This is a genomic window from Duganella violaceipulchra, from assembly GCF_019166075.1.
In the GTDB taxonomy this organism is placed as follows: Bacteria; Pseudomonadota; Gammaproteobacteria; order Burkholderiales; family Burkholderiaceae_D; genus Rugamonas; species Rugamonas violaceipulchra.
Map to the genome: position 1 here is coordinate 112,690 of NZ_JAHTGR010000013.1, position 57,369 is coordinate 170,058.

Consider the following 57,369-nt stretch of genomic DNA (forward strand, 5'->3'; position numbering starts at 1 on the left):
AGGACCGAACAATCTACAGGATACCGCGCGTACTGCCGAAGAATACGAACGGGAAAATTCTCCGTACTTCTCCGTACTATTCGCACCGGCAAGAAAAAAGGCCTGCATCAATTCGATGCAAGCCTTTGATTTTCTTGATAAATTCTGGTGGGAAGTGCAAGTTTCGAACTTGCGACCCCTGCAGTGTGAATGCAGTGCTCTACCCCTGAGCTAACCTCCCGAAGCGGGGCGAATTATCGCATACAACCTGCCCGCAGGGGAAGGCCAAAGGCGAAAATTCTATCGATTTCTTATCCGGCGGCCGGTGGCGTGATCGTCGCGGTCCAGATGCACTGGCCTTTGACGGCCTTGTCCAGCCCCGCCAGCGTGGCCGCATGCGCCGCCAGCTCGTCGTCCGAGGCCGGCAGGAAGATGATGTCGGCCAGCGGCACCGGCTCCAGCAACTCGGCGCCGGCCATCACTTCCTCTTCCGCATCCATGCCCAGGCTGTTCTGCCCGCGCGTCATCGACAGGTAGACGTCGGCCAGCAATTCCGCATCGAGCAGCGCGCCGTGCAGCTTGCGGTGCGAGTTCGACACGCCATAGCGGTCGCACAGCGCATCGAGCGAGTTGCGCTTGCCCGGATGGAGTTCCTTGGCCTGCACCAGCGTGTCGATCACGCCGCCGATGTGGCTGGAAAAATCCGGCAGGTTCAACAGCTTGAACTCGTGATTCAGGAAACCCAGATCGAACGGCGCATTGTGAATGATGACCTCTGCGCCCTGGATGTAGGCGCGCAGATCTTCGACGATCTGATGGAATTTCGGCTTATCGCTCAGGAACTCCGTGGTCAGACCGTGGACGTTCAGCGCGCCCTCTTCCGACTCGCGTTCCGGGTTGATGTAGACGTGGAAGTTATTCCCCGTCAGCATGCGGTTATACAGCTCGACGCAACCGATCTCGATGACGCGGTTGCCCAGCTTGGGATTGATACCGGTGGTTTCGGTATCGAGTACGATTTGGCGCATAGTGTTCTGTGGTGGCTACAACTGGACTGGGGAGTATAACAGGCCGCCGCCGCTCAACGGCCGCGTGCCAGTTCGACACCGCGATTGGCCAGCATGTCGGCCCGCTCGTTGCCCGGATGGCCGTTGTGGCCGCGCACCCAGCGCCATTCGACGGTGTGCATGGCTTGCGCGGCGTCCAGCGCGCGCCACAGGTCCTCGTTCTTGACCGGCTCCCTGGCGGCCGTCTTCCAGCCGCGCGCCTTCCAGCCGTGTATCCATTCGCTGATGCCTTTTTGCACATACTGGCTGTCGGTGTGCAGCGTGACCATGCACGGGCGCTTGAGCGCGTTGAGCGCTTCGATCACCGCCTGCAACTCCATGCGATTGTTGGTGGTGTCGCGGGTGCCGCCGCAAATTTCCTTTTCGGCGCCTTCGGCCACCAGGAACGCGCCCCAGCCGCCGAGGCCGGGATTACCCTTGCATGCGCCGTCCGTAAAAATCTCTACCTTATCCATCCTGCTGTTCCCGCCTTTTATTTGTTGCCGGGACGACCGCGGGGGCCGACGCCGTTTTTTTGGTCCAAGCCGGACCGATCAAATGCATGCCCTTCACGCGCTTGATCGCCTGCACGATATAGACGCCGCCCAGGTAGGGCCACCAGCGCGGCCCGGCATTATCCATGAATGCGTAGCGATGCAGCCACTTTTCTGTGCGACAGGCCGGCGCGTAGCAGCCGAAGTGACTCTGGCTGGCGCCCATATTCAATAATTTTAACCAGTCTTTCATGCGCGGCATAGAGATCAGCTCCTCCGTGCGCGGCAGGAAGGAGGTGCCGCCGACGCGCCGCAACACGTGGCGCGCGCCCCACAGGCTGGCCGGATTGAAACCACAGATGATGACCTGCCCTTCCGGTATCAGCACCCGCTCGACTTCGCGCAGCACCTGGTGCGGATCGGTGGAAAACTCCAGCACATGCGGCAGCACCACCAGATCAATGGACTGCGAAGCGAACGGCAGCTCGGTACAATCGAGCGTCACCGACACCGGACGCTGCGCGGGATCGCTGACGGCGCGCACCTTGCGGTCGACCAGCAGCTTGTACGGCATGCGGTTGGCGGCCAGCGCATCGATTTGAGGCATGCCGATCTGCACCGCGTTGTATCCGAAGATATCAGCTGTTAAATTATCGAGACAGGTTTGTTCCCACTCACGCAAGTACACACCGGCGGGCGTTTGCAGCCAGCCTTCCAGCGCTATAATGGATTTCTCAGATCCTGCCTTGTCCATGCCTAGCCTTTTTGCGATCCAATGACCAATTCATCTACTCAAGCACTCAGTGTTCTGACGGTTCCCGCTTTCCACGACAACTACTTGTGGCTGATCCATGATGGCGTCCACGCCGTCGCAGTCGACCCCGGCGACGCCAAGCCCATCCGGGCGGCGCTCGCAGAAAACGGGCTCAAGCTCACCGCCATTCTACTCACCCATCACCATGCTGACCATATTGGCGGCGTCCCTGAATTATTACAGCATTATCAGGTTCCCGTTTATGGTCCGCGCAACGAGACCATCGCCGCGGTCACATTGCCGGTCGGCGAAGGCAAGGTATTCGACGTGCCCGGCCTGCCACTGCGGCTGTCGGTGCTCGACGTGCCCGGCCACACCATGGGCCACATTGCCTACGTGCGCGAAGCGTCCGCCGACGCGCCGACCTGGCTGTTCTGCGGCGACACGCTGTTTGCCGGCGGCTGCGGCCGCCTGTTCGAAGGTACGCCGGCGCAGATGATCAGCTCCCTGGGCAAACTGGCCGCACTGCCAGATGATACCAAGGTCTACTGTGCCCACGAATATACGCTATCCAACCTGCGCTTCGCGCGCGTGGTGGAGCCGGACAATGTGGCCCTGCAGGAAAGGGTGAAGGTGGAGACCGACAAGCGCGAGCACAATCTGCCGACGGTGCCGAGCACGATAGGTGTGGAAAAGGCGACCAATCCCTTCCTGCGCTACCGCGAAGCGGCCATCGCCGAACAATTGGTACGCGCCGGAAAGCTGGACCGCATCGATACACCGCTGGCCACCTTCACCGCGCTGCGCCTGTGGAAAAATGACTTCTGATTGAAAACGGCCCTTGCGGGCCGTTTTTTCTTAGATCTCTTCGTACAGCGGCAGCGTCAGGAACTCCGCGAACTCGGACGAGGTCGACATCTCTTCGAAGATGTGACCGGCGCGCACGTAGGTCGGGCCGTCGCCGCCCGGCGCATCGCGCTGCACCTTGACCAGTTCTTCCTTGATCATCGCGCGCACCATGTCGGCGGTCACCTTGCGGCCGTCTTCCAGCACGCCCTTGTCCGAACGGATCCACTGCCACACTTGCGAACGGCTGATTTCCGCCGTGGCCGCATCTTCCATCAGGTTGTGGATAGGCACGCAACCGTTGCCGGCCAGCCAGCTGCCCAGGTAGTGGATGCCGACGTTGATGTTGTAGCGCAGGCCCGCCTCGGTGATCGGCGCTTCCGGCTTGAAGTCCAGCAACTGCGCGGCGCTCACGTCGATGTCCGGACGTTGCTTGTCGATCTGGTTGGGCTTGTCGCCCAGCACTTTGGTGAACTCGGTCATCGCCAGCTCCACCAGGCCCGGGTGGGCAACCCAGCCGCCGTCGTAGCCGTCGGTGGCGTCGCGCGCCTTGTCGTTGCGCACGCCGCCCATGGCGACTTCGTTCTTCTCCGGATCGTTCTTGATCGGAATCAGCGCGGCCATGCCGCCGATCGCCGGCGCGTTGCGCTTGTGGCAGGTCTTCAACAGCAGCAAGGCGTAGGCGCGCATGAACGGCGCGGTCATCGTCACCTTGGCGCGGTCGGCCAGGCAGAAATCCTTGTCCAGCTTGAACTTCTTGATGCACGAGAAGATGTAGTCCCAACGGCCGGCGTTCAGGCCCGAGCTGTGTTCGCGCAGCTCGTACAGGATTTCGTCCATCTCGAAGGCGGCCAGGATGGTCTCGATCAGCACGGTGGCTTTGATCGTGCCCTGCGGCAGGCCCAGTTCGTTTTGCGTCATCACGAAGATGTCGTTCCACAGGCGCGCTTCCAGGTGCGATTCCATCTTCGGCAGGTAGAAGTAAGGGCCGGCGCCGCGCGCCAGCTGCTCTTTGGCGTTGTGGAACATGAACAGCGCGAAGTCGAAGATGCCGCCGGAGATGCGCTTGCCGTCAACCAGCACGTGCTTCTCGTCCAGGTGCCAGCCGCGCGGGCGTACCACCAGGGTGGCGATCTTGTCGTTGAGCTTGTAGGACTTGCCGTTCTGCTCCAGCGAAATGGTGCGGCGCACCGCGTCGAACATATTGATCTGGCCGGTGATCTGGTTGTCCCAGTTCGGGGTGTTCGAATCTTCGAAGTCGGTCATGTAGCTGTCGGCGCCCGAGTTGAAGGCGTTGATGACCATCTTGCGCTCGACCGGGCCGGTGATTTCCACGCGGCGGCATTCCAGCGCCTTCGGAATCGGGGCGATCTTCCAGTCGCCGGCGCGGATGTGCGCGGTCTCGGCCAGGAAGTCGGGACGCTCGCCGGCGTCCAGGCGCTTGGCGCGCTCGACGCGCACGGCCAGCAATTGTTGACGGCGAGCTTCGAACTCGCGGGTCAGCTTGACCACCAGCGACAGTGCCTCGGTGGTCAGGATGTTTTCGTAGCCAGGCTTGATCTCGCCCGTGATTTCCATGCCTGCCGGCAGATTGATGGTGGACTGCGTCATGAGGTCTCTCCGAAAGAAAATATTAACTACAAGATCAAATTATAAGCACTGGCCTTCTTGTTGCACGCTGATTCTTTTAGTGTGCGGACTCAGTTACGCCTTGATATGTTTTACAGTATATTCACTAATAAGTTATGCAAACGAGACTAAAAATCACATCATCTATGCGTTTTTATCACAAATGACAGGCTAGGCTTTCCATGGGTCAATTCAGACAGATTTCCACCTTCGTAGAAGTAGTCGCCAAGGGCAGCCTGTCGGCCGCCGCGCGGGCCGAGGGCATCGCGCCCGCCATGATAGGCCGCCGCCTGGACGCGCTGGAGAGCCGTCTGGGTGTCAAACTTTTGCAACGCACCACGCGCAAACTGGCGTTGACCAACGAAGGCGCGGCCTTCCTGGAGGACTGCCAGCGCATCCTGGCCGAACTGGAGGAAGCCGAAACCGCCGTCGCCGAACGTAGCGCGCACGCCACGGGCCACCTGATGATCTCGGCGCCGGCCGGTTTCGGCCGCCAGCACGTGGCGCCGCTGATTCCCTCCTTCCTGTCCGAGCACCGCGACGTCAGCGTCACGCTCAACATGAGCGACCGCGTGGTCGACATCGTCGGCGAAGGCATCGACGTCGCGATCCGCATCGCCAGCCTGTCCGATTCCAACCTGGTCAGCGTCAAGCTGGCCGACAACGAACGGGTGGTGGTGGCCGCGCCCTCCTACCTCAAACGCCATGGCGAACCGAAGACGCTGGCCGACCTGGCCAAGCACAACTGCCTGGCGATCAGCAGCGAAGGCAGCCAGCGCGGCTGGACCTTCCGCGACAACGGCAAGAACGTGGTGATGAAGGTCGGCGGCAACATGGGCAGCAACGACGGCCAGGTGCTGCACGACTGGGCGCTGGCCGGCAAAGGCCTGGCGTGGCGCTCGATGTGGGAAGTGGGAAATGAGATTGAAGCGGGCAAGCTGCAGACGGTGCTGAACCAGCACGCCGCGCCGGGCAACGACATTTACGCGGTGTTCGCGCAGCGCCGACACCTGCCGCTGCGGATACGGGCCTTCGTGGACTTCCTGCGGCACACCTATGCGCAGCCGGACTACTGGCGCAAGTCCTGGAAATAATATCGTTTTGACAGCCCACACGAAAATGCGGGCGAAAAAAAATCCTCGGATACCGAGGATTTCTTTATTTCGTTAGATTCAGCGTATTAGATTGGCTGAATGTTCGAAGCTTGCTTGCCCTTAGGACCAGCGGTCACTTCAAAAGAAACGCGTTGGTTCTCTTGCAGCGACTTGAAGCCTGCGGACTGAATCGCCGAGAAGTGAGCGAACAGATCTTCGCCGCCTTCGTCAGGGGTGATAAAGCCGAAGCCCTTCGAATCATTGAACCATTTTACGATACCAGTTGCCATTACAATTCCTATTTCAGTTAAGTTGGGCTTGCGCCCGTGATATCGTTTGAGGCAAGAAAGAAATGACAGACTAACTGCACTACTCTTGAATCTAAACGATCCCGCATTATACCCATTTACGAGAGAAAAGCACGTCTTCGTGAAAATAAATGCAAAGCCATTCTATTTTTGGTAGAAAACTGCCCAAAAGGATAACTTTCCAACGCTCAACACTCGTAAATCCGGGCGTATGTAACACTGTAGACAACTTAATAGTACGCGACTTGAGGTGGATCAAGCGCACGCTTATGCGTAAGTTGTTGCTTGCGCGTCACGGGAAGCCCAAATCAGCAGCTTTTCCACTTCCGGTATCACCGCTGGCCAGCCTGTGTGGTCGGTCAATACGCCGCGCACCATGTGCTCGATGCGCCGCGCTTGCTGCCCAAACATGACAAAACCAAAGGTCCCGGCCGATCCGGCCACGCCGTGCAGTAATTCGTGGAGTTGATACAGATGCGCATCCGGCGGCAAATCGGCCCCGGATGCCTTGCAGACGGCGAGCGCCTGGGTGATCCGCTCCAGCGTACCCGGCACGGTCGCGGCGAATTTTTCGCTCAACGCCGCCAGGCGGGCACGAAAGGCTGGATCGTCAGGCATCGTCATGATGATTACTTGGTGCCGAAGATGCGGTCGCCGGCGTCGCCCAAGCCTGGGACGATGTAAGCGTGGTCATTCAGGTGGGAATCCAGCGAGGCGCAGTAGATCTTCACGCCAGGATGCGCTTTCTGGAACACCGTGATGCCTTCAGGCGCCGCCACCAGGGCCAGGAAGATGATCTGCTCGTCGGTCACGCCGCGCTTTTTCAGTACGTCGACCGCGTGCACCGCCGAATTACCGGTCGCCACCATCGGGTCGCACAGGATGAAGGTGCGTTCAACCGTATCCGGCAGGCGCACCAGGTATTCCACCGGCTGGTGGGTTTCCGGGTCGCGGAACACGCCGATGTGGCCCACGCGCGCCGACGGCACCAGGTCCAGCAGGCCGTCGCTCATGCCGATGCCGGCGCGTAGGATGGGAACAATGGCCAGCTTGCGGCCGGCGATGACCGGTGCGTCGATGGTCATCAGAGGGGTTTCGATGGTGCGGGTGGTCAGCGGCAGGTCGCGCGTGATCTCGTAACCCATGAGCAGCGTGATTTCCTTGAGCAGGTCGCGGAAGGTACGGGTCGACGTATCCTTGGCGCGCATGTGGCTCAGTTTATGTTGGATCAGCGGGTGGTCGGTGATGAACAGATTAGGAAAACGCGGATCTTGTTTCATTGTTTGCTCTTTTTAGTCGGTATGTGCCGCTTATTATACTAGGCCTCAGGTCCCAGAAACATGGCGACCGCCTCCTCCGCGATCTGGTCCAGGTTCGATCCCTGGCCCGGCTTGTACCACAACACGCTGTAGTTAATGGCGCCCATCAGCAGCAGGCGGGCGACCGCGCTGTCGCTGCGCAGCAGGCCGGCGGCCGAAAGTTCGTTCACCACATCCTGCCACAGCTGATCGTAGCGGTCGCGCAGCACCTGCACCCGCTCGCGCAGCTCCGGCGTCAGGCGGCGCCAGTCGTACAGCAGCACCGGAATGAAGTCGTGGCCTTCGCCCAGCACAATCTCCAGGTGAGCGCGCACCAGCGCCTGGAACTTGGCGCGTGGCGGCAGTTCGCCGGCGGCGATCTGCTCGGCGGCCGGCAGACCCGCCACCAGGCCCTCCTCCATCACGGCGGCGAGGATCTCCTGCTTGCTCTTGAAGTGATAGAACGGGCTGCCCGAGCGCATGCCGACCGCATCGGCGATGTCGCGCGTGGTGGTGCCGTCGAAACCGCGCTCGCGGAACAGGCGCGCGGCCACGCGCACCAGATCGGCGCGGCGGTTGTCGACAGGAGCTGTATTCGTCATAACTGTTTATCCAATTTATTCAACAAGGGCCCGCGCCAGGATCGCGGCGCAATCCACGCCCGCCGGCAAGCGCCCGAACGCGCCACCCGGCTCGCGCGCCAGCCGCGATGCGACAAACGCCGACGACACATACGCCGGCGCATGCCGCAACAACAGGCCGGCCTGCACCGCCAGCACCACGCGCTCGGCCAGCACGCGGGCGCCGAATTCGTCGGACTGCGGCTGATCCAGATCGGCCAGCAAGGCTTGCGTGTGGCGGAGGTAGTCGACATCGGACTCGCCGGCCAACGCCAGCTCCGCCGCCAACGCCGCGCGCGCGGCAGGAGTTTTGCCGAAGGCGCGCAGCAAGTCAAGGCACATGACGTTGCCGGAGCCTTCCCAGATCGAATTGACGGGCAGTTCGCGGTACAGGCGCGCTAGCGGGCCGTCCTCCACGTAGCCGCTGCCGCCGATGACCTCCATCGCCTCCGCGCCGAAGGCGGGGCCGCGTTTGCAGATCCAGTACTTGCCGGCCGGCGTCAGGATGCGCGCCAGCAGCGCCTGCGCCGGATCGTCGCCCTGGTCGAAGCAGCGCGCCAGGCGCATGCCGAAGGCCGTCGCCGCTTCCGATTCCAGCGCCAGGTCGGCCAGCACGTTCTGCATCAGCGGCTGCTCGGACAGCGGACGGCCGAACGCCGAGCGTCCGCGCGCGTGATGCAGCGCATGCGTCAGCGCCGCGCGCATGGTGCCTGCGCTACCCAGTACGCAATCGAGGCGGGTGTGGCTGCCCATTTCCAAAATCGTCGGAATGCCGCGCCCCGGCTTGCCGATCAACCAGCCATAGGCGCCGGTGAACTCCACTTCCGAGGAAGCATTGGATCGGTTGCCCAGCTTGTCCTTCAGGCGCTGCACGCGGATCTGGTTGCGGCTACCGTCCGGCAGGTAGCGCGGCAGGAAGAAGCACGACAAGCCCGCCTTGCCCGCGTCATCGGTCTGCGCCAGGATCAGGTGCGCATCGCTTTGCGGCGCCGAGAAGAACCATTTGTGGCCGACGATGCGGTACACATCCTCGCCCTCGTCGCCGAACATTGCGCGCGCTTCGGACGGCAGCAGCGGCTCGGCGCGGGTTGTATTGGAGCGCACGTCGGAGCCGCCCTGCTTCTCCGTCATGCCCATGCCGATGATGGCGCCGCGCTTTTGTTCCACCGGCAGCGAGCGCGGATCGTATTCAGTCGACAGGATTTTAGGCAGCCACTTGGCGGCGATCTTCGGCGCCTGCTTCAGCGCCGGCACGGAGGCATACGTCATCGTCACCGGGCATTGCGAGCCGTTCTCCAATTGGCCGAACAGCATGTAGCGCGCCGCCCGCGCGACTTGCGCGCCAGGGCCGCCCAGCCACGGCGACGCATGTGCGCCGTTCTCGATCAACAGCGTCATCAAACTGTGCCAGGCCGGATGGAACTCCACCTCGTCCACGCGCTGGCCGCCGCGGTCGAAGTTATGCAGCTTGGGCGAGTGCAGATTGGCCAGCCGCGCCAGGTCGAGCACCTCGGCCCGGCCCAGTTGCGCGCCCAGCGCGTGCAGCGACTCGGCGGCGGCAGCGCCGCCCTCGCGCAGCAAGGCCTCCTGCAAGGCCGGATCGGCCGCATACAGGTTGACGTTTTCAAACGGCGCAACCGTATTGCGCACCTCATGCGTATCGAATGGATTCATTTCTTCTCCTTCTTGGGCAAGATGCCCATCTGCTTGGCGATGATGCCCAACATGACTTCATCGGCGCCGCCGGCGATGGACGTCAGGCGGCCGTCGCGGAACATGCGCGCCACGCGGTTCTCCCAGCTGTAGCCCATGCCGCCCCAGAACTGCATGCACGCATCGGGCACGATGCGCAGCAGGCGCCCCGCCTTCAGCTTGCACATCGACGCCAGCTCCGTCACATCCTGGCCGCTAATATATAGCTGCCCGGCGCGATAGGTCAGCGCGCGCAGGCTCTCGACTTCCGTTTTCAACTCCGCCAGCTTGAAATAGACATGCTGATTATCCAGCAGCCGGCCGCCGAACATTGCCCGCTCGCCTGCCCACTCCACCGTCAGGGCTATGCAGTTGGCCAGCGTCTGCACCGCGTTGGCGGCGGCCCACAGGCGCTCCTCCTGGAACTGCAACATCTGGTAGACAAAGCCCTGTCCCTCCTCACCGATGGCATGGCGCTGCGGCACGCGCACCTGGTCGAAGTAAATCAGGCCGGTGTCGGAAGCGTTCATGCCGATCTTGCGGATCTTCTTGCCGACCGAGACGCCCGGCGTGTCCATCGGCACCATCACCAGCGTCTTGTTCTTGTGCGCCGGGCCGTCGGAGGTGTTGACCAGCACGCACATCCAGTCGGCCTGCAGGCTGTTGGTGATCCACATCTTGCTGCCATTGATGATGTAGTCGCCGCCATCCTTGCGCGCGTGGGTCTTGATGGCCGCCACGTCGGACCCCGCATGCGCCTCCGACACGCCGACGCAGCCCACCATCTCGCCGCTGATGGCCGGCGCCAAAAATTCACGGCACAAAGCGTCCGAGCCGAAACGCGCCAGCGCCGGCGTGCACATATCGGTCTGCACGCCGATCGCCATCGGAATCGCGCCGCAGTCGACGTGGCCCAGCGTTTCGGCCATCGCCATCGAATACGAATAATCGAGGCCCAGGCCGCCGTACTCGACCGGCTTCGTCAGGCCCAGCAAACCGAGCTCGCCCATTTTCCGGAACAGCGCGTGGGCCGGAAATATGCCGGCTTCCTCCCACTCATCGACATGCGGATTGATTTCGCTCTCGATGAAGCGCTTCAGTGTGCGTTGTAATTGCTGATGTTCGTGGCTGTCAAACATGGTCTGTCCCCTTATTATCAGGTCAGACTAGCGCAAATACCAGCACGAAGCAAGCAGTTGCTTTGTTGTCGTTTGCACTCTATGATGATCGTCCAGATAAGGAGATTCCATGACCGAAGCCTATGTGTACGAGGCCATCCGCACCCCGCGCGGCAAGGGCAAGAAAGATGGCAGTTTGCACAGCGTGAAGCCGATCACGCTGTTGTCCGGCCTGATGCGGGAACTGCAATCGCGCCACAAACTCGACACCGCGCTGATCGACGATGTCGTGCTCGGCTGCGTCACGCCGGTCGGCGACCAGGGCGCCGACATCGCCAAGATCGCCGCGCTGGCGGCCGGCTGGGACTGGAAAGTGGCGGGCGTGCAACTGAACCGCTTCTGCGCCTCCGGCCTGGAAGCGGTCAACCTGGCGGCGCAGAAAGTGCGCTCCGGCTGGGAAGACCTGGTGGTGGCCGGCGGCGTCGAGTCGATGTCGCGCGTGGCCATGGGCTCGGACGGCGGCGCCTGGGCGCTCGACCCGGAAACCAGCCTCAACACCGATTTCCTGCCGCAAGGCATAGGCGCCGACCTGATCGCCATGCTGGACGGCTACACCCGCGAGCAGGTCGACGCCTACGCCATGCGCTCGCAGCAAAAGGCCGCCGCCGCGCGCGCCGCCGGCCGCTTCCGCTCGGTGGTGCCGGTGCGCGACCAGAACGGCGTGCTGATCCTGGCCGAAGACGAATTCATCAAACCCAACACCACCATCGAAACCCTGAGCGGCCTGAAGCCCTCGTTCGAGGCGGCCGGCAGGATGGGCTTCGACAGCGTGGCCCTGCGCAAATATCCGCAGCTGGCGCGGGTCGACCACATCCACACGGCCGGCAACTCGTCCGGCATCGTCGACGGCGCCGCGCTGGCGCTGATCGGCAGCAAGGCCGCCGGCAACCGGCTTGGCCTGAAGCCGCGCGCGCGCGTGCTGGCCACCGCCGTCACCGGCACCGATCCGACCATCATGCTGACCGGCCCGGCGCCGGCCGCCCGCAAGGCGCTGTTGAAAGCCGGCCTGGAGATCGGCGACATCGACCTGTTCGAAGTGAACGAAGCCTTCGCCTCGGTGGTCATGCGCTTCATGTCCGAGCTCGGCGTGCCGGAGGAGAAGGTCAACGTCAACGGCGGCGCCATCGCGCTCGGCCACCCGCTGGGCGCCACCGGCTGCATGCTGCTCGGCACCCTGCTGGACGAACTGGAAGCCCGCGAACTCAAGCGCGGCCTGATTACCCTGTGTGTCGGCGGCGGCATGGGCATCGCCACCATCATCGAACGCGTCTGAACGGAACGACCATGATCATGATCACCACACATCAAAACGGCGGCGCCATCACCGTCATGCTGGCCGCGCGCGCCATCAATCCACTGAGCCGCCTGTTCCAGCGCGAACTGGCGGCGCTGATCGACAAGCTGGAAGCCAAGCGCGGCGAGCTGCACGGCGTCATCGTCGGCTTCCACGCCGACGCCGGCGATTCCGACCACGAAGTCGAACACCTGATGTCGCTGACAACGGCCCAGGCCGGCGATTGCATGCAGATGCTGGGCGCCTACAACGCCCTGCTGCGGCGCCTGGAATGCCTGGGCATTCCGGTGATCGCCACACTGGGCGGCGCCGTCAGCGGCCATGCCCTGGGCTTGGCGCTGGCCTGCCATCACCGCATCAGCCTGGTCGACGCCACCTTCAGCCTGCCGCAAGTGCATCTGGGCGTGGCGCCGGTGGCGGGCGAAATCGCCCGCAGCGTGCGCCTCGCCGGCTTGCAGGCCGCCATGCCGCTGCTGCTGGAAGGCGCGACCTTGACGGCCGACCAGGCGCTGCGCGCCGGCCTGCTGCACGCCGTGGCCGACAACGAAGAGGAAGTGGCCGAACTGGTGCACGGCACCATGGCGGCCGACGCGCCGGCCGTGCAGCCGTGGGACGTCAAGGGTTTTCGCCTGCCCGGCGGCGCGCTGACCTCCGCGCCGGTGCAGACCCTGCTGCAAGTGGCCCCCGCCTTGCTGCGCGAGCGCACCGGCGGCCACGCACCGGCGCCGGAAGCCATCCTGTGCGCCATGGTCGAGGGCCTGCAGGTCGACTTCGACAGCGCCCTATTGATCGAAAGCCGCTATTTCTGCCAGACGGCGATCAGCCCCGTCGCCCGCAACCTGATACGCCTGAGCCAGATCCGCGCCGACCTGTCATCCAGGGCGGCACTGGACTTGGCCGCCGCCCTGCGCCAGCGCTACGCCGGCGAGGTGCAAGCCTTGCGCGCCCAGGCGGTGCCGGAAGCGCTGCTGCGCAACGCCGTCCGCGCCGCCGGCCTGCCGCCACCACCCGACACGGACGCCCTCCCGGCCCAAGCCGATGACGCGGCAGTGGCGCCTGACCTGGCCGACATCCGCGACCGCCTGTTGTATGCGCTCTCCACCACGGCGCAGGACCAGGTCGGAAGTGGCGCCCTCGGCAACGACGAAGCCGACCTGGTTTCCGTGCGCCTGTTCGGATTCCCGGCCCACACTGGCGGCGCGGTTCACTTTGTCCAGCATGTCGGCCAGCCGCACTATGCCAACCGTGCAGCCGAGCTCGGCACGCGCCACACCAGGCCGGCCGGCAACGGCGCCTGACTCCCCCCGCACGGCTGCCCGAAACAGCCGTGCATCTTCATCTAGCTGTACTATTTTTTAGCCCAACTCAATAGAAAACTGTAAAAGTAGCCCGGATGTTGTCATTTTTCATGTAATTCCACTCTCATCAGTGATACATTGCGTTCTGGTTTTGCAAGATTCGCGCAGCCACGTTACATGTATAAAATGAAAGATTAGATCCTCGCGATGTTTTCCAGTATCCCAGCCCCATCCCCGCGTCATGAATTGGATAACCTCATGGAAGAGGCGGGCGATGTTGTTTTCCGCCTGAATCAGCTGGGGCAGATACTGTTTGCCAGCAAGCGCGCCGTCACCCTGATCGCCAGCCAAGCGCCCCTGGCCGGCGACACACTGCCGCGCCTGATGTCGCTGGACGACCAGGCGCCGCTAGCCACGCTGCTGGCCGAAGTGGCCGCATCGAACCAGTCCCGCCTGCAGGAAGTGCGCATCAAGACACCGGACGCCGAGATCTGGCACGAACTCCGGGTGTCCTGCTACGCCAACCAGCACGGCGCCAGCGAACTGCTGGTGGTCGGCCGCGACATGACGGCGCAGCGCGCCACCGAAGAGCGCCTGCGTCACATGGCCACCCACGACGCCCTGACCGAACTGCCCAACCGCCTGTTGCTGTCGGACCGCATGCGCATGGTGATCGCCAATGCGCGCCGCTCCGGCCAAGGCTTCTCGGTCGCCACCATAGGCCTGGATGGTTTCAAGAAAGTCAACGACGGCCTCGGCCATCCGATCGGCGACGCCGTGCTGCGCACCGCCGCCGCCCGCCTGCGCAAGACCCTGCGCGACAGCGACACCCTGGCCCGCGTCGGCGGCGACGAGTTTGTCGCCGTGTTGCCAGGCACCGCCACCGAGGCCCAGATCAAGCTGGTCACCGGCCGCCTGATCGCCACCTTGCAGTCGCCGTTTGAAATCGAGAGCCACACCATCTATGTCGGCGCCTCGGTCGGCGTGGCGGTGTATCCGCAACACGCCGAGGACGAGGTGCGGCTGGTCGCGCTGGCCGACGCCGCCATGTCGCGCGCCAAGGAAACCGGCAAGGCCCGCTGCGTGGTCTACAGCCAGTCCCAGTCCGGCCCGCCGGAGCACGATATTTCGCTGGAAGCGGCCATGTTCCAGGCGGTGCGCGAGGGCGAGTTCATGCTGTACTACCAGCCCATCGTCGACGCCCGCACGCGTGAGATTCAGGGCTTCGAAACGCTGATGCGCTGGAAGCACCCGACCCTGGGCATGGTGCCGCCGGCGCGCTTCATCCCGATCGCCGAGACCAACGGACTGATCAATTTGCTGGGCGCCTGGGCGCTGAAAGCCGCCTGCGTGCAGCTGAAACAGTTCGAAGAGGTGGCCAAGCGCAGCCTGTACATCTCTGTTAATATCAGCCCGCGGCAATTCCGCAACGATAAATTTCTCGACGTGCTGGACGATGCGATCGCCTTCTCCGGCCTACTTGGTGAGCAATTGGTTTTAGAAATCACAGAAGGCACTTTGATGATCGACCCGGTGCATGCCGAGTCCATCCTGTCCAAGATGGCGGAGCGCAACGCCCGCATCGCCATTGACGATTTCGGCACCGGCTATTCCTCGCTGGCCTACCTGAAGCGCTTCCCCATTTCCGTACTGAAGATCGACCGCACCTTCATCCGCGACCTGCCCGGTTCGCAGAAGGACGGCGCCATCTGCAACGCCGTGCTCGACCTGGCCAAGCACCTCGACTTGTCGGTGGTGGCCGAGGGCGTGGAAACCGAAGGCCAGATGGACTACCTGGCGCAGCGCGGCTGCCAGTACATCCAGGGCTACCTGACCGGCAAGCCGATGGCCGCCAACGTGGCCTTGGCCGCGCTCAAGGAAAGCATCCACGTCAAAGTGGTGCCAGCCGAACTGCGCCAGGTGGCGCAATGACGGCCCGCTTCACCGCCAGCACCCCGCTGGGCGACGCCACGCTGGCGACGCTGTGGGACTGCACCCGCCGCCGCGGCGACATGCCCGGCTTCGCCAAGGCCATCACCGCCATCCTGGGCGCGATGCGCGGCGAGGACGAGCAGGAATTCAATATGACCCGCACCGTGCTGTCCGACCCGGTGCTGACGCAAAAGGTGCTGCGGCTGGCCAATAGCGGCATGTATTCGGCCTTCGGCCAGCACGTCAACACCGTCTCCAAGGCGGTGCTGGTGCTGGGCACGGAAGCCATCGGCCACCTGGCGCTGGGCCTGAAGCTGATCGAGGAACTGGCCGCCGGCTCGCCCGACGCCACCATCGCCCACATTGAAATGGAAAAGGCCGTGCTGGCCGGGATCGTGGCGCAGCAGATCGCCTACACGGCCGAAAGCCGCCATGGCGAGGAAGCCGTGGTGTGCTCGATGCTGCACACGCTGGGCCGCATGATGATCACCTTCTACATGCCGGAGCGCTGGCACGAATTGCAGCGCGCCGCCGACCAGGACGGCCGCAACATCGACGACATCGCGCCCGAGATGCTGGGCCTGACGATGGAAGAAATCGGCCACGCCGCCGCCCTGCACTGGGGCCTGCCCGGCACGCTGGTGAACGGCATGCGCAAGGTCGCGCCGCCGGCGCCGGGCGCCGAAGTGAGCACCTCGGACTGGATCGCCGGCCTGTCGACGATGTCGGCGCTGTGCGCGGAATCGCTGTGGCACGACGATCCCGATGGCGCCGCCGTGGTCAAGCAGCTGACCGAGGCCTACTCCGCCATGCTGGGCGTGGAACCGGACAACCTGATGCACGCCATCGAGCAGGCCAAGGTGGTGGCGGCGGCGGACCTGACCATCGCCCCGCTGTCGCGTCCCGCAGAACGCCGCGCCAAGGCGCTGGCCAAGACGCGCCAGCGCGCCGCCGGCAACAAGATCCTGCTCAGCGGCCTGGCCGACATGCGCGACATGCTGGAGACGGCCAACCCCGGCCAGATGGTGCAGATCGCGCTGGAAACCGTGTACAAGGGCCTGGACTTCTCGCGCGCGGTGGCGTTTGTCCGCAACCGCAAGGAGAACCAGTACACCGCCAAGATCAGCTTCGGCGAAGGCAGCAAGGAGCTGCTGCCGGCGCTGAGCTTTGACGACGCCTACGAACCGAACGTGTTCCACGCCGCCCTGAACAGCGACCGCGTGATCTTCATCGAAAACGCGCGCGACGCCAAGTTCGCTGCCAAGCTGCCGTTGTGGTGGAAGAGTTCCCTGTCCGAAGCGCGCAGCTTCGTGATCCTGCCGTTGTCGGCCAACGGCCAGCCGGCCGGTTTCCTGTACGGCGACTGGGACGATTCCTTCCCGCCGATCCAGCTGAGCCAGACCGAGTTCTCGCTGTTGAACGACATGCGCGCGCTGGTGGTCAAGGCGGTCGAGCGCCGCCACAAGCAGGAAGCCATCTCCAGCCGCAGTTAATCAGTAAGTGTCGCGCTGCTGCCAGCGGTAGGACAGCACGGCAGCCAGCGCGGAACACAGCACCAGCACCGCCGCCACGTAGTACACCGACTCCGGCCCCGCCCTCTCCCACCACTGCGCCAGGAACAGCCCACCGAGCGAGCCGCCGACGCCATACGAAATGCTCATGTACAGCGCCTGGCCGCGTGCCTGCAAAGGCCCGGAGAACCAGCGCTGCAAGGTCATCACGCAAGACGAGTGATGCAGCGCGAAGGTGGCCGCATGCAGCACCTGCGCCACGATCAGCAACCACAACACGTGCGGGCCAAAACCGATCATCAGGAAGCGCACCAGCGCCGCCGCCAGCGTCACGTACATCATGACCTTGGCGCCCCAGCGCTTGAACAGCGGCGCCTGGAAGTAGAACAGCAGCACCTCGGCCAGCACGCCCAGCGACCACATGGCGCCGATCACGGTCTTGCTGTAGCCGCTGCGTTCCAGATAAAGCGAATAGAAGGTGTACAGCGAGGTGTGGGCCGCCACCATCAGCGCGGTCGACGAGAAGAAGGCGATCACCTCGCGCCGGCGCAGCAGCGACATCAACGGCGGCGGCGCCACCTTGTGCACGCGCCGCGGCACGTCCTGCAGGCGGAACGCGGCGCCGATGGTCAGCACCAGCAACGCGGCGGCCACCCATGGCAGCGCGACGATGCCGTAGTGTTCCAGCGCATATACGGCCAAGGTCACCGAGACGATGAAACCGATCGAACCCCACATGCGGATGCGTCCATAGAACGTCAGGTCGCCGCGCATCTCGGACAGCATCAGCGCCTCGCAGATCGGCGCCTGGCCACTGGTGAACAGGTTCAGCACGATCATCGCCAGCATGAAGTGGGCAAAGGTGCTGCCGAAGAAGAAGCCGGAAAATCCCACCAGCGCGGCAAAGCCGGCCATGCGCAGCACCAGCACGCGACGGTCGTAGTGATCGGCGACGTAGCCCCAGACGTTGGGGCCGACGATGCGCAGCACCTGGGTCATCGACATCAGCACGCCGATCTGCGCCACCGTCATGCCTTTATCGGCAAAGAACAGCGTGGCGTAGGTGGTCCAGGTTCCCGCGTGCGCGTAGTAGCAAAACAGGAATAAGGCGAAGCTGAAGGCTTGTACCGGCACCGCTTAGCGCGAGGTGGGCGATGCGGGCGGCGCGATGTTCGGCGTGGTCACGTGGACGTCGCCGCACTGCGCGCGATGCATCAGCGCGTGGTCCATCAGCACCAGCGCCAGCATGGCCTCGGCGATCGGCGTGGCGCGGATGCCGACGCACGGATCGTGGCGGCCGAAGGTCTCGACCATCACCGGCTTGCCGTCCATGTCGATCGACTGGCGCGGCGTGCGGATCGACGACGTCGGCTTGATGGCGATCGACACCGTGATGTCCTGGCCGGTCGAAATACCGCCCAGCACGCCGCCGGCGTTGTTGCCGATGAAGCCGGTCGGCGTCAGCGAGTCGCCGTGCACGGAACCCTTCTGCGCCACCGACTTGAAACCGGCGCCGATTTCCACGCCCTTGACGGCGTTAATGCCCATCATCGCGTAGGCGATGTCGGCGTCGAGCTTGTCGTAGATAGGCTGGCCCAGGCCCACCGGGATGTTCTGGGCGATGACGTCGATGCGCGCGCCGATCGAATCGCCGGCCTTGCGCAGTTCGTCCATCGCCTCTTCCATGCGGGCGATCAGGGCGGCGTCGCCGCTGGCCGCGAAGAAGGGGTTGTCGTGCACGTGGATCCAGTCCTGGAACGGCACTTCGATGTCGCCGAGCTGGCTCATGCAGCCCTTGAACACGGTGCCGTATTGCTGGTTCAGCCATTTTTTGGCGATGGCGGCAGCGCCGACCACCGGCGCCGTCAGGCGCGCCGACGAGCGGCCGCCGCCGCGCGGATCGCGCACGCCGTATTTATGCCAATAGGTGTAATCTGCATGGCCAGGGCGGAAACTCTCGGCGATATTGCCGTAGTCCTTGCTGCGCTGGTCTTCGTTGCGGATCAGCAGTGCGATCGGCGTGCCGGTGGTGACGCCAAGGTACACCCCCGACAGGATTTCCACCGTGTCCGGCTCCTTGCGCTGTGTCACGTGGCGCGACGTGCCCGGCTTGCGGCGGTCCAGTTCCGGCTGGATGTCCGCTTCCGACAAAGGCAGTCCCGGCGGGCAGCCATCGATCACACAACCAATCGCGGGACCGTGCGACTCACCAAACGTAGTAACAGAAAACAATTTGCCAAATGTATTGCCGGACATAGGAAGAGAATCTTTGGAAAAAGGTGGAAAGTACCCAATTCTACCAGCCGGCGGCGATTGCCGTCGTGCCGGCATAATAATTTCCAAAGCACAAGTTTCCATTGGTAAAATATCATTCTTTCAATGTAAGCATGGCAAACTTGCACATCAGTATGCAACGTTCTGTGTAAACCATGGGAAATCTGCGTTCTTTTTAACAATTCGCTATATACTTGATCTCAAGAACACCGAGAAATCCTGGAGAAGCTACACATGCCCCCACCGATCACACCCCTTGAGCAATCCAAGGACGATCAAGACGATCTGGTATTCTTAGAAGAGCATCCGACGGCTCCTGCGGTACCGGGTGCCCGCAACGTTTGGCGGGTCATGATCATCGACGACGATGAGGATGTGCACTCGACCACCACTTTCGCGCTTGGCAACCTCGACATGCAGCAGCGCCCGCTCGAATTCGTCCATGCGTATTCGGCTGGGCAGGCGCGCGAACTGTTAAAACACGAAACCGAGATCGCCGTCATCCTGCTCGACGTGGTGATGGAGCAGGACGACGCCGGCCTGCATCTGGTGCGCTACATCCGCGAAACGCTGAACCTGGCCGACGTGCGCATCATCCTGCGCACCGGCCAGCCCGGCTATGCGCCGGAGATCGACGCCATCCGCGACTTCGACATCAACGATTACAAGACCAAGTCCGAGCTGACCCGCATCAAGCTGTTCACCACGGTGACGGCGGCGATCCGCTCCTACGAACAAATCCGCAAGATCAACGACAGCCGCCGCGGCCTGAACCAGATCGTCCACGCCAGCACCCAGCTGATGTCGCTGCACGGCGTGCAGAACTTCGCCTCCGGTGTGCTGGCCCAGATCGCCGACCTGCTCGGCCAGGACGGCAACGGCGTGCTGTGCGTGCAGGAGTGCCCGGAAGACGGCTGCCACAAGCTGATGGTGATGGCCACCATCGGCAGCTACCGCCACCTAGACAACGCGACGCTGTGCGACCAGGACCACAAGGCGGTGTACGACGCCATGGAGCTGACCCTGGGCCAGCGCCGCAACATCTACGGCCCGGACTTCATCACGCTGTACTTCGCCGGCAAAGCCAGCCGCGACTTCGTCGCCTACCTCGACGTCGGCCGCGCGCCGACCGAGATCGACGAACGCCTGCTGGAAGTGTTCTGCGCCAACGTGGCCGTCGGCCTGGACAATGTGGAGCTGGTCACGCACCTGCACAACGCCGCCTTCTACGATCAGTTATCCAAGCTGCCCAACCGCACCCGCCTGGTCGAAATCCTGGACGCCACGCTGGCCGGCCCGGCGCGCGACGAGGCCACGCTGTCGCTGGTTGATCTGGATCACTTTGCCGAAACCAACGACGCGCTCGGCCACCAGTTCGGCGACATGCTGCTGCTGGCCGTCGCCGGTCGCCTGCAAACGCAGCTGGGCGACCAGCTGACGGTGGCGCGCATCGGCGGCGACATCTTCTGCGTGCTGGGCGACTCCGCGCAAGTGAACCCGGCCAATATCCTGGCGCTGTTCGCCCATCCGTTCAGCATCGACGGCCAGGACGTGCAGCTGTCGGCCACCTTGGGCCTGGTGCGCCTGGGCGAGCATGAAGGCAGCGGCGCCGACGCCCTCAAGGATGCCGACATCGCCCTCAAGCGCGCCAAGTCGCAGCAGCGCGCCGGCCACTTCTACTTCTCGCGCTCGATGGGCGTGGAGATCCGCGAGCGGGTGCGCATGATGCACGCGCTGCGCACCGCCTTCGGCCAGAACCAGCTGTTCGTGGTGTACCAGCCGCAGATCGACCTGGCCACGCGTCGGCCGGTGGGCGCCGAGGCGCTGCTGCGCTGGCAGACGCCGGACGGCAAGTTCATCTCGCCGGACCGCTTCATTCCGATCGCCGAGTATTCGGGCCTGATCATCGACCTGGGCGAATGGGTGATGCGCACCGCCTGCGGCGAGCTGGTGGCCCTGCGCAAGGCAGGGCATGCCAACTTCATGATGTCGATTAACGTCTCGCAGGTGCAGTTCCGCCATCCGCACTTCCTGGAGATGCTGCGCAGGGCGCTGGACGACACCGGCGCGCCGCCGGAGTTCGTGGAACTGGAGATCACCGAATCGATGGCGATGGAAGAGCCGGACATGCTGATCAAGATGCTGGGCCAGATCAAGCAGACCGGCGTCAGCATCGCGATCGACGATTTTGGTACCGGCTTCTCGTCGCTGTCCTACCTGCAGCGCCTGCAGATCGACCGCCTGAAGATCGACCGCGCCTTCGTTACCGAGATCACCGGTTCCGCGCGCGGCAGCAGCATCGCCGAGATGGTGATCCAGCTGGGCCGCAACCTGGGCCTGGCCGTGATCGCGGAAGGCGTGGAGGACGAGCGCCAGGCGCAGATACTGCAAGCGCTGGGCTGTCCGCTGGCGCAGGGCTTCCTGTTCGCGCGGCCGATGACGGCGACAGCGCTCAACGGCTGGCTCAGCAACGACGCGCTGGAAGGCGCGGCCTAAATAAAAAAACGCCATGTGCGCTTGCGACGCTCAAGATCGTCGCAATGCCACATGGCGTTTTTCATTGCTACTATGCGGGCTTAATCCGTCTGGTCAGCCGTTTCAGCCGGCCAGTCGCGGATGTACGCTTTCAGCATCTTGTTCTCGAAGCTCTGCGCTTCCAGCACCGCGCGCGCGACGTCGTAGAACGAAATCACGCCCAGAATGGTCTTCGCGTTCATCACCGGCAGGTAGCGCGCGTGCTTTTCCAGCATGATGCGGCGCACCTCGTTGACCTCGGTATCCGGGGTCACGGTGATCGGATGGTCGTCCATGTGCTTGCGCACCGTGCCCGCACCTACCGTGCCGGCGTTTTCGTGCAGGGCGCGCAACACCTCGCGGAAGGTCAGCATGCCGGCCAATTCGCCGAATTCCATGACCACCAGCGAGCCGATGTCTTTTTCCGCCATGGTATTAGCGGCGTCCGCCAACGGCTGGTCAGGCGAAATAGTGTAGAGAATGCTGCCTTTAACCTGAAGAATTTCGGAGACTTTCATTTTGGGCCGTCCTGTCCGCTGATATAGGCTGTGTGAATGGGAGTTCTAATAATTATTGTAGCCTTATAGCGAATGTAGCGTATGCCCGGCAAAAAATCCAGCGCTGCGGATAAGCAAATCGCAACATTTTTACAGTGCTGTTGCCAAGCCGCGATTCAGGGTAGGATGCCGGGCATTCCTATCACTCCAACGAGACCTTATGAGCGGACCTAAATATCCCGGCTTTGACACCCTCGCGCTGCACGCCGGCGCGGCGCCCGACCCCGCCACCGGCGCCCGCGCCACGCCGGTCTACTTCACCTCCTCCTTTGCCTTCAAGGACTCCGACCACGCCGCCTCGCTGTTCAACATGGAACGCGCCGGCCACGTCTACTCCCGCATCTCGAACCCGACCAACGCGGTGCTGGAAGAACGCATCGCCGCACTGGAAGGCGGCGTGGCCGGCATCGCCACCGCCAGCGGCCAGGCCGCGATGCACCTCGGCCTGGCCACCATCGCCGGCGCCGGCTCGCACATCGTCGCCTCGCGCGCGCTGTACGGCGGCTCGCACAATATGCTGGCCTACACGCTCAAACGCTTCGGCATCGAGACCACCTTCGTCGATCCGCGCGATCTCGACGCCTGGCGCGCGGCGATCCGTCCCAACACCAAGGTGCTGTTCGCTGAAACGCTGGGCAATCCTGGCCTGGACGTACTCGATATCGAAGCCGTCGCCGCCATCGCGCACGAGCATCACCTGCCGCTGATGATGGACTCCACCTTCACCACGCCCTACCTGCTCAAACCCTTCGAGCACGGCGCCGACCTGGTGTTTCACTCGGCCACCAAGTTCCTGTGCGGGCACGGCACCGCCATCGGTGGCCTGCTGGTGGACGGCGGCACCTTCGACTGGCAGGCGGCCTACGAAAAAACCGGCCGCTTCGCCGAACTGTGCGAACCTTATGACGGCTTCCATGGCATGGTGTTCACGGAAGAGTCCACGGTGGCGGCGTTCGCGCTGCGCGCGCGCCGCGAGGGTCTGCGCGACTTCGGCGCCGTCATGAGCCCGCACAACGCCTTCGCCGTGCTGCAAGGCGTGGAGACGCTGGGCCTGCGCATGGACCGGCACGTGGCCAACACCCGCAAGGTGGTCGAGTTCCTGCTGTCGAATCCCGCCGTGGAATCGGTGTCCTACCCCGAACTGCCGTCGCACCCGGACTACGAGCTGGCCAAGCGCCTGCTGCCCAAAGGTTGCGGCGCCGTGTTCTCGTTCAACATCAAGGGCGACCGCGCCGCCGGCCGCCGCTTCGTCGACAGCCTGAAGGTGTTTTCGCACCTGGCCAACGTTGGCGACGCCAAATCACTGGCGATCCATCCCGCCTCCACCACCCACTTCCGCGTGCCGACCGACCAGCTGGTGGCGTCCGGCATCACCGAAGGCACGATGCGGCTGTCGGTGGGACTGGAGGACGTGGACGACTTGATCGAAGACCTGGCGCGCGGCCTGAAGCTGTCGCAGAAAGGAGCATGAGATGCTGCTGACCGTACAAGGCGTGGACGCCTACTGCTACACCGGCGGCAAGCCGTTCAACGCCGCCCTGCCGACCGTGGTCTTCATCCACGGCGCGCAAAACGATCACTCCGTGTGGATATTGCAGACCCGTTATTTCGCCCATCACGGCTACAGCGTGCTGGCGGTGGACCTGCCGGGCCACGGCCGCAGCAAGGGTGCGGCCAAGGGCAGCGTGCCCGAACTGGCGGACTGGCTGCTGCAAGTGCTGGACGCCGCCGGCGTGCGGAAGGCCGCGCTGTTCGGCCACAGCATGGGATCGTTGATCGCGCTGGAAGCATCGCACAAGGCGCCGGAGCGCGTGACGCATCTGGGCATGATAGGTTCGACCTATCCGATGAAGGTCTCGGACGCGCTGCTGGAAACCTCGCGCACCGATGAGCAGAGCGCCATCGACATGGTCAACATCTGGTCGCATTCGACGATCGCGCAAAAGCCGTCGTGCCCGGGACCAGGCTTCAACACCCTGGGCGGCTCGCGCCGGCTGATGCAGCGCATCTCGCAGATCAATCCGCAGCAGGTGTTCTACACCGATTTCTCGGCCTGCAACGCCTACGCCAACGGCGAAGCGGCGGCACAGGCGGTGCGCTGCCCCACCCTGTTCCTGTTCGGCGCACGCGACATGATGACGCCGCCCAAGTCCACCAAACTGCTGACCTCCACCATCAGCCACGGCAAGGTGGTGACGGTGGACAGCGGCCACTCGCTGATGAGCGAGCAGCCGGATGCGGTGCTGGATGCCCTGTTCAGTTTCGCCGGCAGCTAAAATCTGGAGAAACATGAATCACGTTGCAGCTCCACGTATTCGGCGGTGTCCTTGAAGCTCGCGATTGATGCCTGCCGAAACACTTCCAGGCTATCCATCACATGCGACGAGATAGCATACGCATAGTGACCGGGATGCTTCCTGGACATGTAGCGTATGCCATCCAGTATGGGGTGCCGCTCAATGATACGGTCCAATGCACAACCAAGCCATTGACACCACTCATGCCCGGCATGCTTGCGTCGTTGACGCACAGCCCAGCCTCCCACACGGCAGTAATTGCGTTATCGCCGAGATAAACCCAGTGGAAGGCGAACGCACCGTTATCATCCGCGAGTGAGGCCGGTGGTCCGAAACGGTATGTCTTACCTACTTGCTCAGGCCAAACAGACTTCGGGTTCCATGCTGCTCGGACCATTAATGTGCCTGCTTTAAATTCGCAGATACTGCCCTTCAGTGCTTGCCATATTCGCGCGTCAGATGGCAAGGTCCGAGCGATGTACGGAGGTGGTACATGGGCCTTCTTTTTTGAAGACATGCTCTAGCCTATGATGTCGGCCATGCCTCTGGTATAACGTGCAGCCAATTCCCGAACCTTCCGCAAGCGTTCACCTGACGGAAGACTCAATAACCGGCGTTGACTTTCAAAAACTTCAAGACGCGTCTCAAAAGGACTCCCCGCCAGCAGTTCCGCCGGCGAAAGCCCATTAATATCGTCAACCGCACCCACCCAGAATGCATGAATTTCGCTACTCGGCTGATTCTCAAGTTGGTGCAACACCGGTTCGATTAACTCAGGCACAGGCTCAATAAATTGCCATGCCGGGAATTCCCTGCCGATACTGCGGCCCTTAGGCGTAATAAAGTAAAAGCGTCCACTTTCAGCAGCCCGGTACAACGTGGCCTGTGAAAGGGACACCAACCCTTGAGAAATGACATCCGAAGCCTTTAGCTTGGTAGCAGGCAGTGTTTTATTAACAGAGATACTCGTCAGCGACGCACGCGCTTCGCTTAAAGCCTGCATACCTAGCGCGATCACCTTCTCTCGATCACGGCCACAAGCAAGCGCTTCCAACCGATCTTCAACAAGTTGCGTAAACTGTTCAAGCACGCGCTCGACGGCACCGTGTTGAGTTGGACGGCTCTCGACTACTCTATTTTTCACTGTTGATACCAAGATACCTCCTTAAGCAGCGAAAGGAGGAGCAATCGGAGGATGGGCGACAAAGAAAACGCATCATCGGGCGGGAAGCACGGCGCCTTAAATTTGAGGTCGGCAGGCGTGCCATCTGAATTAGTCATCACGACTCCAGTAGATGAACTCAGATTAGCACACCTTCTCAAGATTCTCAAGATTATCAGGGGCGAGCGAAGTCTAATTCGCCGTCAGTTTTGCGGGAACTTGAAGCGGATGATGCGGTTCGCGCCTTGCATCACGATGCCGCGATAGCGGCGGCGGTAGATCACGATGCCTGCGGTGGTGGTCAGCACCACCAAGATCAGCGTCAACAGATCGTTGCCGCCGTGCGTGACCACGGCGCGCTGAGCCGAGTGCATGGTCGACGCTTCGAACTTCTTGCCGACGTACTTGGCGCCGATCACCAGTTCCTCGGCGTTGATGCTGTTGACCAGGTACAGCCCGAAGCCGCCCGGATGCACCGTCATCTTGCCGTCGCGGTAGACGAAGGAGCGGCGCTCGTCGCCGATGCGGATGCTGCCGACCACATGGCCGGCGGCGTTGATGGCGGTGGCGAAGCTGTTGCCGTAGCCGATCATCGCGCCCAGGTCGACCATCTTTTTGCCATCGTGGACAAAGGCGTGCCAGCGCCGGTCCGGCGTTTCGGATGAACCGACCACCACGCCGGAATCGTTGACGGCGGTGGCGCCGCTGGAGCGTCCGCCCAGCGTGCCCAATTCCTTCATGCCGACGCCGGGCCGGTAGATGAAGGCGCGGCGATAACCGTCCGACAGCGCCGCCGTTCCGACGATCACGCCGTCGGTGTTGACGCCGGCCGCGTAGCTGATGTTGCCGCCCAAGGTGCCCAGGTCGACCAGCGGGCCGTCGCCCTTGGCGCCGGTGGAAAACGCGTGGAAGTAGCCGTCGCTGGTGTCGGCAAAGCCCACCGTCTGGCCGGAGCGGCTGATGCCGGTGCCGTAGCTGCTGCCGCCGCCCAGCGTGCCGAGATCGCGCATCGCCAGGCCGGCGCGGGTGACGAAGGCGCGCCAGTGGCCGGCGCCGTCCTGCGCCGAACCGACCACGTCGCCGCCGATGTTGATGCCGGTGGTGAAGGAGTCGCTGCCGCCGAGCGTACCCAGTTCAACCAGGCGTTTGTTCCACAACACCGCGCGCTGGCGGCCGCTCTCTTCCTCGATGATGCCGGCCACCTGGCCCGCAGCGTTGATATCGACCGCGATACTGGCCTCGTTGCCGCGCTCGCCCAAGCCCGGCGGGTGCAACTGCTGGGCGGAAGACGCCACGCCGGCAAAACCCAACAAGACCACCGCAATCGGCATTCTCAGCATGACATCTCCTGGTTGATTTTTATGAATGCCGATTCTATAACGTTAGCCGGACGATCGGCAACTGTCGCTATCGATCGACTGATACAGCATGTGTCCAGCGCCATGGCCTTGTGCCTTGTGCCCACCGCCCCGCGCTCCTAGACTGGTGCCACTTCCACACCGAGAATTGCAAACCATGACCGAACTCCTGCCCTTGATGAGCTATTGCCTGGTGATGTCGGCCACGCCCGGTCCGAACAACGTCATGCTCGCCACCACGGGCGCCAACTTCGGCGGCCGCGGCGCGCTGCCGGCCATCATGGGCATCCAGGCCGGCTTGTTCGTGCAAACCATGCTCATGTGCGTGGGACTGGGCAGTGTCTTTGTCGCCTACCCGGTGACGCAACAAGCGCTGCGTATTGCGGGATCGCTGTACCTGGTGTTCCTGGCCTGGAAACTCAGCGGCGCATCGGTGAGCGGCGCGCAAGCGCCCAAGGCGGTGTCGTTTGCCCAGGCCGCGACCTTTCAGGCGCTCAATCCCAAGAGCTGGGTGAAGGCTGTTACGGTCGCGTCGGTGTTCATGCCGACGGGGCACGGCACGCTCGCCAGCGCGCTGCTGGTGTCCGTGATCGGCACGCTGGTCGGCGCGCCTTGCAACGCCATGTGGGCCTTGTTCGGCGTCTCCATACGCCGCATCCTGCTTGATTCGCGCAAGCAGCGCCTGTTCAATTTGACGATGGCCGCCATCTTGCTCGTCCTCGCCGTGATGTTTTTGCGCTAGACTCTCGCCATGTTTGCCATCGACCGCTCCTCTCCCATCGCCCTGTCCTCTCAAATCGAGGCCAAGCTGCGCCACATGGTCGAGAGCCGGGCACTGCCCGGCGGCGCCAAGCTGATGTCGATACGCCAGCTCGCCACCCAGCTGGCAGTCAGCACGAACACCGTCGTGGTGGCGTATGACAGGCTGGTCGCGGCAGGCGTCATCGATTCCCATGGCACTGCGGGTTTCTACGTCAGCACAACGAACGGCGCCAGCAAGGCGATCCCCGATGAGGTCGCGCTGGAAGCGGGAGTGGAGCAAGAGCCGGTCTGGCTGGCCCAGCAGGCCAACGATCAGCGCCCCGGCGTACTATTGGCCAGCAGCGGCGCGTTGCCGCCGACCTGGTTGCAGGACGCGGTGCCCGCCACCGCCGTGCAACGGGCCGTCACAGGCAGCGCCGCCGGCATGGCCTCGCGCTGCCCGCCGCAGGGGCTGCCGGAACTGCGTGAACACATCGCGTTGCTGTTGCGCGGCATCGGCATTGCCGCCGACGCCGGCCACATCCTCACGACCTTTGGCGGCACCCATGCGATCGACCTGATTTGCCGGAGTTTTCTGCAACCAGGCGACACCGTGCTGGTGGAAGACCCCGGCTATTTCCTGATGTTTGGCCGCCTCCGCCAGGATGGCATACGGCTGGTGCCGATCAAGCGCCGACCGGACGGCCTGGACCTGGATGAGCTGGAGGCCGCCTGCCGCGCGCATCGGCCGCGCCTGCTGTTCGTGCAAACGGCGCTGCACAACCCGACCGGATGGAGCAGTAGCGCCGCCAATCTGCACAAGGTCCTGATGCTGGCGCAGCAGCACGGCTTCCTGATCGCCGAGGACGACGTGCACGGCCACTTCCAGCAAGGCCACAGCACGCGGCTGGCCGCCATGGCGGGACTCGATGGCGTGATTTACTACTCCAGCTTTTGCAAGGCGCTGAGTCCGGCCCTGCGGATGGGCTATCTCGCCGCCGCCCCGGCCCTGCTCAAAGTGCTGATGCGGACCAAGATCCATTCCATCATGACGATGCCGGCGCTGAACGAGTACGTGCTGTTGGAAGTGCTCAAAGCCGGCAACCTGCGCAAGCACCTGGACCGTTTGCATCGCAAGATCATGACGGCCCGTAACGCCAGCACGCAGCAATTGATCGCGGCCGGCGTGCGGTTCGAGCAGCCCGGCGACGCCGGTATTTTCTTGTGGGGCACGTTGCCGGAAGGCCTGGATGTCGATTTGCTGGTGCAGGACGCCTTCCGCAACGATATCCTGCTGATGCGCGGCGCCGCCTTCTCGGCCAACGACACGCCCGACCAACACATCCGTTTCAACGTCGCTTTCAGCCAGCACCCGCGTCTGAGCAATTACCTGCAAGAGCGCCTACAGGCAGTGGCTGGCGCACGCTCAAGCCTGGCGCGCGCCAGCGGCGTCGCGAGTTTGAACGATTAGCGGCAATCGATCGGCCCGAAGTGCTCGGCCAGGGTCTTGCCCAAGCCCGCTTCGACGGCCGATTCCACCTCGCGCGCCAGCGACGCCGCTTCGCGCGCCACTTGCAGGTCGCGCTCATCGTCGCTGTCGCTGACCACGCCGGCGTTGATCGGCAGGCCGGAGAACACGAACAGGCGATAGACTTCGGCCAGCGTCAGCTTCTCCACATTGGCCAGGATGACCCAGTTGTCGCCGTCGCTGACGCGCTTGCCCCACTGCACCCGCTGCGGCGCATCGACCTTGACGCGCCCCACCCAACCCTCGGACATCATCTTTTCCAGCAGCGTGTCCATCTCGTCGAAGCCCAGCCGCGTGCGCGCGCGGATCGCGCCCGCGCTCACCAGCGCCGTGTCGCCGCATTTGCAGGCCACATGCAGCACCCGCAGGATCGCCATCGCGTCGACGAATTCGCCGCCCGGCTGCGCCTCGTGCCACCAGCGCTCGTATTTCACCACCGGCAGCGCGGCCACCAGCAGCGCGCCGAACAAGGTAATCAGCCACGATACATACACCCACAGCAGGAACAACGGCAGCGCCGCCAGCGCGCCATAGATCTTCGAATAAGTCGGGAACTGCGTGATGAAGACCGCGAAGCCGCGCTTGGCCACCTCGAACGCCAGGCCGGCCACCAAGCCGCCCCAGGCGCCGTCGTACCAGTCGACGTCGCGGTTGGGCACCGCCACGTACAGCAGCGTAAAGCCGGCCGTGGTCAGCGCCAGCGACAACACCGTGTAGATCAGCGCGCCGACCACCGGCACGTCGCCGATCAAATCGCTGGTGGCCATGAAGACCCGCCCCGACAAGGTCAGCGACACGCCGATCAGCAAGGGGCCGAGCGTGATGATGGCCCAGTAGACCAGGATGCGCTTGGTCCAGCGCCGCTCGGCGCGCACGCGCCAGATGCGGTTGAACACCCGTTCGATCAGGTTCATCATCGCGATCGACGTGAAAATCAGCGCCACCGCGCCCACCGCCGACAGCCGCGTGGCCTTGGAGGCGAACATCGTCAGGTAATTGAGGATGGTGGTCGAAATCGACTTCGGCATCACGCTTTGCACGAAGTAGGCTTCCAGCGAACTGCGGAAGGCATTAAACAGCGGGAAGGTGGTGAAGATCGCCAGCGCGATCGTCAACAGCGGCACCAACGCGAACACCGTGGTAAAAGTGAGGCTGCCGGCCACTTGCGGCAGGCTTTCCTCGCGCAGGCGGCGTTGGGCAAACAGGAACAGGTCCCGCACTTCGGGCCAGGACAGCGAACGCATTGTCTCTATCCCGCCACGGCAACTGCGGGAAACATACTGGAAAACCGGATGAATATATTTTTCGTACATGAGCAATAATCGAAATACAAGAGTGGCAACGATGCCACCCGCTAAAGCGCCCTATAATACCGCTGATGAACCAACCTAATCTGATTATTCTCGTATTGTTTTACTCACGCCACGGCGCCACGCGCAAATTGGCCGAGTTGATCGCACAGGGCGTGGAAAGCGTTCCGGGCTGCGATGCGCGCCTGCGCACGGTACCCGCCGTGTCGACCGTGACCGAAGCCACCGAGCCGGACGTGCCGGCCGACGGCGCGCCCTACGTTGAACTGGACGACCTGGCCGAGTGCGCCGGCCTGGCGGTCGGCTCGCCCACCCGCTTTGGCAACATGGCGGCGGCGATGAAGTATTTTTGGGACGGCACGGCCGCCCAATGGCTGTCCGGCACGCTGGCCGGCAAGCCGGCGTGCGTGTTCACGTCCACCGGCAGCCTGCACGGCGGCCAGGAATCGACGCTGCTGTCGATGATGATACCGTTGTTCCATCACGGCCTGATGGTGCTGGGCCTGCCCTACACCAATCCGGAACTGATGACCACCTCCAGCGGCGGCACGCCCTACGGCGCCAGCCACTGGTCTGGACTTGACGGCAAGAAGACCATCACGGAAGATGAAAAACGCCTGGCCATCGCGCTGGGCCGGCGCCTGGCCGAAACGGCCGTCAAACTGCGCGCCGTCGCTTGAACGGGATCGCATGATGGAAAACACGATGCAAAAGTATTTTCACTGGGGCGCCATCGGCAGCCTGGCGACGCTGATTGTCTGGTGCGTGCTGTGGGAGATGGTGCTGGCGCCGCTGAAGCCGGGCGGTTCCTGGCTGGTGCTCAAGGCCCTGCCGCTGCTGTTGCCGCTGTATGGCGTATGGAAGCGCGACATCTACACCTTGCAGTGGACGTCGATGATGATACTGCTGTACTTCACCGAAGGCGTGGTGCGCGGCTGGAGCGACAAGGGCACCCTGTCCGCATGGCTGGCCTGGGGCGAGGCGCTGATCGTCTGCATCTACTTCGTGTGCGCTGTGATGTACCTGCGTCCGTATAAAAAGGCGGCGAAGAAGCTGGCCAAGGAACTGCTGGACAAGGTCAAGGTCAACACCGTCAAATGATGGACTTCCTCACCCACTGCCGCTCAGTGGTGGGCGATGCATTCGTGCTCGACACGCCCGCCGACATGGCGCCCTTCCTCACCGACTGGCGCGGACGCTTTACCGGCAAGGCGCTGGCCGTGCTGCGGCCGGCGTCGGTCGCTCAAGTGGCGGCGCTGGTGCGCGCGTGCGCGCAGTGGCGCGTGGCACTGGTGCCGCAGGGCGGCAATACGGGGCTGGTACTTGGCAGCGTGCCGGATGCCAGCGGCAGCGCCGTCGTGCTGTCCCTGGCGCGGCTGAACACCATCCGCCAGGTCGATCCCGTCAACCGCACCATGACCGTGGACGCGGGTTGCATCCTCCAGCAGGTGCAGGAAGCCGCAGCAGCTGCGGGCTGTCTGTTCCCGTTGTCGCTGGCGGCGGAAGGCAGCTGCACCATCGGCGGCAACCTGTCCACCAACGCCGGCGGCACGGCGGTTCTCCGCTACGGCAATACGCGCGAATTGTGCCTCGGCCTCGAAGTCGTCACGCCGCAAGGCGAGATCTGGAGCGGCTTGCGCGGTCTGCGCAAGGACAATACCGGCTACGACCTGCGCGACCTGTTCATCGGCGCGGAAGGCACGCTGGGCGTCATCACCGGCGCGGTCGTCAAGCTCTATCCACAGCCCAAGGCCAGCATCACCGCGCTGGCGGCACTGCCCTCGCCCGCCCACGCGCTGCAATTACTGAATTTGATGCAGGACCATTGCGGCTCCAGCCTGACCGGCTTCGAGCTGATGTCGCGCTACTGCCTGGAGCTGGTGGCGCAGCAGTTCCCGCCTCTGCCCAAGCCGTTCGCGGCGCCGCATCCGCAGTACGTGTTGCTGGAGCTGTCGAGCAGCGAATCGGAGCAGCACGCCGTCGGATTGCTGGAACAGGCCATCGGCGCGGCGCTGGAGCGCGATGTCATCAGCGACGCGGTGGTGGCGACATCGGTGGCGCAATCGGCCGGACTGTGGCAGCTGCGCGAACACATCCCGCTGGCGCAGGCCAAGGCCGGCAAGAACATCAAGCACGATATATCGCTGCCGGTGTCGAGCATCGCCGACTTCATCGCGGCCACCGGCCCCTTGCTGGAAGCGGCCTTCCCCGGCTGCCAGCTGGTGTGCTTCGGCCATCTGGGCGACGGCAACCTGCACTACAACGTGGCGCCGCCGGACGGCATCGCCAACGAAGACTTTTTGGCCAACCAGGACAAGGTCAATCGCGTGGTGCACGACAGCGTGGTGGGCTTCGGCGGATCGATTTCGGCGGAACACGGCATCGGCGCACTGAAAAAGGACGAGCTGGCGCACTACAAGTCGGCGGTGGAACTGAACATGATGCGAGCAATCAAGGCAGCGCTGGACCCGCTGGGTATCATGAATCCCGGGAAAATTCTGTGATCGGGACTGTCATGCGTATCAATTGCGCGGTGCTGCTGTGCGCCGTGGTCGTGGCTGCGCACGGCCAGGGCGTCAACAAATGCACCGTCGACGGCAAGGTCAGTTATAGCGACAGGCCTTGCCCTGCCAACGCGGCGTCTGCGGCGACGCTGGCGGTGCCCTCCGCTCCGGCGCCCGACCCGGCAGCGGCGGACGAGCTGGCGCGCCAGCGCAAGGAGGCGGCCAAATTGGAAAAATCCCGCCACCAGCGCGACGACCAGGATGCCCGCGCCGCCGACAAGGCCGCGCAAGCCGCAGCCGTGCAGCGCAAACGCTGCGGCAAGCTCAAACTGAACAAGCGATGGGCCGATGAAGAGGTGGCCCGCGCCGCCCTCCCCAATCTCGATAACGCCAAGCTGCGCGCCAAACGCGCCGGCGACACCCTGGCGCTGGAGTGTCCAAAGTAATGTCTGAACCGATATCCGCAGTAAAACCAGCCGCCCCGGCGCCGATCCGGGACACGGCTGCGATGGGCCGTTTATCACGCTGGCTGTTGCTGGGCGAATGGCGCGCGCATCCCCTGCGCGCCCTGGTGGCGATTGCCGCGATTGCGGTAGGTATCTCGCTCGGTTTCGCCATCCACCTGATCAACGCCGCGGCCTTCAACGAATTCTCGTCCGCCATCAAGGGCTTGTCCGGCGTGGCCGACGTCCAGGTGCGCGGCACCGAGCCGTTCTTCGACGAAGCCATCTACCCCGTGCTGGCGCAGCGCGCCGGCGTGGCCGTGGCCTCGCCGGTGCTGGAGTTCGACGCTTCCGTGCCCGGTGAACCGACCGCGCTGAAGATCCTCGGCATCGACGCTTTCCGCGCCAGCTTCATCTCGTCCGACCTGATCGGCGTGCCCGCCGAGGACCACCCGACCGACGTCCTGGCCGACGACGCCCTGTTCCTGTCAACGGCGGCGCAGGAATGGCTCAAGCCAGCCAAAGGCGCGCCGCTGACGCTGCAGGTAGGCGTCGGCGAACTGAAACTGCGCGTGGCCGGCTCGTTGCAACGTCCCCGCGCCGGCCAGCGCATCGGCGTGATGGACCTGGGCGCGGCGCAGTGGCGCTTCGAAAAGCTCGGCCAGCTGTCCCGCATCGACATCAAGCTGCGCGACGGCGTCAATCGCGACGCCTTCAAGGCAGAACTGGAACAACAGCTGCAACACGACTACCCCGGCCGCTTCCGCGTCAGCCAGCCGAACGACGAAGACCAGAACAGCCGCAACGAAGGCATGAGCCGCGCCTACCGCGTCAACCTGACCGTGCTGGCGTTGGTCGCGCTGTTCACCGGCGCCTTCCTGGTGTTCTCCACCCAGGCCTTGTCGGTGATACGCCGCCGCAGCCAGTTCGCGCTGCTGCGCGTGCTGGGCATGGACCGCAAGCACCTGCTGCGCCAGATCCTGATCGAAGGCCTGAGCCTGGGCGTGGCCGGATCGGCGATCGGCATCGCCGCCGGCTACGGCATGGCGGCGGCCGCGCTGCACTTCATGGGCGCAGATCTCGGCGCCGGCTTCTTCTCCGGCGTGCGGCCGCAGGTGCAGTTCACGCCAGTCGCGGCGACGATCTACTTCGCGCTCGGTGTCGCCGTGGCCTTGCTGGGTTGCGCCGCGCCAGCGCTGGACGCGGCCCGCGCCAAGCCTGCCGTCGCGCTCAAATCAGGCACCGAGGAAGCGGCGATGTCGCGGCTCTCCAAAGCCTGGCCGGCGCTCGCCTGCATCGCGCTGGCCGCACTGCTGTCGCAAGCGCCGCCGATATTTGAACTGCCCTTGTTCGGTTACCTGTCGATCGCACTGCTGCTGGTCGGCGCCATCGCGCTGATGCCGCGCCTGGCCGCCATCGTGTTCCGCGCGGCGCACCAGCGCTGGAGCGCAGCCACCGCCGGCAAGCCCGGCGCCTCGCCGGTCGTCACGCTGACGCTGTCGCGCCTTGCCAACGCCTCCAGCCAGGCAGGCATCGCGCTGGGCGGCGTGCTATCGAGCTTCAGCCTGATGGTGGCGATGGCCATCATGGTCGCCAGCTTCCGCGTATCGCTGGACGACTGGCTGCAACACATTCTGCCGGCCGATATCTACGTCAGCACCACCAGCGCCGGCACCACCGCAGGGCTGCGCCCACAGGAACAGGCGATCATCGCCGCGCTGCCGGGCGTCGCCAGCGCCGACTTCCTGCGCGTGCGCGGCATCTCGCTGGCAGCCGCCCGGCCGCCGATCGCACTGATGGCGCGTAACGTGGACCCGGCCGATCCCGGCAAAACCCTGGCCATCGTCGGCAATACCGTGGTGCCCGGCCCCGGCGCTCCGCCGCCGGTATGGATATCGGAAGCGATGGTCGATTTATATGGAATGAGCGTCGGCCAGCGCATCGAACTGCCATTGAACGGCAAACTGCACGCCTTCCTGGTGGCCGGCGTATGGCGCGACTACGCCCGGCCCACCGGCTCGATCCAGATGCGGCTGAGCGACTACCGCGCCATCACCGGCGACCTGGACGCCAGCAACGCCGCGCTGTGGTTAAAGCCCGGCGCCAAGGCCGCCGATACGGAAAGCGCCATGAAGCGCCTGCCGTTCGCCGCCGCGCTGGCGACCAACGCACCGACCGAGATCCGCGCGATCAGCATGAAAATCTTCGACCGCAGCTTCGCCATCACCTATCTGCTGGAGGCGATCGCCATCGTCATCGGCCTGTTTGGCGTGGCCGCCACCTTCTCGGCGCAGACGCTGGCGCGGGCCAAGGAGTTCGGCATGCTGCGCCATGTGGGCGTCACGCGGCGCCAGATCCTGTCGATACTGGCCATCGAAGGCGGCGCCTTGACGGGCCTGGGCATCGTCACCGGCTTCGCGCTGGGTTGGGTCATCAGCCTGATACTGGTTTTTGTGGTCAACCCGCAGTCCTTCCACTGGACCATGCAGCTGCACTTGCCGTGGCCTTTGCTGGCCATCGTGGCGGGCCTGCTACTGGCCGCCTCCGCGCTGACGGCGTTGCTGGCCGGCCGCCAATCGCTGTCGGGCGGGCCGATACGCGCAGTCAGGGAGGACTGGTGATGAAGCATTTCGTACAACGTTGCGCGGCTGTGCTGACGCTATTGGCGGCAATGTCCGCGCAGGCCGCCGAGCCGGTGTTCAAGGCGGTCGCGCCGCTGGCGCCCGGCGCCTCGCTGAATTTTCCAGCGGACTTCGGCGCCCATCCCGACTACAAAACCGAATGGTGGTACGTCACCGGCTGGCTCAACACGGCCGAAGGCAAGCCGCTGGGCTTCCAGGTCACCTTCTTCCGCAGCGCCACCCAGCACGACCGCGCCAATCCCAGCCAGTTCGCGCCCAAGCAGCTGATCATCGGCCACGCGGCCGTTTCCGATCCGGCCAACGGCAAGCTGCTGCACGACCAGCGCAGCGCGCGCGAAGGCTTCGGACTGTCCTATGTCAAGGTCGGTGACACCGACGTCAAGCTCGAAGACTGGCGCATGACACGCGCCACCGACGGCAGCTACCAGATCCACCTCGACGCCGCCGGCTTCAAGCTGGCGCTGAAACTGGCCCCGTCGCAGCCCATGCTGCTCCAGGGCGACCGTGGTTATTCCCGCAAGGGCACGCAGCTTTCCGACAGCAGCTACTACTACAGCGAGCCGCAACTGACCACCACCGGCACCGTCACCAGCGCCGGCAAGGCGGTCGCCGTCACCGGCGCCGCCTGGCTCGATCACGAATGGTCCACCCAATACGTGGCCGCCGAAGCCTCCGGCTGGGATTGGATAGGCGCCAACCTCACCGACGGCGGCGCGCTGATGGCTTTCCAGATGCGCAGCAAGACAGGTGCTAAACTATGGTCGCACGCGACATGGCGCGATGCTTCCGGTAAGATCACGCAGTTCTCGCCGGACCAGGTCAGTTTTACCCCGCAACGGCGGTGGCGTTCGCCCCGCACCAATGCCGAGTATCCCGTCGCGACCCAGCTCACCACCGGTAGCACCGTGTGGCAGGTCATCCCTTTACAGGACGACCAGGAACTGGATTCGCGGCGCTCCACCGGCGCGGTGTACTGGGAAGGCGCGGTAACGCTGGAGCGGGACGGCAAGCAGGCCGGCCGCGCCTACCTGGAAATGACCGGCTATGTCCGGCCGATAAAGTTTTAGCAGCTCCGAACAATTTAGCGAACAATTTAGCAACACCTGAATCGTCAACAAAGAATACTTACCAACAGCAGCCATCCGATGACCAACAGCACCACCGCCAGCACCCAGTCCGCAGCCGCCCCCAACACAGCAAGAGAAGCCAAGAAAGGCAGTCTCGCCACCCTGCGCGGACTGACGCCCTTCCTGCTGCCGTACAAACGCCAGTTCGTCCTGGCCGGTATCGCGCTGGTGGTCGCCGCCTGCTCCACGCTGGCGATTCCGGCCGCCTTCAAGCAGATGATCGACCTGGGTTTCGGCGGCGCCGGCGCCAAGAGCATCAAGCACGTCGACCTGGTGTTCCTGGCACTGTTCGGCGTCGCCACCGTGCTGGCCCTGGCCACGGCGGCGCGCTTCTACACGGTCTCCTGGCTCGGCGAGCGCGTCACGGCCGACATCCGCAGCGCAGTCTACAAGCACGTCGTCACGCAAAGCCCCGAATTTTTCGAGACCACGCAGACCGGCGAAGTCCTGTCCCGCATCACCACCGACACCACGTTGATCCAGGCGGTGGTGGGCACCAGCATCTCGATGGCGCTGCGTAACGTGCTGCTGTTCATCGGCGGCCTGGTGATGCTGTTCGTGACCAGCCCCAAACTGTCGGCCATCATCATCGGCCTGCTGATCCTGACCGTGCTGCCGATCGTGATGTTCGGCCGCCGCGTGCGCAAGCTGTCGCGCGATTCGCAGGACCGCATCGCCGACGCCTCCGCCATGGCCGGCGAAATTCTCAACGCCATGCCGACGGTGCAGGCCTTCACCCACGAGAAGATCGAATCGGACCGTTTCGGCGCCTCGGTCGAAGGCGCCTTCGGCACCGCCATGCGCCGCATCCGCGCGCGCGCGCTGCTGACCATGATCGCCATCGTGCTGGTGTTCGGCACCATCGTGTTCGTACTGTGGCTGGGCGCGCACGCTGTGCTCAACGGCGACATGACCGGCGGCGACCTCGGACAATTCATCCTGTACGCGTCCATCGTGGCCGGCGCCATCGGCGCCTTGTCCGAAGTGATGGGCGAAGCGCAGCGCGCCGCCGGCGCCACCGAACGCCTGCTGGAACTGATGTCGGTCAAGTCCAACATCCAGTCGCCGGCTATGCCGCTGGCGCTGCCGCCGCGCGCCGCCAACGGCGCGGCCCTGAGCCTGCAGGACGTGTCGTTCAGCTACCCGTCGCGCCCCGACACGGCGGCGCTGGGTCATCTGTCGCTGGACATCAAACCGGGTGAGACGGTGGCCGTGGTCGGCCCTTCCGGCGCCGGCAAGACTACGTTGTTCCAGCTGTTCCTGCGCTTCTACGACCCACAGAGCGGCAGCATCAAGCTCGATGGCGTCGACATCACCAAGCTCGAACTGCACACGCTGCGCGACGCCATCGGCATCGTGCCGCAGGATACGGTGATCTTCTCCGCCGACGCGATGGAAAACATCCGCTACGGCCGCGCCGGCGCCACCGACGAGGAAGTGATCCAGGCCGCCAAGCTGGCCGCCGCCCACGAATTCATCGAACGCCTGCCACAGGGCTATCAATCCTTCCTGGGCGAGCGCGGCGTGCGCCTGTCCGGCGGCCAGCGCCAGCGCATCGCGATCGCGCGCGCGCTGCTGAAAAACCCGCCGCTGCTGCTGCTCGACGAAGCCACCAGCGCGCTGGACGCGGAATCCGAGCGCCTGGTGCAGAAGGCGCTGGAGGCGGCGATGGTCGGCCGCACCACCGTCATCATCGCGCACCGGCTGGCGACGGTGCAGCGCGCCGACCGCATCATCGTGATGGAAGACGGCCGCATCGTCGAAACCGGCACCCACGCTTCGCTGGTGGCGTTGGGCGGCATCTACGCCAACCTGGCGGCGCTGCAGTTCCACAACGTCCACATCGAGCACCACGCGAGCTGACCGCTTACTGCCGGATGCGGCCCGTCACCGCATCAGGGCGAAACGCCGGGCAGCGTCGCCAACGGCAGGATGCGCGACTTGGTCTGCCGGCTGACGGTGCCGTTCGCGTCACGTATCAGGCCGAGAAAGCGGCCCTTATCGTCGCTGATGTTGACCACTCCCGACGTCACGCCGTCCTTTACCATGAGGCGGCCCAATAACAGGGTACGCACGCCGGCGTTACCCGCCACCCCGCCCGACACAAACGCCTCCTCATACAGTCCGGTGGCGATGATGACGTTGTCCGCGGCTAGTGGACCAAACTTGAAGCCGTTGGCCACACCCTCGGCGCCCATCAGGCGCGGCGCGACGAAGATATTGCTGGCAAACTTGTCCACGTCGACGCCATTGGTCAGGCCCTCGAAACCAAAGTTGTAGAACTTATTGCCGTTGAACGGATCGGTCTGCGCCGAACCCGGTACGGCCGACAAGCCGGTCACGCCGATCATCCGCCCGCCGGTGAAGGTATTTTCGTTGACCCAGTTTTTCTGGCCGTCGCTCTCCGTCGTCAGCAGCACGCCGACGTCGTTATGGGTCAGCAGCTCGAAATCGATCTTGTTGTATTGCGAGCCATTATGACCTTGGCCGCTCAGCTTAATGGCGTTGTGAAAACCGTCCACCCAATTGACTGTCACCGTCGCGTGTGAGGCATTCATCAGCGTGATGCCAGAACCGGTATAACCGTAGGCGGGCGTGTTTTCCCAAGCGATGCCATGCAGCTTGGCCACATCCAGCACATGTCCATAACCTCCCTGCACGACGATGCCATCGCGCGCGCCGAAGGTCAAATCGCCTCGCGCGGTAAAGCGGATGAATTTATTGCCCGGCAAGGTGATCGTGTCCTGGAACTTATAGTAGCCCTCCGGGATCAGCAATTCCTGGCCGTTGCGCAGCGCATTGATTGCGGCCTGCACGGCGGGGGCGTTGTCCAGCGAGCTCTCGCTCAGGCCGAACCATTTGGCGTTGACCGCGCCATCGAACATGCGCTTGTACATTTTTTTGCCAGTGCTGCCCTTGTTGCAAAACAGCGTGGTGCCGCCGTTCGCCAGGTCCGTCGCGTTCGACGCGACCGGATAAAACAAGCCCTCTCTGCCGACGTCGGAGATAAAGACCAGCGGGGCGGTACAGGTGGTTGCTGTTTCAAGTCCGTTGATGGTCATGACCGTCTGGGCTTGTGCCGAAAAGGCTGTGGCCAGCGCGGCAAATAAAGTGGCGCTACGAAGTTTTTTCATCTGAGATCCAATTCTTGAAATTAAGGAATTGGCAATAATATCAGCGTGGCAACGCCGCACGATAGCCAAACCGAAATTAATTAATTTACAAGCATTTCCCGCGCTGGCGGCCTTAGCATGCGTGATCCAATCTCAAGGGAACGCCGTGCTCCATCAGCTCCTCACTAACATCCGGCATGTCGCACAGAACTACGCGCTGGTGACAACCGCCTTCCTCGCGCTCACACTGTGGTGGCGTTTTCGGCCCGGCCGCAGACAGCGCCTGCAGGCGAAGCCGATCGGGCTGCCGCAAATCCGGCGCGAGGTGCTGACTTCCATCGTCAGCATCGTGGTGCTTGGCAGCGTCACGCCGGCGGCTTTCGCGCTGGGCCTCGGCCGGCATACCCACTTCTATCAAAGCGTGCATGCCTACGGGCGCGGATGGGGCTTTATCGCCTTGATGGTGCTGCTGATGATGGTGGTGATCCAGGACACGTGGTTTTACTGGACGCACCGGCTGATGCACCACCGCCGCCTGTTCCGCTGGGCGCACCGCACCCACCACCGCTCCACCAACACCGGCCCCCTGCCCACCTATTCGATCAGCCCGCTGGAAGCGGTGATCGACAGCGGCGCCAGCATCGTGATCCTGCTGGTGTTGCCGGTCACGTTCTGGTCGCTGATCATCTTCACGTGGATTAATACGTCCTTCGCGGTGTACACGCACCTGGGCTATGAGCTGTTCCCGCGCGCGATGTCGAAGCACTGGCTGGGCCGCTGGATCAACACCTCCACCGCCCACAATACCCACCATGCGCGGGGGCGCTACAACTACAGCTGGTACTTCCTGTTCTGGGACCGGATGTTGGGCACCCTGTCGCCGGACTACGACGAACACTATCGCAAAGCCGGTTTTTCGGCCCCCGAGGCAAAAAGCCGGTAACATTCTCCCTTTCAGGAGAACGCCTTGACCGATGCCGAACTGCGGCTCAGCTGCACAACCCACCTTCCCGGCCACCGCCAGCCATCGCCCGCCCAGCAGTTCGCGGCGATGTCCGCATGGTGCGAGGCCAACGGCGTGGCGCACGACACCTACGGCAACGGTACGCTGATCCAGGATTTCGAGCAGAAGCTCGCCACGCTGCTGGGATTTGAATCGGCATTGTTTTGCATTTCCGGCACGATGGCGCAGGCCACCGCGCTGCGCATCGCCTGCTCGGAGCGCGGCAGCCGGCTGGTGGCGCTGCATCCGACCTCGCACATCCTGCGCCACGAACGCGGCAACCACCAGCTGTTCGACCATTTCCAGGCCCTGCAGATCGGCGACCCGCACCGCCCATGGACGCTGGACGAACTGAAAGGCATCCCGGACAAGCTGGGCGCCGCCACGCTAGAGCTGCCGATGCGGGAGATCGGCGGCCAGTGCCCGGCCTGGGAGGATCTGGCGGACATCAAGACCTACTGCCGCGAGCAGGCTATCCACCTGCACCTGGACGGTGCGCGCCTGTTCGAAACCGCCGCCGCATATGACCGTCCGGCCGCCGAGATCGCAGCCGGCTTCGACTCGGTCTACATCTCGATGTACAAGGGCATAGGCGGCATGGGCGGCGCCATGCTGCTGGGGAGCGAGCCGTTCATCGCCAAGGCGCAGGAATGGTTCCGCCGCCAGGGCGGCAATGTCTACCAGCGCACGCCCTACGTGGTGGCCGCCGCGATGCAGTTCGACGCCCGGTTGGCGGCGATGCCGAAATACTTCCACCGCACCGAATGGCTGTACGAGGTGCTGCGCGACTATCCGAAGCTCACACCCAATCCCGCCCGTCCGCAGGCCAGCATGCTGCACCTGCACCTGCCGGTCAGCCGCGAGCGCGCCAACGAGATCCGCAACCGCATCGCCGAGCAGCACGGCGTGTGGCTGTTCAACGCCGCCAGCCACGCCGCGCTGCCCGACCGCAGCTCGGTGGAGCTGTATATCGGCGACAACCTGCTCAACCTGCCGGACCAGCGGGTACGTGAAATCCTGACCCTGTGGTCGGACGCGATGTCCAACTAATTCCTGCACAAGCCGGTGCAACCGGCTACACTGCGCCCTCTTTTCGTTTTACGGCATAACACCATGACCTTCCAAGCCCTCGGCCTGATCGACCCCATACAGCGCACACTGGAGACGCTGGGCTACAAGCAGCCCACGCCGGTCCAGAAGCAAGCCATACCCGCCGTGCTGGCGGGCCGCGACCTGATGGCGGCCGCGCAGACCGGCACCGGCAAGACGGCGGGCTTCGCCCTGCCCATCCTGCAACGCCTGACCATGGACGGCGTGACCGGCCCGAAAGCGATCCGCTGCCTGGTGCTGGTGCCGACGCGCGAACTGGCCGAGCAGGTCTACGAAAGCTTCCGCAGCTACGGCGGCAACCTGCCGCTGAAATCGGCCGTGGCCTACGGCGGCGTGCCGATCGAGCCGCAGATCGCCAAGCTGCGCAAGGGTCTGGACGTGCTGGTGGCCACGCCGGGCCGCCTGATCGACCTGCACGACCAGGGCGCGATCAGCTTTGCCATGCTGCAAACGCTGGTGCTGGACGAGGCCGACCGCATGCTGGACCTGGGCTTCGAACGCGATCTGGACATCTTGCTGGCGGCCCTGCCCAAGCAGCGCCAGACCTTGCTGTTCTCGGCCACGTTCTCTGATGAGATCCGCAAGATGGCGGCCGGCATGCTGAAAGACCCGGTATCGATCCAGGTCAGCGCCAGCAATACCGCCACCAAGACCGTCAAGCAGTGGCTGATCCCGACCGACAAGCGCCGCAAGCCGGAACTGCTGCTGCACCTGCTGAAAAAGCTGAACTGGGGCCAGGTGCTGGTGTTCGTCAAGACCCGCAAAGGCGTCGAAACGCTGGTGACGACCTTGCAGGAACATGGCATTTCCGCCGATTCCATCCACGGCGACAAAACCCAGCCGGCCCGCCTGCGCGCGCTGGCCCGCTTCAAGAACGCCGAAGTGCAGCTGCTGGTAGCCACCGACGTCGCCGCGCGCGGCCTGGATATCGAGGCGCTGCCGCAGGTGGTCAACTTCGACCTGCCGACCGTGGCCGAGGACTACATCCACCGCATCGGCCGCACCGGCCGCGCGGGCATGGAGGGCGAAGCCGTCTCGCTGGTCTGCGCCGACGAAGTCGACATGCTGAAGGCCATCGAAACGCTGACCCGCCAGGTCATCCACCGCATCGAGCAACCGGGCTTCGAGGCCGACCACCGCGTGCCGGAGACCGGCCCGAAAGGCGTCGCCGCGGCATTCGCCAAGAAGGCCGCAGCCGAAGCGCCGGCCAGGAAGAAGCGCCCATTCACCGGCCCTGCCGGCGGCAAGGCGGCGCCAGGCAGCGTTGCGCCAGCCGGCAAGCCGGCGATAACAGCCCGTCCGGCCGGCGGCGATGCGTCGCTGGGCACGTGGATACCGCCGGTCCCCTCCGGCAAACCGCCCGGCGGACGTTCCGCAGGCGGCAAACCGGCCGCAGGCCGCATCTACGGCGGTGGCAAACCGGCGGCAGCGGCGCCCAAGGGTGCGGTCGTGGTCACCGGCGGCCGTGGCGCCAAGTCGCTGGCGCGGGCCGCAGGCAAGGTCACCGCCAAGCCGGGTGGCCGCAAGACCGGCCCACGCTGAGCGCCGCCTGATAAAATAAGCACCTTTCCGGGCCATTGCGGCCCGCGCACCACGTTGGAGAATTGAATGCAGCAATACCAGGACCTGATCCAGACCGTCATCGATACGGGCAGCTGGCAAGACAACCGCACCGGCATCCGCACGCTGAGCGTGCCGGGCGCGATGATGCGCTTCGACCTGCTGAACGACGGCTTCCCCGCCGTGACGACCAAAAAACTGGCATTCAAATCCGTGGTCGGCGAACTGTGCGCCTTCCTGCGCGCCTCCAGCAACGCGGCCGACTTCCGCGCGCTGGGCTGCAAGGTCTGGGACCAGAATGCCAACGAGAACAAGCAATGGCTGGAAAATCCGTACCGTTTGGGCGAAGACGACCTGGGTCCGGTCTACGGCGTGCAGTGGCGCCAATGGCCGGGCTTCAAGCTGATCGCCGTCGACCAGCCGGAGCAGATCGCCGACGCGCAAAAGAACGGCTTCCGCCTGATCTCGCAGATCGAGGACGAAGGCGTGACCAAGGTCCTGCTGCACAAATCGATCGACCAGCTGCGCGAATGCCTGGACACCATCGTCAACAATCCGGGCAGCCGCCGCATCCTGTTCCACGGCTGGAATCCGGCGGTACTGGATTCGGTCGCCTTGCCGGCCTGCCATTTGCTATACCAGTTCATTCCGAATCCGGCCACGCGCGAGCTGTCGATGTGCCTCTACGTCCGCTCCAATGACCTGGGCCTGGGCACGCCGTTCAACCTGGCGGAAGGCGCCGCGCTGATGCATCTGGTCGGCCGCCTGACGGGCTACACGCCGCGCTGGTTCACCTACTTCATCGGCGATGCCCATATCTACGAAAACCACATGGACATGGTCAAGGAACAGCTGACCCGCACGCCGTTCCCGGCGCCGCAGCTCCGCATCTCCGACCGCGTGCCGGACTTCGCCAAGACCGGCAAGTACGAGCCGGAGTGGCTGGAGAAGGTCGAGCCGTCGGACTTCTCGCTGGAAGGCTACCAGCACCACGCGCCGATCACGGCGCCGATGGCGGTATAAAACTGGCGGGCCGCAGATGGATGGCCCGCTGCTCCCATAGCGCCAATAGTTCATCCGCCAGTCCGGCGGCCAGCCCGCCGTCCTGCGCCACGCTCGTCCCCGCAGCGAGCATCTGGTAGGCGGCGCTGGATATCGATATCTGCCGATACGCATCCAGCAGCACGTAAAACTGCTCAAGGTTGCCGTCCGCCGTCTGCGCCCATCCAGTCGCCAGGCTCCCGCCGTCGCCCAGGACGGGCTGCAACGCCAACACGCGCTGCGGCGACAGCTCCGCTTTACTCACCAGGAACGGACCTATCGCCAACGCATCGAGCCCGGTGGTCAGGAAGCACGTGACCGCATCGTCCACCGAGTCGACAATGGGCTCATGATTATTGTTGAATGACGTGTTAAGCAGCACCGGGACACCCGTCAAACCGCCGAAAGCCTCAAGCAGTTGCCAGAACAAGGCATTGTGCCCGCGCTTCACCACCTGCACCCGCGCCGTGCCGTCGACATGCGTGACCGCGCCCAGCACTGGCTGGAACTCCTGGCGCACCGGCACCACCACCGTCATGAAGGAGCAATCCACTCCTTCCGGCAGCTCGAAATAGCGGTCCGCATCCTCGCTGCGGACCGCCGGCGCAAAGGGCCGAAACGCCTCGCGCTTCTTGACCATGGCGTTGATCCTGTCCTTGTTGGCGGCATCGCGCGGATCGGCCAGAATGCTGCGATTACCCAGCGCCCTCGGCCCGAACTCCGACCGTCCCTGCACCCAGCCCAGTACCTGGCCCGCCGCCAGCAGCTGCGCCGCCGTTTGCGCGATTTCGTCGCAGCGCCGGAACGACAGCAGCCCATCCCAGCGCCGCAACTGCGCAGCCAGCGCATGCTCTTCGGGAATCGGACGTCCGAGAAAGACATGCGACTGCGGCGCTATCGCATGCGCCCCCGCGCCTCCGTGCTGCAGGTGCCCGAGACAGGCCGCGCCCAAGGCCAGGCCGCAATCGCCGGCCGCCGGCTGGACGAAGATACGCTCGAACAGGCCGGAGCGCGCCAGGCGTCCGTTGAGCGCGCAGTTCTGCATGACGCCACCCGCGGCGCACAGATTGCGCGCCCCGGTGGCGCCGCTGTGATAGCGCAGCACATGGAATGCGATGTCCTCCAGCGCCTCCTGGGCTGCCGCCGCCAAGTCGCAATCCCGCGCGCTGAAGCCCTCGTCCGGACGGCGCGGCGGCCCCAGCTCCGCCAGATGGCGCTGCAGCACGCTCCGGTTCAACTGGTAGCGGCCCTCCGCCTCCAGCCAATAGGCGCTGGCATAGGCCTGCCGATAAGTGGACGGGTTACCGTAAGGGGCCAACCCCATCATCTTGAATTCATCGTGCGCGCCGAAGCCCAGCAGCGGTAGCGCGGTTTGATACAGGCCACCGAGCGAATCGGGCACCGCGATTTGCTCCAGTATCTCCAGGCGCCTGCCGCGCACCTCGATCACGTAGCCGGAGATGCCATCTCCAAAACCGTCGGCGGTAAACACCAGCGCTTCGTCGTAACCGGAGAGTGCGTATGCGCTGAGGGCATGGCACAGATGATGATCAAACAGCTTGACCCGCGTGCGCGGCGGCGCCGCCAAACCCAGCGCCGCCTGCAAGACTATCGACCAGGCGTCGACGGTGATGGATGGATCGCGATGCTTGCCGCTCCCTCCCTGCTCGCCGAATGCGAACAAGTCGACATCCCCGGCGCCGCAGTGGGCCGTCTCCAGGCAAGCGCGCATGGCCAGCAACGGCAGCTTGCCGGTGTGCTTGCGCCGCGTCAGCCGCTCTTCCTCAATGGCTGCGACGACCTCTCCGTCTATCATCAGCACGGCGGCGGAATCGTGATACCAGCCGCATTCCCAGGCGCCGCGCAGGTCGCCGGAGAACGCTCGCGGCAGGTGGGGTTGGCCTTGCAAACCCATGACGATCATCGCGCATCCTCCCTTGCCCACTGCCTTGGCGCTGCTCAGGTCTGGTCCGGGCGTAGCTGAAGTGCCCCGGCACGCAGGCAGAAATCGATCATCCGGCCCACCGCGCCATCGTCCGCCCGCACAGGAAGCTCGCCGCCGGCGTTCAATACGGCGATCGCATCCCACACCGCTGGCTCGTCCGCCACCGTGGTGGAGTAGCCGCCCGCCGCCACCCGCATGGCGCCGCCGGCTTCGGGTGCCGCCAGAAGGTTGTACATGCTCTTGAGCGTCACCGCGCCGGCCGCGCCTCCATGTTCCAACAACGGTGGCGGACGCAGATAACCGCAGGCGCTGAAGTGCTCCAGCCAGCCGCGCGCCACGGCGGCGCGCAGGCGCGGGTCGGCCGAGAGCCTGGCCAGCTTGTCGACCAGCGTGTCGACTTCGCGCAGCTCCCTCGCCTCCTCGACCAAAGCCGAACGCGGGACGGCCCGGCATCGGCCCGGCGTTTCCATCAGCAGTTGCGCCAGCGCCTCCAGCGCCAGACTGGTCATGCCGTCGCCCAGCCAATAGCCAAAGCCCCAGGTCACCGAGAACTCGCCGTCCGATTCAGCCACATGCCAATCGCTTGAAGGCCAGTACAGCACCTGTCCGGGGCGCGCGCTCAATGCCGTCGATTGCTCCAGGTAGCGTTCATAACGCAGCGCGCCGCGCAGTTCCGGCGTGGCCTGGGCAAAGCGGTCCGGCCAGAAGCGCATGGTCTTGGTGCCCGCGACCGGGAAATGAAAGCCGCTGGTGCGGTCCACATGCACGCCGAACGGGGTCGTCTTGTAGGTGCCGAGGAATACCTGCGTATCCATACGGGCGTGGCTGATACCCACCACCGCCGCCAGGCCCTGCACCGCGCTGAGAATGCGCTCCCATAGTGCGCGGTTGAACTGGTGCCAGTCCGCCACCACCAACGCATAATTCGGCAAGCCTTCCAGGTCCATCAGCCGCGCATTGTAGGCGGCGAAGGAGCCGTCGCGCCGCGCAGGCAACAGTCGCTGGTGGCCACCGCCCAGCAGGTCCAGCTCCTGGTCGTCGGAATAAAAACGCACCTTTTGCCGGCCGCCGCGACAAAAATCCTCGCAGCAGGAAACCACCGCGCCGAACAACTCGTCCACGGAGACACGCGGCAGCGCCTTTGCCTGTTCCTCCCCCAGCAGGACGGCTTGGTGCTCCCAATAAAGTTCGGCGAAGTCCAACCAAAAATCCTGTATGTCGCGCTGGCCCATGGCCGCCCCCAAGGTTTGCGCTACGATCCCACGCGTAGCAGCTTGTACTCCACCAGCGCGCCGACCAGCGCGACCTTTTCCTCGTCATCCAGGTCGCCCGGCAGTTCGCGCACATAGAACGCCGGCGTGGCGCAGATGAACCGCATGGCGTCCCGCGCCAGGCGGTTGACCGACAACAGCACCTCGCCATCGGCGTTGCACAGATGGCTCAAGCCATCCGCATCGGCCTGAACGATGCTGCCGACATGATCGTTGAGGATGCGGCGGTGCGGCTTGACGTGGGTTTCGTCGTACCACAGTCCTGGCAGCGGCTCGCCAAACAGCTCGGCATAGCGTTGTTCGAATTCCGCGAACGTGGCGGTGCGCCGTGGCGGCCCGGCATCCTCGCCCACCGGTTCCGGCGCGTTGGAAGGACTGTGCTGGATATAAACGCCGAAGTAGCGCAGGCTGAATTCGATGTACTCGGCCGTGAACAGCACAAACTGGTGCCAGACTTCGTCGATGCGCAGCGAATGCATGTCCCATAGCACGGTGTCGTCGGCACGCACCATGACGATGAAGCGTTTGACCTCCCGGAACAGCGCCTGGCCTTCCTCGTCCGAATCGACGATGTGCTCCTTGAGCAGCTTCTCGATCAGGTATGGCGCCTCGAAGGACAGGGATTCGAATGGGGAACGGGAAGATGTCATGTCGTCCTCACCCGCTCGAACAAGCCGCTTTCCTCCAGCGCCATGCCCAGCGCAAAGCGCTCCTCGTCGTCCAGCGCTCCCGGCAACGCGGCGACGTCGAGCAGTTCGTGGCCGGCGGCATAGCTCAGCGCAGCGCGCGCGATGTCGCCTGTCTCGATCTCGCATACCAGGCCGCCGGGCGTCTCGACCGCCAAGGCGCTGCCGCCTGGCGTCGATTGCTGGCGCAGCACCAAACCGTCGGCCACGCGCCGCAGCAAATACGCCGCCGACGAACCATCCGCCGCTGCGCCGCCCAAGTCCTCGACATAGGCCCGCGTGGCCGTGCTGCCCAGGTCAAAGCAGGCCGCCAGTTGCGCCGGCGCCAGCGGCGAAGCGCTGGCGGCTGCAATCTGCGCCAGCTGCCGCAGCCAGCGCTGCTTCTGCCGCGCAGCCATCACGCTGGCGTAGGCGTGAACCGGCTGACCATCGGACGGCGCCGGGGGGCGCAGCTCGCGCGGCGCGTCCTCATGGTCGGGCAGCGGCAGCCCGTCGCGTGGACTGATGACGTGGATGGACAACGACCAGTCCCGCGTGGGATTGCGTGGCGCGTGGATGCCCGGTTCGTAGATGAACCCCACCTTGCCGGCCGGCGCCACGAACAGATTCTGGTCGACCAGCGCACCGCTACGGTACGACGCGGCGCGGTCGTAGGTCCGCACTTCGAGCTCGTTGCGGCAAACGCCTGTGATGGTCCATGCCGTGTGTTCATGTGCGCCCGGCCCGCCATATGGAGGCCAGAAACCGAACGCCATGCGAATGCCGCTGCCCGCCAGCGTCAGGAACGGCACCAGGCCGTTGCGGGGCGCGCCCGACGCGATCAGCCCCAGTTCCAGCGCCATGCAGTCGAGCAGGAAATCGTCGTCGGCCACCGCTCGCTCCATCGCCGTCCGCGCGGCCAGTACGGTCTCCCGCGCGGGCAGGCCTGGCTCGTTCCGATCGGGGAAGTCCAGCCTGGCGAAGGTGTCGACGACGTCGTCCAGTCTCATCGCGCCGGCCTAGCGTTCGCGCAATTGCGGGAAGGCGAAGCCTCCCGGCAGCTCGAACCGGCTGCCGCGCGATTGGCATACCTGGCAGCGCGACTGGCACACCTGGCAGCGCGATTGGCAAACGTCGGAGCGCAGGCCGCCGCGCACCAGGATGCGCAGCCGTCCACGACTCAATTCCAGCGCTTCCTCCGCCCTGGGTTTGATCGCACTGGTCTCGACCTTGCTGACCACCACCTGCGCATCTTTTTTCAGCCAGACGATGGTGCCGCCCAGCGGCAGCACGGAATCCGGCGCTTCGGCGAAATACAGGATGTCGCTGCGGGCGATATCGACCGCATCGCTCAGGTCAGCCAGGTCGGCGTACATGCGTACATAGCCATCGCGCGTCGATGGCCCCACGTAGCCTTTGACGCTGGCGACGTTGGTGGCGTTGTGCTCCTTCAGGTAGCTCAACAAGGGATGTTCCGGAATTTTACTGCCCGCTTCTAACTTGAAATCGGCCATGACCGCTGCTCCTCAAATAGGCGTCACCGCAAAATGGGTTCGGCCTGTCAGCCGGCCCACGCTGTGAACCAATATAGGTCATGCACTGAACAACAAATACACCAATTATCACGCGTCCTCCATTTCTTTTTGGACATCATGTAGAATGACGAATTGCCTTCGCGAATTTAAAGTAAGCCTTTATGCATATGACGATCTCAAGTTTCCTTGCTGTGCGTGAAGTCTCATGACGCGCCTGGATTTCATACCAGGCACCTTGTGCGACGAAAGGATGTGGTCCCGTTTGACGCCGCAACTGGGCAGCGGTTTCGCATTCAATCACGTCCCGCTGCACAAGGCGCACACGCGCTTGCAGATGCAGGAGCTGATCGCCGCGCACAGCGCGCCGTCGGCGCACCTGGTGGCGTTCTCGCTGGGCGCCTACCTGGCGATCGAGTACGCGCTGCTGCATCCCGAGCGCGTGCAATCGCTGGTGCTGATCGCGAATTCGGCGCGCGGCCTGAGTGAAGCCGAGCTACAGACCCGCCGCCGCATCATCCCCATGTTGAAGAACAATGCCTACACCGGCATGACGCGCATGCGCCTGCGCGAGCTGCTGCATGAGGCGCACCTCGGCGACCAGGGCATCATCGACATCATCCAGCAGATGGCGCTGGACCTGGGCAAGGACGTGCTGCTGGCGCAGTTCACCGCGTCGATGGAGCGCCCCGATCTGATGGAGCGGCTGTCCGAAATCACCTGCCCGGTGCTGATCGTCGGCGCGACCGGCGACCAGCTGGTCGATCCGGCGGATCTGCGCGAAATGCAGCGCCACCTGCCCGACGCCCGCCTGAACCTCCACGACAGCACCGGCCACATGATACCGCTGGAGGCCCCGCAGACGCTGGCCGCCGACATACTGGCCTTCCGTCAGTTTATGCCTTGACGATCAGCGTGCCGGACATCTCCTCATGGCCGCTGCCGCAGAAGTTATCGCATAAAAAACCGAACTGTCCGGCCGCCTCCGGCTTGAGCTTCACCCGTACCGGTTTGCCGATCACCAGATCGGCGCGGATCTTGAAGTCCGGCAGGCTGAAGCCGTGCGGGAAGTCCAGCGCCGTCAGCTCCAGCACCACCGCCTCGCCCGTCTTCAACTCGATCACGTTCGGCGAGAAGCGGAACTTGCGGGCCTCGATCTTGATGACCCGCTCCTTCGCCTTGGCCTGCACAGCGCCCAAAGCGACCAGCGCCAACGGGGCGCACAACAGCAATCTACGTTTGGTCAGCATGTCGATTTATCCTTTCATCGCCGGAAATTCGGTGATCTGATACGCCACCGGCTTCGCTTCCGCCTCCACCTCGCGGAAGCCCAGGCCCTTGCCCGGCGCAGCCGGGTCCCACGGCAGCGGCGTGCGCTTGTCCTGCGAACCCGGCGCCGGCAGCGGGAAGATCAGCGACTTGGCCGCGTGATGCGCGATGTGGCCGCTGACGTGATGGTTCTCCTGGTGGATATGGCCGTAGAACACAGTCACGTTCGAATACGGCATCAGCAGCGCCATCGCCTGCTCGCCGTCGCGCGTGGCCCAGTCCCATTTCGGCGCCAGGTCGAACAAAGGCCGATGGGTCAGCACGACGATGCGCGCGTCCTGCGCCTGTTTCGCGAGGTCGGCCTTCAGCCACGCCAGCTGCGCCTCGCCGATGCGCGCGCCGGGGTCGGAGACGTTGTCGATGGCGATGAAGTGCACGCCCTTGTGATCGAAGCTGTAGTGCGCGGGGCCGAAGAACTCCTGGAACGCCGCGCCGTTGTCGAGCGAGGCGTCATGCTCGCCCGCCAGGAAATGCACCTGCTTGACCTTCAGGCCGCCGACGATCTGCTTGAACTCCGCCATGCGCCGGCGGCGCTCGGCCGGGTCGTCGGTGGTGTGGGTCAGGTCGCCGGTGAAGACGATGAAGTCGGGCGGCGTGGCCAGCGCGTTGACGCTGTCCACCGCCTGCCTGAGCGTGTTGTGCGCCTCCGGATTGGCCGGCCCCTTGTAGCCCCAGTGCGCATCGGACAGCTGCACAAAGTAGAAATCCTCGTTGCCGGCAGCGGCCATGGCCCTGCCGTACAAGCCGGACATGAAGACGGCGCCGCCGCCCACTGCGCCCAGCCTTAAAAATCCTCTGCGATCGATCATGATGTACTCCGTGATGTGGTTGTAAAGACGGCGCCGCGACATGGCATAATCGACAAGCGACGGTCGTACCGGCTAAAACCCGGATCGCGGCCCGGATATTCCCGATTATTTTTTTATTTCTCAGGCGGGAATAAAACCGCACCGGGCGGAGTCTTCATCCACTGGACCACTGCAATGGACAAGTTTTTGGGCGACGACGATAAAACCGCGCAGTTCGAGGCGATGGCCATGCCGCACCTGGACGCGGCCTACAACCTGGCCCGCTGGCTGACCCGCAACGAGCATGACGCCGACGATCTGGTGCAGAGCGCCTATCTGCGCGCCTTCCGCTTTGCCGACGGCTTTCGCGGCGGCGACGTGCGCGCATGGCTGCTGACCATCGTGCGCCACACCTACTACAGCGCGCTGCGCGACGGCGCGGCGCTGCGCGGCGATGTCAGCTTCGACGAGGCGCTGCACGGCGACGACGCATCGACCGATCCGGCCGCCATCGCCGCCAGCCGCGACACCGGCCGCAGCGTCAACGCCGCGCTGGCCCAGCTGCCGCAGGCGTTTCGCGAGGTGCTGGTGTTGAAGGAGATGGACGATCTGTCGTACAAGCAGATCGCGCAAGTGACCGAAACGCCGATCGGCACGGTGATGTCGCGGCTGGCCCGCGCGCGCAAGCTGCTGCTGTCGTATCTGAAGGACGGAGGGCAAGATGGATTCTAAGCACAGCCTGGAAATGCTGTCGGCATATCTGGACGACGAACTGAGCGCGGCCGACCGGCGGCAGCTGGAGGCGCATTTGTCGGGCTGCGCCGATTGCAGCGGGGCACTGGAGCAATTGCAGGCGCTGCGCGGCCGGATCGGCGCGGAGGCGAGCCGCCATGCCGCGCCCGAGTATCTGCGGCACCGCATCCACGCCGCGCTGCGGGGCGAACCCGCGCGCACGCCGCGCCGCGCCGCGCTGCGCAGGTGGCCGTGGGCGTGGATCAACCTTGGCCTGGCGGGCGCCGCAACGGCCGCCTTCGCCGTCACGCTGACGCTCTACCTGGACCAGCCGAGCGCCAACGAACGCATCGAACAGGAACTGGTGGCCAGCCACTTCCGCGCGCTGATGCCCAACCACCTGGCCGACGTCGCCTCGACCGACCAGCATACGGTCAAGCCCTGGTTCGCCGGCAAGCTGGACTTTTCACCGCCCGTGGTCGACCTGGCGGAGCAAGGCTATCCGCTGGTCGGCGGCCGCCTGGACTATCTGCAGCAGCGGCCGGTGGCGGCGCTGGCCTACCGCCACCGCCAGCACATCCTCAACCTGTACATCTGGCCGGACGCGGGCGGCCACGCCGGCGCGCCGCAAGCGGGCATGCGCCAGGGTTTCCACCTGCTGCGCTGGACGCAGGACGGCATGCAGTATTCGGCCGTGTCGGACATGAATCCGCAGGACCTGGCGCAGTTCGCCGGCCAGCTGCGCCAGAAAGTGGCGCGGGCCGATGCACAGTAGAGGACGCGGGTTTTCGCTGCATGCGCCGCACACGCCGCAAAAAATCGGCGACGCCGAAAAAGCCCAAATTGAACGATAATGGCGACTCTGCATCTGATAGCATCAAAAAATGAGCACACTGACCATCATCGTCGCCATGGACGCCCAGCGCGGCATCGGCATCAACAACACCCTGCCGTGGAAGCTGCCGGAAGACATGGCGCATTTCAAGCGCCTGACCACCGGCCACACCATCATCATGGGCCGTAAAACGTTTGACTCCATCGGCCGCCCGCTGCCCAACCGCCGCAACATCGTCATCACCCGCAATCCCGACTGGCGCCATGACGGCGTGGAAGCGGTCGGCTCGGTCGAGGCGGCCCTGGCGCTGCTGGACGGCGCCGACGGCTTCGTCATCGGCGGCGCCGAGATCTACCAGCAATCGCTGCAGCTGGCCGACCAGTTGATCATCACCGAGATCGCCCGCACCTACCAGTGCGACGCCTTCTTCCCCGAGCTCGACGCCACCGTCTGGCAGGAAACCGCCCGCGAGAAACATGCGTCGGAAACGGCCGATTTGCAGTACGCTTTTGTTACACTGCGCCGCAAGGCATAAATCTTAACTTCAACCTTCATCCAGGAATCAACAGCACATGTCAGGCGATGGTTTTCACGTACACGGACCGCACGATCACGCGGTCGAACACGCAGCCCACGGTAGCGATGGCTTTTCGAACAATATTGCCGTGATGACGGCCATCCTGGCCACCGTCGGCGCCACCTTCGGCTACCTGGGCGGCGCCACGCAGAACGACGCGGCGCTGTTCAAGAACAACGCGGCGATCGACAAGACCCAGGCCTCCAACAGCTGGAACTACTACCAGGCCAAGTCCAGCAAGCAGAACCTGGCCGAACTGGCGATGTCGCTGCCGGGCGTCGATCCGAAGAAGTACGAGGCCGACATGGCCCGCTACAAGACGGAGAAGGAAGACATCAAGAAGGACGCCGAAAAGTGGGAGGAATCCTCTAAAGAGTGGAACCACAAATCGGACGAGGCCATGCACGAGCACCACCAGTGGGCGCTGGCCACCACCGCCGAGCAGATCGCCATCTCGCTGGCAGCGATCACCCTGCTGACCCGCAAGAAATGGATGATGGGCCTGGCCTACGGCGTGGCCGGCGTCGGCATCGCGCTGGGCGCGTTCGCCTGGTTCCACGTCGATCCGGTTGGCCAGATGCTGGCCAAGCTGGGCGGCGGCGCGGCCGGACACTAAGGGTTCAATACCCGGTGTAATACCGTCGTCATAGTGTTGCGGCAATCTTGCCAGGTTTTTTGCAATATTTTTTTCCCGCAGCGGCCCCATTTCTGCGAGAATCCCGTTCTTATTTTTTTTCTGCGGCTGCCCGGTAGGCGGTCGCGCCCTAGTCCGCCCCTCCACACAAGTCAGGGGCGGCTTGCTTTTTTGGAGACATGCATGAAATTTCGTTTCCCCATCGTCATCATCGACGAGGATTTCCGTTCTGAGAACACGTCCGGCCTGGGCATTCGCGCCCTGGCCGATGCAATGGAAAAAGAAGGCATGGAAGTGGTGGGCGTGACCAGCTACGGCGACCTGTCCCAGTTTGCCCAGCAGCAGTCGCGCGCATCGGCCTTCGTGCTGTCGATCGACGATGAGGAATTCGGCGCCGGCTCGGTCGAAGAAACCGACACCGCGCTCAAGTCGCTGCGCGCCTTCGTCGAGGAAATCCGCTACAAGAACGCCGACATCCCGATCTACCTGTACGGCGAAACCCGCACCTCGCGCCACATCCCCAACGATATCCTGCGCGAACTGCACGGCTTCATCCACATGTTCGAGGACACGCCGGAATTCGTGGCGCGCCACATCATCCGCGAAGCCAAGTCCTACCTGGACGGCCTGTCGCCGCCGTTCTTCCGCGCGCTGGTGCACTACGCCAACGACGGTTCCTACTCGTGGCACTGCCCCGGCCACTCGGGCGGCGTGGCCTTCCTGAAGTCGCCGATCGGCCAGATGTTCCACCAGTTCTTCGGCGAGAACATGCTGCGCGCCGACGTCTGCAACGCCGTCGAAGAGCTGGGCCAGCTGCTCGACCACACCGGCCCGGTCGCCGCCTCCGAGCGCAACGCCGCCCGCATCTTCAACGCCGACCACTGCTACTTCGTCACCAACGGCACCTCGACCTCGAACAAGATGGTCTGGCACTCGACGGTGGCGCCGGGCGACATCGTCGTGGTCGACCGCAACTGCCACAAGTCCATCCTGCACTCGATCATCATGTGCGGCGCGATCCCGGTGTTCCTGATGCCGACCCGCAACCACCTGGGCATCATCGGTCCGATCCCGCTGAAAGAGTTCACGATGGAGAGCATCCAGCGCAAGATCGACGCCAATCCGTTCGCGCGCGAAGCCAAGAACAAGAAGCCACGCATCCTGACCATCACCCAGTCGACCTACGACGGCGTGGTCTACAACGTGGAAACCCTGCGCGAAATGCTCGACGGCCAGATCGACACGCTGCACTTCGACGAAGCGTGGCTGCCGCACGCAACCTTCCACGACTTCTACAAGAACATGCACGCGATCGGCAAGGACCGCCCGCGCGCCAAGGAGTCGATGATCTTCTCGACCCAGTCCACCCACAAGCTGCTGGCCGGCCTGTCGCAGGCCTCGCAGGTGCTGGTGCGCGAATCGGAGTCGGTCAAGCTGGACCGCGACGCCTTCAACGAGGCTTACCTGATGCACACCTCGACCTCGCCGCAGTACTCGATCATCGCCTCGTGCGACGTCGCCGCGGCCATGATGGAAGCGCCGGGCGGCACCGCGCTGGTGGAGGAATCGATCCTCGAAGCGCTGGACTTCCGCCGCGCGATGAAGAAGATCGACCAGGAATGGGGCAAGGACTGGTGGTTCCAGGTGTGGGGTCCGCAGGAGTTCAGCGAAGAAGGCATCGGTACCCAGGAAGACTGGATCATCAAGGCCGAGGACGACTGGCACGGCTTCGGCAAGCTGGCGCCGGGCTTCAACATGCTGGACCCGATCAAGGCCACCATCGTCAATCCTGGTTTGTCGCTGG

At 64.1% G+C, this 57,369-nt stretch carries 52 protein-coding genes and 1 tRNA gene (1 of these 53 only partly in view); 28 read left to right on the top strand and 25 right to left on the bottom strand.

The features are described from left to right. Positions 1-145 precede the first annotated feature (145 nt). The 4 genes from KVP70_RS22865 to KVP70_RS22880 form a co-directional block, all read right to left on the bottom strand. Positions 146-220, bottom strand: a tRNA-Val gene (locus KVP70_RS22865). 70 nt (positions 221-290) lie between these two features. After that, positions 291-1,007: a DNA polymerase III subunit epsilon gene (gene dnaQ / locus KVP70_RS22870; protein ID WP_217944626.1), complete on the bottom strand. Its 717-nt coding sequence runs from the start codon at positions 1,005-1,007 to the stop codon at positions 291-293. A gap of 53 nt (positions 1,008-1,060) precedes the next feature. Beyond that, on the bottom strand, positions 1,061-1,501 hold the full coding sequence (gene rnhA / locus KVP70_RS22875) for a ribonuclease HI (RefSeq protein ID WP_217944627.1): 441 nt from the start codon (positions 1,499-1,501) through the stop codon (positions 1,061-1,063). Further along, positions 1,494-2,273 carry a class I SAM-dependent methyltransferase gene (locus tag KVP70_RS22880; protein WP_217944629.1) on the bottom strand — a complete coding sequence of 260 codons (780 nt, stop codon included), beginning with the start codon at positions 2,271-2,273 and terminating at the stop codon, positions 1,494-1,496. The genes rnhA and KVP70_RS22880 overlap by 8 nt, the downstream gene beginning before the upstream one ends. 21 nt (positions 2,274-2,294) lie before the next feature. On the opposite strand from KVP70_RS22880, the gene gloB reads away from it, so the two are divergent. Next, complete coding sequence (gloB, locus tag KVP70_RS22885) at positions 2,295-3,101, top strand: hydroxyacylglutathione hydrolase (RefSeq protein ID WP_217944631.1); 807 nt, start codon at positions 2,295-2,297, stop codon at positions 3,099-3,101. A gap of 30 nt (positions 3,102-3,131) precedes the next feature. Here gloB and aceB read toward each other — a convergent pair whose 3' ends face one another. Beyond that, positions 3,132-4,730, bottom strand: coding sequence for a malate synthase A (gene aceB, locus KVP70_RS22890; protein WP_217944633.1), 1,599 nt, complete (start codon positions 4,728-4,730; stop codon positions 3,132-3,134). Between the two features lie 200 nt (positions 4,731-4,930). Between aceB and KVP70_RS22895 the strand changes: the two genes are divergently transcribed. After that, positions 4,931-5,842 (top strand): LysR family transcriptional regulator, encoded by a 912-nt coding sequence (locus tag KVP70_RS22895; RefSeq protein ID WP_217944635.1) that lies wholly within the window; start codon positions 4,931-4,933, stop codon positions 5,840-5,842. An 86-nt stretch (positions 5,843-5,928) separates the two neighbouring features. Here KVP70_RS22895 and KVP70_RS22900 read toward each other — a convergent pair whose 3' ends face one another. The 6 genes from KVP70_RS22900 to KVP70_RS22925 all read right to left on the bottom strand — a co-directional run bounded on the left by KVP70_RS22900 (position 5,929) and on the right by KVP70_RS22925 (position 10,899). Beyond that, a complete protein-coding gene (locus KVP70_RS22900; protein WP_020703630.1) occupies positions 5,929-6,132 on the bottom strand; it encodes a cold-shock protein in 204 nt (67 codons plus the stop codon). A 285-nt stretch (positions 6,133-6,417) separates the two neighbouring features. Continuing rightward, on the bottom strand, positions 6,418-6,774 hold the full coding sequence (locus KVP70_RS22905; protein WP_217944636.1) for an Hpt domain-containing protein: 357 nt from the start codon (positions 6,772-6,774) through the stop codon (positions 6,418-6,420). Between the two features lie 5 nt (positions 6,775-6,779). Next, positions 6,780-7,430 (bottom strand): uracil phosphoribosyltransferase, encoded by a 651-nt coding sequence (gene upp / locus KVP70_RS22910; protein ID WP_217944637.1) that lies wholly within the window; start codon positions 7,428-7,430, stop codon positions 6,780-6,782. Positions 7,431-7,468: 38 nt separating this feature from the next. Continuing rightward, the gene (locus tag KVP70_RS22915) at positions 7,469-8,050 is read right to left on the bottom strand and encodes a TetR/AcrR family transcriptional regulator (protein WP_116990832.1); all 582 of its coding nucleotides are present in this window, start codon (positions 8,048-8,050) and stop codon (positions 7,469-7,471) included. Between the two features lie 15 nt (positions 8,051-8,065). Continuing rightward, complete coding sequence (locus tag KVP70_RS22920; protein ID WP_217944638.1) at positions 8,066-9,742, bottom strand: isovaleryl-CoA dehydrogenase; 1,677 nt, start codon at positions 9,740-9,742, stop codon at positions 8,066-8,068. Further along, on the bottom strand, positions 9,739-10,899 hold the full coding sequence (locus tag KVP70_RS22925) for an acyl-CoA dehydrogenase family protein (protein ID WP_217944640.1): 1,161 nt from the start codon (positions 10,897-10,899) through the stop codon (positions 9,739-9,741). Before KVP70_RS22925 ends, KVP70_RS22920 begins: the two co-directional genes overlap by 4 nt. A 109-nt stretch (positions 10,900-11,008) precedes the next feature. Between KVP70_RS22925 and KVP70_RS22930 the strand changes: the two genes are divergently transcribed. The 4 genes from KVP70_RS22930 to KVP70_RS22945 all read left to right on the top strand — a co-directional run bounded on the left by KVP70_RS22930 (position 11,009) and on the right by KVP70_RS22945 (position 16,955). Next, entirely contained in the window at positions 11,009-12,211 is a 1,203-nt protein-coding gene (locus KVP70_RS22930) for an acetyl-CoA C-acetyltransferase (RefSeq protein WP_217944642.1), read from the top strand. A gap of 11 nt (positions 12,212-12,222) precedes the next feature. After that, positions 12,223-13,530: an enoyl-CoA hydratase-related protein gene (locus KVP70_RS22935; protein ID WP_229225036.1), complete on the top strand. Its 1,308-nt coding sequence runs from the start codon at positions 12,223-12,225 to the stop codon at positions 13,528-13,530. A 258-nt stretch (positions 13,531-13,788) separates the two neighbouring features. After that, entirely contained in the window at positions 13,789-15,462 is a 1,674-nt protein-coding gene (locus KVP70_RS22940) for a putative bifunctional diguanylate cyclase/phosphodiesterase (RefSeq protein ID WP_217944644.1), read from the top strand. Further along, positions 15,459-16,955 (top strand): HDOD domain-containing protein, encoded by a 1,497-nt coding sequence (locus KVP70_RS22945; protein WP_217944645.1) that lies wholly within the window; start codon positions 15,459-15,461, stop codon positions 16,953-16,955. Before KVP70_RS22940 ends, KVP70_RS22945 begins: the two co-directional genes overlap by 4 nt. Here the strand turns inward: KVP70_RS22945 and KVP70_RS22950 are convergent, their stop codons facing one another. Together KVP70_RS22950 and aroC are read right to left on the bottom strand one after the other, a co-directional pair. Continuing rightward, a complete protein-coding gene (locus KVP70_RS22950) occupies positions 16,956-18,107 on the bottom strand; it encodes an MFS transporter (RefSeq protein WP_217944646.1) in 1,152 nt (383 codons plus the stop codon). It lies immediately after the preceding gene. A 3-nt stretch (positions 18,108-18,110) separates the two neighbouring features. Next, the gene (gene aroC / locus KVP70_RS22955; RefSeq protein ID WP_217944648.1) at positions 18,111-19,229 is read right to left on the bottom strand and encodes a chorismate synthase; all 1,119 of its coding nucleotides are present in this window, start codon (positions 19,227-19,229) and stop codon (positions 18,111-18,113) included. Positions 19,230-19,481: 252 nt separating this feature from the next. Between aroC and KVP70_RS22960 the strand changes: the two genes are divergently transcribed. Next, positions 19,482-21,743, top strand: coding sequence for a putative bifunctional diguanylate cyclase/phosphodiesterase (locus KVP70_RS22960; protein ID WP_217944650.1), 2,262 nt, complete (start codon positions 19,482-19,484; stop codon positions 21,741-21,743). 80 nt (positions 21,744-21,823) lie between these two features. Here KVP70_RS22960 and KVP70_RS22965 read toward each other — a convergent pair whose 3' ends face one another. Continuing rightward, positions 21,824-22,279 carry a CBS domain-containing protein gene (locus KVP70_RS22965; RefSeq protein ID WP_217944653.1) on the bottom strand — a complete coding sequence of 152 codons (456 nt, stop codon included), beginning with the start codon at positions 22,277-22,279 and terminating at the stop codon, positions 21,824-21,826. Positions 22,280-22,478: 199 nt separating this feature from the next. Between KVP70_RS22965 and KVP70_RS22970 the strand changes: the two genes are divergently transcribed. Together KVP70_RS22970 and KVP70_RS22975 are read left to right on the top strand one after the other, a co-directional pair. Then, positions 22,479-23,789, top strand: coding sequence for an O-acetylhomoserine aminocarboxypropyltransferase (locus KVP70_RS22970; RefSeq protein WP_217944655.1), 1,311 nt, complete (start codon positions 22,479-22,481; stop codon positions 23,787-23,789). Between the two features lies 1 nt (position 23,790). Beyond that, positions 23,791-24,594: an alpha/beta fold hydrolase gene (locus tag KVP70_RS22975; protein ID WP_217944657.1), complete on the top strand. Its 804-nt coding sequence runs from the start codon at positions 23,791-23,793 to the stop codon at positions 24,592-24,594. 541 nt (positions 24,595-25,135) lie between these two features. Here KVP70_RS22975 and KVP70_RS34400 read toward each other — a convergent pair. Together KVP70_RS34400 and KVP70_RS22985 are read right to left on the bottom strand one after the other, a co-directional pair. Then, the gene (locus KVP70_RS34400) at positions 25,136-25,771 is read right to left on the bottom strand and encodes a hypothetical protein (RefSeq protein ID WP_229225037.1); all 636 of its coding nucleotides are present in this window, start codon (positions 25,769-25,771) and stop codon (positions 25,136-25,138) included. A 209-nt stretch (positions 25,772-25,980) separates the two neighbouring features. Beyond that, on the bottom strand, positions 25,981-27,117 hold the full coding sequence (locus tag KVP70_RS22985) for an HAF repeat-containing protein (RefSeq protein WP_217944659.1): 1,137 nt from the start codon (positions 27,115-27,117) through the stop codon (positions 25,981-25,983). A gap of 175 nt (positions 27,118-27,292) precedes the next feature. Between KVP70_RS22985 and KVP70_RS22990 the strand changes: the two genes are divergently transcribed. Together KVP70_RS22990 and KVP70_RS22995 are read left to right on the top strand one after the other, a co-directional pair. Beyond that, a complete protein-coding gene (locus KVP70_RS22990; RefSeq protein WP_217944660.1) occupies positions 27,293-27,877 on the top strand; it encodes a LysE family translocator in 585 nt (194 codons plus the stop codon). 9 nt (positions 27,878-27,886) lie between these two features. Further along, the gene (locus tag KVP70_RS22995) at positions 27,887-29,347 is read left to right on the top strand and encodes an aminotransferase-like domain-containing protein (protein WP_217944662.1); all 1,461 of its coding nucleotides are present in this window, start codon (positions 27,887-27,889) and stop codon (positions 29,345-29,347) included. Here KVP70_RS22995 and KVP70_RS23000 read toward each other — a convergent pair. Continuing rightward, the gene (locus KVP70_RS23000; protein WP_229225038.1) at positions 29,344-30,648 is read right to left on the bottom strand and encodes a YihY family inner membrane protein; all 1,305 of its coding nucleotides are present in this window, start codon (positions 30,646-30,648) and stop codon (positions 29,344-29,346) included. The genes KVP70_RS22995 and KVP70_RS23000 overlap by 4 nt on opposite strands. A 134-nt stretch (positions 30,649-30,782) precedes the next feature. Between KVP70_RS23000 and wrbA the strand changes: the two genes are divergently transcribed. From wrbA to KVP70_RS23035, 7 genes are all read left to right on the top strand, one after another. Next, positions 30,783-31,394 (top strand): NAD(P)H:quinone oxidoreductase, encoded by a 612-nt coding sequence (wrbA, locus tag KVP70_RS23005; RefSeq protein WP_217944664.1) that lies wholly within the window; start codon positions 30,783-30,785, stop codon positions 31,392-31,394. A gap of 13 nt (positions 31,395-31,407) precedes the next feature. Beyond that, on the top strand, positions 31,408-31,815 hold the full coding sequence (locus KVP70_RS23010; RefSeq protein ID WP_217944786.1) for a DUF2069 domain-containing protein: 408 nt from the start codon (positions 31,408-31,410) through the stop codon (positions 31,813-31,815). After that, positions 31,812-33,218, top strand: coding sequence for an FAD-binding oxidoreductase (locus KVP70_RS23015; RefSeq protein WP_217944666.1), 1,407 nt, complete (start codon positions 31,812-31,814; stop codon positions 33,216-33,218). Before KVP70_RS23010 ends, KVP70_RS23015 begins: the two co-directional genes overlap by 4 nt. 11 nt (positions 33,219-33,229) lie before the next feature. Beyond that, a complete protein-coding gene (locus tag KVP70_RS23020; protein WP_229225039.1) occupies positions 33,230-33,664 on the top strand; it encodes a DUF4124 domain-containing protein in 435 nt (144 codons plus the stop codon). Between the two features lie 62 nt (positions 33,665-33,726). Next, the gene (locus KVP70_RS23025) at positions 33,727-36,282 is read left to right on the top strand and encodes an FtsX-like permease family protein (RefSeq protein WP_217944788.1); all 2,556 of its coding nucleotides are present in this window, start codon (positions 33,727-33,729) and stop codon (positions 36,280-36,282) included. Then, complete coding sequence (locus KVP70_RS23030; protein ID WP_217944670.1) at positions 36,282-37,370, top strand: lipocalin-like domain-containing protein; 1,089 nt, start codon at positions 36,282-36,284, stop codon at positions 37,368-37,370. The genes KVP70_RS23025 and KVP70_RS23030 overlap by 1 nt, the downstream gene beginning before the upstream one ends. Before the next feature lie 78 nt (positions 37,371-37,448). Next, a complete protein-coding gene (locus KVP70_RS23035) occupies positions 37,449-39,293 on the top strand; it encodes an ABC transporter transmembrane domain-containing protein (protein WP_217944671.1) in 1,845 nt (614 codons plus the stop codon). Positions 39,294-39,325: 32 nt separating this feature from the next. On the opposite strand, the gene KVP70_RS23040 is transcribed toward KVP70_RS23035, so the two are convergent. Then, a complete protein-coding gene (locus KVP70_RS23040; protein ID WP_217944673.1) occupies positions 39,326-40,564 on the bottom strand; it encodes a hypothetical protein in 1,239 nt (412 codons plus the stop codon). 145 nt (positions 40,565-40,709) lie between these two features. Between KVP70_RS23040 and KVP70_RS23045 the strand changes: the two genes are divergently transcribed. The 4 genes from KVP70_RS23045 to KVP70_RS23060 all read left to right on the top strand — a co-directional run bounded on the left by KVP70_RS23045 (position 40,710) and on the right by KVP70_RS23060 (position 45,239). Beyond that, entirely contained in the window at positions 40,710-41,486 is a 777-nt protein-coding gene (locus tag KVP70_RS23045; protein ID WP_217944675.1) for a sterol desaturase family protein, read from the top strand. A 24-nt stretch (positions 41,487-41,510) separates the two neighbouring features. Further along, positions 41,511-42,596 carry a threonine aldolase family protein gene (locus KVP70_RS23050; RefSeq protein WP_217944676.1) on the top strand — a complete coding sequence of 362 codons (1,086 nt, stop codon included), beginning with the start codon at positions 41,511-41,513 and terminating at the stop codon, positions 42,594-42,596. A 63-nt stretch (positions 42,597-42,659) separates the two neighbouring features. Continuing rightward, positions 42,660-44,198 (top strand): DEAD/DEAH box helicase, encoded by a 1,539-nt coding sequence (locus tag KVP70_RS23055; protein WP_217944677.1) that lies wholly within the window; start codon positions 42,660-42,662, stop codon positions 44,196-44,198. 66 nt (positions 44,199-44,264) lie between these two features. After that, complete coding sequence (locus KVP70_RS23060; protein ID WP_217944679.1) at positions 44,265-45,239, top strand: thymidylate synthase; 975 nt, start codon at positions 44,265-44,267, stop codon at positions 45,237-45,239. On the opposite strand, the gene KVP70_RS23065 is transcribed toward KVP70_RS23060, so the two are convergent. Genes KVP70_RS23065 through KVP70_RS23085 form a run of 5 tightly spaced genes read right to left on the bottom strand, consistent with a single transcriptional unit; the run spans position 45,217 to position 50,652 of the window. Next, entirely contained in the window at positions 45,217-47,181 is a 1,965-nt protein-coding gene (locus tag KVP70_RS23065; protein ID WP_307730285.1) for a carbamoyltransferase family protein, read from the bottom strand. The two genes, KVP70_RS23060 and KVP70_RS23065, sit on opposite strands and share 23 nt — an antisense overlap. 35 nt (positions 47,182-47,216) lie before the next feature. Further along, positions 47,217-48,404 (bottom strand): cupin domain-containing protein, encoded by a 1,188-nt coding sequence (locus tag KVP70_RS23070; RefSeq protein ID WP_217944681.1) that lies wholly within the window; start codon positions 48,402-48,404, stop codon positions 47,217-47,219. Between the two features lie 50 nt (positions 48,405-48,454). Continuing rightward, positions 48,455-49,123, bottom strand: a complete 669-nt coding sequence (locus KVP70_RS23075) for a UCP032817 domain-containing protein (RefSeq protein WP_217944683.1) — start codon at positions 49,121-49,123, stop codon at positions 48,455-48,457. Next, positions 49,120-50,148: a cupin domain-containing protein gene (locus KVP70_RS23080; RefSeq protein ID WP_217944685.1), complete on the bottom strand. Its 1,029-nt coding sequence runs from the start codon at positions 50,146-50,148 to the stop codon at positions 49,120-49,122. Before KVP70_RS23080 ends, KVP70_RS23075 begins: the two co-directional genes overlap by 4 nt. Positions 50,149-50,157: 9 nt before the next feature. Further along, positions 50,158-50,652, bottom strand: a complete 495-nt coding sequence (locus KVP70_RS23085; RefSeq protein WP_217944686.1) for a hypothetical protein — start codon at positions 50,650-50,652, stop codon at positions 50,158-50,160. Between the two features lie 226 nt (positions 50,653-50,878). Between KVP70_RS23085 and KVP70_RS23090 the strand changes: the two genes are divergently transcribed. Continuing rightward, entirely contained in the window at positions 50,879-51,577 is a 699-nt protein-coding gene (locus KVP70_RS23090; RefSeq protein WP_217944688.1) for an alpha/beta fold hydrolase, read from the top strand. Here KVP70_RS23090 and KVP70_RS23095 read toward each other — a convergent pair. Both KVP70_RS23095 and KVP70_RS23100 read right to left on the bottom strand, forming a co-directional pair. Further along, positions 51,567-51,920, bottom strand: coding sequence for a cupredoxin domain-containing protein (locus tag KVP70_RS23095; protein WP_217944690.1), 354 nt, complete (start codon positions 51,918-51,920; stop codon positions 51,567-51,569). The two genes, KVP70_RS23090 and KVP70_RS23095, sit on opposite strands and share 11 nt — an antisense overlap. 6 nt (positions 51,921-51,926) lie before the next feature. Next, entirely contained in the window at positions 51,927-52,808 is an 882-nt protein-coding gene (locus tag KVP70_RS23100) for a metallophosphoesterase family protein (protein ID WP_217944691.1), read from the bottom strand. A 174-nt stretch (positions 52,809-52,982) separates the two neighbouring features. Here KVP70_RS23100 and KVP70_RS23105 point away from each other — a divergent pair, with 174 nt between their 5' ends. From KVP70_RS23105 to KVP70_RS23125, 5 genes are all read left to right on the top strand, one after another. Continuing rightward, positions 52,983-53,519 (top strand): sigma-70 family RNA polymerase sigma factor, encoded by a 537-nt coding sequence (locus KVP70_RS23105; RefSeq protein WP_217944693.1) that lies wholly within the window; start codon positions 52,983-52,985, stop codon positions 53,517-53,519. Then, complete coding sequence (locus KVP70_RS23110) at positions 53,509-54,294, top strand: anti-sigma factor family protein (RefSeq protein WP_217944695.1); 786 nt, start codon at positions 53,509-53,511, stop codon at positions 54,292-54,294. Before KVP70_RS23105 ends, KVP70_RS23110 begins: the two co-directional genes overlap by 11 nt. Before the next feature lie 109 nt (positions 54,295-54,403). Next, complete coding sequence (locus KVP70_RS23115; RefSeq protein WP_217944696.1) at positions 54,404-54,889, top strand: dihydrofolate reductase; 486 nt, start codon at positions 54,404-54,406, stop codon at positions 54,887-54,889. Positions 54,890-54,926: 37 nt separating this feature from the next. Beyond that, entirely contained in the window at positions 54,927-55,547 is a 621-nt protein-coding gene (locus KVP70_RS23120; RefSeq protein WP_217944698.1) for a DUF4337 domain-containing protein, read from the top strand. 201 nt (positions 55,548-55,748) lie between these two features. Then, positions 55,749-57,369, top strand: the 5' portion of a protein-coding gene (locus KVP70_RS23125) for an arginine/lysine/ornithine decarboxylase (RefSeq protein ID WP_217944700.1). Its footprint extends 632 nt past the window's final position; 1,621 of the gene's 2,253 nt are visible here — the first part of the coding sequence; its start codon is at positions 55,749-55,751; its stop codon lies beyond the right edge, outside the window.

Coding starts and splice junctions, on each gene's coding strand:
- wrbA (WP_217944664.1), top strand. CDS start 30,783: ATGAACCAACCTAATCTGATTATTCTCGTATTGTTTTACTCACGCCAC.
- KVP70_RS22970 (WP_217944655.1), top strand. CDS start 22,479: ATGAGCGGACCTAAATATCCCGGCTTTGACACCCTCGCGCTGCACGCC.
- KVP70_RS22895 (WP_217944635.1), top strand. CDS start 4,931: ATGGGTCAATTCAGACAGATTTCCACCTTCGTAGAAGTAGTCGCCAAG.
- KVP70_RS23015 (WP_217944666.1), top strand. CDS start 31,812: ATGATGGACTTCCTCACCCACTGCCGCTCAGTGGTGGGCGATGCATTC.
- aroC (WP_217944648.1), bottom strand. CDS start 19,229: ATGTCCGGCAATACATTTGGCAAATTGTTTTCTGTTACTACGTTTGGT.
- KVP70_RS22900 (WP_020703630.1), bottom strand. CDS start 6,132: ATGGCAACTGGTATCGTAAAATGGTTCAATGATTCGAAGGGCTTCGGC.
- KVP70_RS22905 (WP_217944636.1), bottom strand. CDS start 6,774: ATGACGATGCCTGACGATCCAGCCTTTCGTGCCCGCCTGGCGGCGTTG.
- KVP70_RS22940 (WP_217944644.1), top strand. CDS start 13,789: ATGGAAGAGGCGGGCGATGTTGTTTTCCGCCTGAATCAGCTGGGGCAG.
- KVP70_RS22935 (WP_229225036.1), top strand. CDS start 12,223: ATGATCATGATCACCACACATCAAAACGGCGGCGCCATCACCGTCATG.
- KVP70_RS22960 (WP_217944650.1), top strand. CDS start 19,482: ATGCCCCCACCGATCACACCCCTTGAGCAATCCAAGGACGATCAAGAC.
- KVP70_RS23010 (WP_217944786.1), top strand. CDS start 31,408: ATGGAAAACACGATGCAAAAGTATTTTCACTGGGGCGCCATCGGCAGC.
- KVP70_RS23025 (WP_217944788.1), top strand. CDS start 33,727: ATGGGCCGTTTATCACGCTGGCTGTTGCTGGGCGAATGGCGCGCGCAT.
- KVP70_RS22975 (WP_217944657.1), top strand. CDS start 23,791: ATGCTGCTGACCGTACAAGGCGTGGACGCCTACTGCTACACCGGCGGC.
- KVP70_RS23115 (WP_217944696.1), top strand. CDS start 54,404: ATGAGCACACTGACCATCATCGTCGCCATGGACGCCCAGCGCGGCATC.
- KVP70_RS23030 (WP_217944670.1), top strand. CDS start 36,282: ATGAAGCATTTCGTACAACGTTGCGCGGCTGTGCTGACGCTATTGGCG.
- KVP70_RS23090 (WP_217944688.1), top strand. CDS start 50,879: ATGACGCGCCTGGATTTCATACCAGGCACCTTGTGCGACGAAAGGATG.
- aceB (WP_217944633.1), bottom strand. CDS start 4,730: ATGACGCAGTCCACCATCAATCTGCCGGCAGGCATGGAAATCACGGGC.
- KVP70_RS22920 (WP_217944638.1), bottom strand. CDS start 9,742: ATGAATCCATTCGATACGCATGAGGTGCGCAATACGGTTGCGCCGTTT.
- dnaQ (WP_217944626.1), bottom strand. CDS start 1,007: ATGCGCCAAATCGTACTCGATACCGAAACCACCGGTATCAATCCCAAG.
- KVP70_RS22880 (WP_217944629.1), bottom strand. CDS start 2,273: ATGGACAAGGCAGGATCTGAGAAATCCATTATAGCGCTGGAAGGCTGG.
- KVP70_RS22965 (WP_217944653.1), bottom strand. CDS start 22,279: ATGAAAGTCTCCGAAATTCTTCAGGTTAAAGGCAGCATTCTCTACACT.
- KVP70_RS22945 (WP_217944645.1), top strand. CDS start 15,459: ATGACGGCCCGCTTCACCGCCAGCACCCCGCTGGGCGACGCCACGCTG.
- KVP70_RS22985 (WP_217944659.1), bottom strand. CDS start 27,117: ATGCTGAGAATGCCGATTGCGGTGGTCTTGTTGGGTTTTGCCGGCGTG.
- KVP70_RS23105 (WP_217944693.1), top strand. CDS start 52,983: ATGGACAAGTTTTTGGGCGACGACGATAAAACCGCGCAGTTCGAGGCG.
- KVP70_RS23095 (WP_217944690.1), bottom strand. CDS start 51,920: ATGCTGACCAAACGTAGATTGCTGTTGTGCGCCCCGTTGGCGCTGGTC.
- KVP70_RS23000 (WP_229225038.1), bottom strand. CDS start 30,648: ATGCGTTCGCTGTCCTGGCCCGAAGTGCGGGACCTGTTCCTGTTTGCC.
- upp (WP_217944637.1), bottom strand. CDS start 7,430: ATGAAACAAGATCCGCGTTTTCCTAATCTGTTCATCACCGACCACCCG.
- KVP70_RS23060 (WP_217944679.1), top strand. CDS start 44,265: ATGCAGCAATACCAGGACCTGATCCAGACCGTCATCGATACGGGCAGC.
- KVP70_RS22990 (WP_217944660.1), top strand. CDS start 27,293: ATGACCGAACTCCTGCCCTTGATGAGCTATTGCCTGGTGATGTCGGCC.
- rnhA (WP_217944627.1), bottom strand. CDS start 1,501: ATGGATAAGGTAGAGATTTTTACGGACGGCGCATGCAAGGGTAATCCC.
- KVP70_RS23080 (WP_217944685.1), bottom strand. CDS start 50,148: ATGAGACTGGACGACGTCGTCGACACCTTCGCCAGGCTGGACTTCCCC.
- KVP70_RS22915 (WP_116990832.1), bottom strand. CDS start 8,050: ATGACGAATACAGCTCCTGTCGACAACCGCCGCGCCGATCTGGTGCGC.
- KVP70_RS23085 (WP_217944686.1), bottom strand. CDS start 50,652: ATGGCCGATTTCAAGTTAGAAGCGGGCAGTAAAATTCCGGAACATCCC.
- KVP70_RS22925 (WP_217944640.1), bottom strand. CDS start 10,899: ATGTTTGACAGCCACGAACATCAGCAATTACAACGCACACTGAAGCGC.
- KVP70_RS23120 (WP_217944698.1), top strand. CDS start 54,927: ATGTCAGGCGATGGTTTTCACGTACACGGACCGCACGATCACGCGGTC.
- KVP70_RS23110 (WP_217944695.1), top strand. CDS start 53,509: ATGGATTCTAAGCACAGCCTGGAAATGCTGTCGGCATATCTGGACGAC.
- KVP70_RS23055 (WP_217944677.1), top strand. CDS start 42,660: ATGACCTTCCAAGCCCTCGGCCTGATCGACCCCATACAGCGCACACTG.
- KVP70_RS23065 (WP_307730285.1), bottom strand. CDS start 47,181: ATGATCGTCATGGGTTTGCAAGGCCAACCCCACCTGCCGCGAGCGTTC.
- KVP70_RS23035 (WP_217944671.1), top strand. CDS start 37,449: ATGACCAACAGCACCACCGCCAGCACCCAGTCCGCAGCCGCCCCCAAC.
- KVP70_RS23040 (WP_217944673.1), bottom strand. CDS start 40,564: ATGAAAAAACTTCGTAGCGCCACTTTATTTGCCGCGCTGGCCACAGCC.
- KVP70_RS23075 (WP_217944683.1), bottom strand. CDS start 49,123: ATGACATCTTCCCGTTCCCCATTCGAATCCCTGTCCTTCGAGGCGCCA.
- gloB (WP_217944631.1), top strand. CDS start 2,295: ATGACCAATTCATCTACTCAAGCACTCAGTGTTCTGACGGTTCCCGCT.
- KVP70_RS23020 (WP_229225039.1), top strand. CDS start 33,230: ATGCGTATCAATTGCGCGGTGCTGCTGTGCGCCGTGGTCGTGGCTGCG.
- KVP70_RS22930 (WP_217944642.1), top strand. CDS start 11,009: ATGACCGAAGCCTATGTGTACGAGGCCATCCGCACCCCGCGCGGCAAG.
- KVP70_RS23100 (WP_217944691.1), bottom strand. CDS start 52,808: ATGATCGATCGCAGAGGATTTTTAAGGCTGGGCGCAGTGGGCGGCGGC.
- KVP70_RS22995 (WP_217944662.1), top strand. CDS start 27,887: ATGTTTGCCATCGACCGCTCCTCTCCCATCGCCCTGTCCTCTCAAATC.